The 57,134-nt window shown below is 69.5% G+C and carries 53 protein-coding genes, 1 tRNA gene and 1 pseudogene (1 of these 55 running past the window's edge); 28 read left to right on the plus strand and 27 right to left on the minus strand.

Annotated features, from left to right (window positions below; all coding sequences use genetic code 11):
• Positions 1-157 precede the first annotated feature (157 nt).
• From KCH87_RS44095 to bldG, 3 genes are all read right to left on the minus strand, one after another.
• Positions 158-2,563 (minus strand): sodium-translocating pyrophosphatase, encoded by a 2,406-nt coding sequence (locus KCH87_RS44095; protein ID WP_210593606.1) that lies wholly within the window; start codon positions 2,561-2,563, stop codon positions 158-160.
• A 298-nt stretch (positions 2,564-2,861) separates the two neighbouring features.
• Positions 2,862-3,299, minus strand: coding sequence for an ATP-binding protein (locus KCH87_RS44100; RefSeq protein WP_210593607.1), 438 nt, complete (start codon positions 3,297-3,299; stop codon positions 2,862-2,864).
• Positions 3,300-3,419: 120 nt separating this feature from the next.
• On the minus strand, positions 3,420-3,761 hold the full coding sequence (bldG, locus tag KCH87_RS44105; RefSeq protein ID WP_210593608.1) for an anti-sigma factor antagonist BldG: 342 nt from the start codon (positions 3,759-3,761) through the stop codon (positions 3,420-3,422).
• A gap of 158 nt (positions 3,762-3,919) precedes the next feature.
• Here bldG and KCH87_RS44110 point away from each other — a divergent pair, with 158 nt between their 5' ends.
• Positions 3,920-6,466, plus strand: coding sequence for a DEAD/DEAH box helicase (locus KCH87_RS44110; RefSeq protein ID WP_247197728.1), 2,547 nt, complete (start codon positions 3,920-3,922; stop codon positions 6,464-6,466).
• A gap of 40 nt (positions 6,467-6,506) precedes the next feature.
• Here the strand turns inward: KCH87_RS44110 and KCH87_RS49745 are convergent.
• The 7 genes and pseudogenes from KCH87_RS49745 to ssd form a co-directional block, all read right to left on the minus strand.
• Positions 6,507-6,887, minus strand: a pseudogene (locus KCH87_RS49745) (Rv3654c family TadE-like protein); the annotation flags it as partial.
• A gap of 128 nt (positions 6,888-7,015) precedes the next feature.
• On the minus strand, positions 7,016-7,405 hold the full coding sequence (locus KCH87_RS44120) for a TadE family type IV pilus minor pilin (protein ID WP_210593610.1): 390 nt from the start codon (positions 7,403-7,405) through the stop codon (positions 7,016-7,018).
• On the minus strand, positions 7,392-7,601 hold the full coding sequence (locus KCH87_RS44125) for a DUF4244 domain-containing protein (RefSeq protein WP_210593611.1): 210 nt from the start codon (positions 7,599-7,601) through the stop codon (positions 7,392-7,394). The genes KCH87_RS44120 and KCH87_RS44125 overlap by 14 nt, the downstream gene beginning before the upstream one ends.
• Positions 7,602-7,673: 72 nt before the next feature.
• A complete protein-coding gene (locus KCH87_RS44130) occupies positions 7,674-8,459 on the minus strand; it encodes a type II secretion system F family protein (protein ID WP_210593612.1) in 786 nt (261 codons plus the stop codon).
• A 225-nt stretch (positions 8,460-8,684) separates the two neighbouring features.
• Positions 8,685-9,545: a type II secretion system F family protein gene (locus KCH87_RS44135; RefSeq protein ID WP_210593613.1), complete on the minus strand. Its 861-nt coding sequence runs from the start codon at positions 9,543-9,545 to the stop codon at positions 8,685-8,687.
• Positions 9,538-10,728 (minus strand): TadA family conjugal transfer-associated ATPase, encoded by a 1,191-nt coding sequence (locus tag KCH87_RS44140; protein WP_210593614.1) that lies wholly within the window; start codon positions 10,726-10,728, stop codon positions 9,538-9,540. Before KCH87_RS44140 ends, KCH87_RS44135 begins: the two co-directional genes overlap by 8 nt.
• On the minus strand, positions 10,725-11,837 hold the full coding sequence (gene ssd, locus KCH87_RS44145) for a septum site-determining protein Ssd (RefSeq protein WP_210593615.1): 1,113 nt from the start codon (positions 11,835-11,837) through the stop codon (positions 10,725-10,727). Before ssd ends, KCH87_RS44140 begins: the two co-directional genes overlap by 4 nt.
• Before the next feature lie 631 nt (positions 11,838-12,468).
• Here ssd and KCH87_RS44150 point away from each other — a divergent pair.
• Entirely contained in the window at positions 12,469-13,302 is an 834-nt protein-coding gene (locus KCH87_RS44150; RefSeq protein ID WP_210593616.1) for an HAD family phosphatase, read from the plus strand.
• A 438-nt stretch (positions 13,303-13,740) separates the two neighbouring features.
• Here KCH87_RS44150 and KCH87_RS44155 read toward each other — a convergent pair whose 3' ends face one another.
• Positions 13,741-14,565: a Fic family protein gene (locus tag KCH87_RS44155; RefSeq protein ID WP_210593617.1), complete on the minus strand. Its 825-nt coding sequence runs from the start codon at positions 14,563-14,565 to the stop codon at positions 13,741-13,743.
• Positions 14,566-14,666: 101 nt separating this feature from the next.
• On the opposite strand from KCH87_RS44155, the gene KCH87_RS44160 reads away from it, so the two are divergent.
• Positions 14,667-15,647 carry an ATP-binding protein gene (locus KCH87_RS44160; RefSeq protein ID WP_210593618.1) on the plus strand — a complete coding sequence of 327 codons (981 nt, stop codon included), beginning with the start codon at positions 14,667-14,669 and terminating at the stop codon, positions 15,645-15,647.
• Positions 15,648-15,653: 6 nt separating this feature from the next.
• Here the strand turns inward: KCH87_RS44160 and KCH87_RS44165 are convergent, their stop codons facing one another.
• Entirely contained in the window at positions 15,654-16,928 is a 1,275-nt protein-coding gene (locus KCH87_RS44165) for a hypothetical protein (protein WP_210593619.1), read from the minus strand.
• 336 nt (positions 16,929-17,264) lie between these two features.
• On the opposite strand from KCH87_RS44165, the gene KCH87_RS44170 reads away from it, so the two are divergent.
• The 6 genes from KCH87_RS44170 (at position 17,265) to KCH87_RS49750 (ending at position 25,241) form a co-directional block, all read left to right on the plus strand.
• Positions 17,265-19,649 (plus strand): bifunctional SulP family inorganic anion transporter/carbonic anhydrase, encoded by a 2,385-nt coding sequence (locus KCH87_RS44170; RefSeq protein ID WP_210593620.1) that lies wholly within the window; start codon positions 17,265-17,267, stop codon positions 19,647-19,649.
• Between the two features lie 202 nt (positions 19,650-19,851).
• Positions 19,852-21,810, plus strand: coding sequence for an acetate--CoA ligase (acs, locus tag KCH87_RS44175; protein ID WP_210593621.1), 1,959 nt, complete (start codon positions 19,852-19,854; stop codon positions 21,808-21,810).
• 195 nt (positions 21,811-22,005) lie between these two features.
• Positions 22,006-23,418 carry a Na+/H+ antiporter NhaA gene (nhaA, locus tag KCH87_RS44180; RefSeq protein ID WP_210593622.1) on the plus strand — a complete coding sequence of 471 codons (1,413 nt, stop codon included), beginning with the start codon at positions 22,006-22,008 and terminating at the stop codon, positions 23,416-23,418.
• Positions 23,419-23,517: 99 nt separating this feature from the next.
• Positions 23,518-24,006, plus strand: a complete 489-nt coding sequence (locus KCH87_RS44185) for a phage holin family protein (RefSeq protein ID WP_210593623.1) — start codon at positions 23,518-23,520, stop codon at positions 24,004-24,006.
• Positions 24,003-24,932: an alpha/beta fold hydrolase gene (locus tag KCH87_RS44190; protein WP_210593624.1), complete on the plus strand. Its 930-nt coding sequence runs from the start codon at positions 24,003-24,005 to the stop codon at positions 24,930-24,932. Before KCH87_RS44185 ends, KCH87_RS44190 begins: the two co-directional genes overlap by 4 nt.
• Before the next feature lie 129 nt (positions 24,933-25,061).
• Positions 25,062-25,241 (plus strand): hypothetical protein, encoded by a 180-nt coding sequence (locus KCH87_RS49750; protein ID WP_247197729.1) that lies wholly within the window; start codon positions 25,062-25,064, stop codon positions 25,239-25,241.
• 132 nt (positions 25,242-25,373) lie between these two features.
• On the opposite strand, the gene KCH87_RS44195 is transcribed toward KCH87_RS49750, so the two are convergent.
• From KCH87_RS44195 to nth, 3 genes are all read right to left on the minus strand, one after another.
• Positions 25,374-26,573, minus strand: coding sequence for a MarP family serine protease (locus KCH87_RS44195; RefSeq protein ID WP_210593625.1), 1,200 nt, complete (start codon positions 26,571-26,573; stop codon positions 25,374-25,376).
• Between the two features lie 120 nt (positions 26,574-26,693).
• Positions 26,694-27,389 (minus strand): CoA pyrophosphatase, encoded by a 696-nt coding sequence (locus KCH87_RS44200; RefSeq protein WP_210593626.1) that lies wholly within the window; start codon positions 27,387-27,389, stop codon positions 26,694-26,696.
• A gap of 61 nt (positions 27,390-27,450) precedes the next feature.
• Positions 27,451-28,458 (minus strand): endonuclease III, encoded by a 1,008-nt coding sequence (nth, locus tag KCH87_RS44205; protein ID WP_210593627.1) that lies wholly within the window; start codon positions 28,456-28,458, stop codon positions 27,451-27,453.
• A 249-nt stretch (positions 28,459-28,707) separates the two neighbouring features.
• Between nth and KCH87_RS44210 the strand changes: the two genes are divergently transcribed.
• Together KCH87_RS44210 and KCH87_RS44215 are read left to right on the plus strand one after the other, a co-directional pair.
• Complete coding sequence (locus KCH87_RS44210; RefSeq protein WP_210580722.1) at positions 28,708-29,382, plus strand: Crp/Fnr family transcriptional regulator; 675 nt, start codon at positions 28,708-28,710, stop codon at positions 29,380-29,382.
• A gap of 51 nt (positions 29,383-29,433) precedes the next feature.
• The gene (locus KCH87_RS44215) at positions 29,434-30,258 is read left to right on the plus strand and encodes a nucleotidyltransferase domain-containing protein (protein WP_210593628.1); all 825 of its coding nucleotides are present in this window, start codon (positions 29,434-29,436) and stop codon (positions 30,256-30,258) included.
• Here KCH87_RS44215 and KCH87_RS44220 read toward each other — a convergent pair.
• The 4 genes from KCH87_RS44220 to KCH87_RS44235 form a co-directional block, all read right to left on the minus strand.
• Entirely contained in the window at positions 30,255-31,085 is an 831-nt protein-coding gene (locus KCH87_RS44220; RefSeq protein WP_210593629.1) for an MBL fold metallo-hydrolase, read from the minus strand. The genes KCH87_RS44215 and KCH87_RS44220 overlap by 4 nt on opposite strands.
• A 64-nt stretch (positions 31,086-31,149) precedes the next feature.
• Positions 31,150-32,022 (minus strand): NUDIX hydrolase, encoded by an 873-nt coding sequence (locus KCH87_RS44225; RefSeq protein WP_210593630.1) that lies wholly within the window; start codon positions 32,020-32,022, stop codon positions 31,150-31,152.
• A gap of 51 nt (positions 32,023-32,073) precedes the next feature.
• Positions 32,074-32,541, minus strand: a complete 468-nt coding sequence (locus KCH87_RS44230; RefSeq protein WP_210593631.1) for a RidA family protein — start codon at positions 32,539-32,541, stop codon at positions 32,074-32,076.
• Positions 32,538-32,696 carry a DUF4177 domain-containing protein gene (locus tag KCH87_RS44235; protein WP_019992579.1) on the minus strand — a complete coding sequence of 53 codons (159 nt, stop codon included), beginning with the start codon at positions 32,694-32,696 and terminating at the stop codon, positions 32,538-32,540. The genes KCH87_RS44230 and KCH87_RS44235 overlap by 4 nt, the downstream gene beginning before the upstream one ends.
• Before the next feature lie 94 nt (positions 32,697-32,790).
• Between KCH87_RS44235 and KCH87_RS44240 the strand changes: the two genes are divergently transcribed.
• Together KCH87_RS44240 and KCH87_RS44245 are read left to right on the plus strand one after the other, a co-directional pair.
• A complete protein-coding gene (locus KCH87_RS44240) occupies positions 32,791-33,768 on the plus strand; it encodes an ArsA-related P-loop ATPase (RefSeq protein WP_210593632.1) in 978 nt (325 codons plus the stop codon).
• Positions 33,765-35,111 carry an ArsA family ATPase gene (locus KCH87_RS44245; RefSeq protein ID WP_210593633.1) on the plus strand — a complete coding sequence of 449 codons (1,347 nt, stop codon included), beginning with the start codon at positions 33,765-33,767 and terminating at the stop codon, positions 35,109-35,111. Before KCH87_RS44240 ends, KCH87_RS44245 begins: the two co-directional genes overlap by 4 nt.
• 24 nt (positions 35,112-35,135) lie before the next feature.
• On the opposite strand, the gene wblA is transcribed toward KCH87_RS44245, so the two are convergent.
• A complete protein-coding gene (wblA, locus tag KCH87_RS44250; RefSeq protein WP_037735517.1) occupies positions 35,136-35,474 on the minus strand; it encodes a transcriptional regulator WblA in 339 nt (112 codons plus the stop codon).
• Positions 35,475-35,998: 524 nt separating this feature from the next.
• Between wblA and KCH87_RS44255 the strand changes: the two genes are divergently transcribed.
• Entirely contained in the window at positions 35,999-38,278 is a 2,280-nt protein-coding gene (locus tag KCH87_RS44255; protein ID WP_210593634.1) for a transglycosylase domain-containing protein, read from the plus strand.
• 112 nt (positions 38,279-38,390) lie between these two features.
• Here the strand turns inward: KCH87_RS44255 and KCH87_RS44260 are convergent, their stop codons facing one another.
• On the minus strand, positions 38,391-38,855 hold the full coding sequence (locus tag KCH87_RS44260; RefSeq protein WP_210593635.1) for a GatB/YqeY domain-containing protein: 465 nt from the start codon (positions 38,853-38,855) through the stop codon (positions 38,391-38,393).
• A gap of 89 nt (positions 38,856-38,944) precedes the next feature.
• Here KCH87_RS44260 and KCH87_RS44265 point away from each other — a divergent pair, with 89 nt between their 5' ends.
• The 5 genes from KCH87_RS44265 (at position 38,945) to KCH87_RS44285 (ending at position 42,759) form a co-directional block, all read left to right on the plus strand.
• Positions 38,945-39,871, plus strand: a complete 927-nt coding sequence (locus tag KCH87_RS44265) for a metallophosphoesterase (RefSeq protein WP_210593636.1) — start codon at positions 38,945-38,947, stop codon at positions 39,869-39,871.
• 127 nt (positions 39,872-39,998) lie between these two features.
• The gene (locus KCH87_RS44270; RefSeq protein ID WP_210593637.1) at positions 39,999-40,796 is read left to right on the plus strand and encodes a Pr6Pr family membrane protein; all 798 of its coding nucleotides are present in this window, start codon (positions 39,999-40,001) and stop codon (positions 40,794-40,796) included.
• Positions 40,797-40,830: 34 nt separating this feature from the next.
• Positions 40,831-40,904, plus strand: a tRNA-Pro gene (locus KCH87_RS44275).
• A 243-nt stretch (positions 40,905-41,147) separates the two neighbouring features.
• Complete coding sequence (locus KCH87_RS44280; protein WP_210593638.1) at positions 41,148-41,837, plus strand: DUF488 family protein; 690 nt, start codon at positions 41,148-41,150, stop codon at positions 41,835-41,837.
• Between the two features lie 88 nt (positions 41,838-41,925).
• Positions 41,926-42,759: a hypothetical protein gene (locus KCH87_RS44285; RefSeq protein WP_210593639.1), complete on the plus strand. Its 834-nt coding sequence runs from the start codon at positions 41,926-41,928 to the stop codon at positions 42,757-42,759.
• A 30-nt stretch (positions 42,760-42,789) separates the two neighbouring features.
• Here the strand turns inward: KCH87_RS44285 and KCH87_RS44290 are convergent, their stop codons facing one another.
• The 4 genes from KCH87_RS44290 to KCH87_RS44305 all read right to left on the minus strand — a co-directional run bounded on the left by KCH87_RS44290 (position 42,790) and on the right by KCH87_RS44305 (position 46,430).
• On the minus strand, positions 42,790-43,665 hold the full coding sequence (locus KCH87_RS44290) for a DUF4238 domain-containing protein (RefSeq protein ID WP_210593640.1): 876 nt from the start codon (positions 43,663-43,665) through the stop codon (positions 42,790-42,792).
• A gap of 201 nt (positions 43,666-43,866) precedes the next feature.
• Positions 43,867-45,381 (minus strand): LacI family DNA-binding transcriptional regulator, encoded by a 1,515-nt coding sequence (locus KCH87_RS44295; RefSeq protein ID WP_210593641.1) that lies wholly within the window; start codon positions 45,379-45,381, stop codon positions 43,867-43,869.
• A 32-nt stretch (positions 45,382-45,413) separates the two neighbouring features.
• Positions 45,414-45,791: a helix-turn-helix domain-containing protein gene (locus KCH87_RS44300; protein ID WP_247197732.1), complete on the minus strand. Its 378-nt coding sequence runs from the start codon at positions 45,789-45,791 to the stop codon at positions 45,414-45,416.
• Positions 45,792-45,917: 126 nt separating this feature from the next.
• Positions 45,918-46,430, minus strand: coding sequence for a helix-turn-helix transcriptional regulator (locus KCH87_RS44305; protein WP_210593642.1), 513 nt, complete (start codon positions 46,428-46,430; stop codon positions 45,918-45,920).
• A 294-nt stretch (positions 46,431-46,724) separates the two neighbouring features.
• Between KCH87_RS44305 and KCH87_RS44310 the strand changes: the two genes are divergently transcribed.
• The 5 genes from KCH87_RS44310 (at position 46,725) to KCH87_RS44330 (ending at position 51,894) form a co-directional block, all read left to right on the plus strand.
• Positions 46,725-48,002, plus strand: a complete 1,278-nt coding sequence (locus KCH87_RS44310; RefSeq protein WP_210593643.1) for a DUF3631 domain-containing protein — start codon at positions 46,725-46,727, stop codon at positions 48,000-48,002.
• A gap of 211 nt (positions 48,003-48,213) precedes the next feature.
• Positions 48,214-48,978, plus strand: a complete 765-nt coding sequence (locus KCH87_RS44315) for a DUF2637 domain-containing protein (protein ID WP_247197733.1) — start codon at positions 48,214-48,216, stop codon at positions 48,976-48,978.
• Positions 48,979-49,107: 129 nt separating this feature from the next.
• Positions 49,108-49,707: a plasmid mobilization relaxosome protein MobC gene (locus tag KCH87_RS50600; RefSeq protein WP_308299065.1), complete on the plus strand. Its 600-nt coding sequence runs from the start codon at positions 49,108-49,110 to the stop codon at positions 49,705-49,707.
• 4 nt (positions 49,708-49,711) lie between these two features.
• Positions 49,712-51,412: a mobilization protein gene (locus KCH87_RS44325; RefSeq protein WP_210593644.1), complete on the plus strand. Its 1,701-nt coding sequence runs from the start codon at positions 49,712-49,714 to the stop codon at positions 51,410-51,412.
• A 101-nt stretch (positions 51,413-51,513) separates the two neighbouring features.
• Complete coding sequence (locus KCH87_RS44330) at positions 51,514-51,894, plus strand: hypothetical protein (RefSeq protein WP_210593645.1); 381 nt, start codon at positions 51,514-51,516, stop codon at positions 51,892-51,894.
• Here the strand turns inward: KCH87_RS44330 and KCH87_RS44335 are convergent, their stop codons facing one another.
• Together KCH87_RS44335 and KCH87_RS44340 are read right to left on the minus strand one after the other, a co-directional pair.
• Positions 51,895-52,464, minus strand: a complete 570-nt coding sequence (locus KCH87_RS44335) for a flavoprotein (RefSeq protein WP_210593646.1) — start codon at positions 52,462-52,464, stop codon at positions 51,895-51,897.
• A complete protein-coding gene (locus tag KCH87_RS44340) occupies positions 52,461-53,732 on the minus strand; it encodes a helix-turn-helix domain-containing protein (protein WP_210593689.1) in 1,272 nt (423 codons plus the stop codon). The genes KCH87_RS44335 and KCH87_RS44340 overlap by 4 nt, the downstream gene beginning before the upstream one ends.
• Before the next feature lie 176 nt (positions 53,733-53,908).
• On the opposite strand from KCH87_RS44340, the gene KCH87_RS44345 reads away from it, so the two are divergent.
• The 4 genes in view from KCH87_RS44345 to dcd are tightly spaced (at most 39 nt apart) and all read left to right on the plus strand, a layout consistent with a single transcriptional unit that may run on beyond the window.
• Positions 53,909-54,343 carry an ATP-binding protein gene (locus KCH87_RS44345; protein ID WP_210593647.1) on the plus strand — a complete coding sequence of 145 codons (435 nt, stop codon included), beginning with the start codon at positions 53,909-53,911 and terminating at the stop codon, positions 54,341-54,343.
• 39 nt (positions 54,344-54,382) lie between these two features.
• Positions 54,383-55,666 (plus strand): UDP-N-acetylglucosamine 1-carboxyvinyltransferase, encoded by a 1,284-nt coding sequence (locus KCH87_RS44350; RefSeq protein ID WP_210593690.1) that lies wholly within the window; start codon positions 54,383-54,385, stop codon positions 55,664-55,666.
• Entirely contained in the window at positions 55,663-56,886 is a 1,224-nt protein-coding gene (locus tag KCH87_RS44355) for a metallophosphoesterase (protein ID WP_210593648.1), read from the plus strand. The genes KCH87_RS44350 and KCH87_RS44355 overlap by 4 nt, the downstream gene beginning before the upstream one ends.
• 15 nt (positions 56,887-56,901) lie before the next feature.
• Positions 56,902-57,134, plus strand: partial view of a dCTP deaminase gene (dcd, locus tag KCH87_RS44360; RefSeq protein ID WP_210593649.1) — the 5' portion only. 307 nt of this gene lie beyond the right edge of the window; 233 of the gene's 540 nt are visible here — the first part of the coding sequence; its start codon is at positions 56,902-56,904; its stop codon lies beyond the right edge, outside the window.

Here is a 57,134-nt window from a genome sequence, read left to right on the forward strand (position 1 = left end):
CAGACCCACGAGAGGAGGCCGCACGAACCGTGTGTGAGGTGGTCACCCGGGGGGAGGAGGGGGCCGGGCCGCGGGGGTAGGGCGCGCGGGGGGGGGGGGGGCGCGGGGGGAGCGCCGCGCCCGGGCCCGCCCCGTGAGCTGGGCGTCGTAAGACCGTCTACGAAACCACCGCAGGATCGGCCGGTTTGGCCACCCGCTCGGCGTTGCCTTCGTCACCTACGGCGATGCCGCGCCGCTTGGAGACGTAGACCGCGCCGACGATCACAAGGAGCGAGAGCACCGCGATCGTGATGCGGACGCCGACGCTCTTGTCCTCGCCGTAGCTGAACTTGATCACCGCGGGTGCGATCAGCAGCGCCACCAGGTTCATGACCTTCAGCAGCGGGTTGATCGCGGGACCTGCGGTGTCCTTGAAGGGGTCGCCGACCGTGTCGCCGATCACCGTGGCGGCGTGGGCCTCACTGCCCTTGCCTCCGTGGTGACCGTCCTCGACGAGCTTCTTGGCGTTGTCCCAGGCACCGCCGGAGTTGGCGAGGAACACCGCCATCAGCGTGCCGGTGCCGATCGCTCCCGCGAGGAACGAGCCGAGGGCGCCGACGCCGAGCGTGAACCCGATGGCGATGGGTGCCATGACGGCCAGCAGGCCGGGCGTCGTGAGCTCCCTGAGGGCGTCCCTGGTGCAGATGTCGACGACCTTGCCGTATTCGGGCTTCTCGGTGTAGTCCATGATCCCGGGCCGCTCACGGAACTGCCGTCGCACCTCGTACACCACGGCCCCCGCCGACCGCGAGACCGCGTTGATCGCCAGTCCCGAGAACAGGAAGACGACCGCCGCGCCCGCAATGAGGCCGACGAGGTTGTTGGGCTGCGAGATGTCCATCATCAGGGTCATCGGCGCCCCCTCGCCGGTCAGTTTCTCGCCGACGTCCCGCGCGCCGGTCGTGATCGCGTCACGGTACGACCCGAAGAGCGCCGACGCCGCGAGTACGGCGGTGGCGATCGCGATGCCCTTGGTGATGGCCTTGGTGGTGTTGCCGACCGCGTCCAGGTCCGTGAGCACCTGGGCGCCCGCGCCCTCGACGTCGCCGGACATCTCGGCGATGCCCTGGGCGTTGTCGGAGACCGGCCCGAAGGTGTCCATCGCGACGATCACGCCGACCGTGGTGAGCAGGCCGGTCCCGGCCAGCGCCACCGCGAACAGCGCCAGCATGATCGACGTACCGCCGAGCAGGAAGGCCCCGTACACGCCGAGGCCGATCAACAGGGCGGTGTAGACGGCTGATTCGAGGCCGAGGGAGATACCGGCGAGGACAACGGTGGCCGGGCCGGTCAGCGAGCTCTTGCCGATGTCCCGCACCGGACGGCGGTTCGTCTCGGTGAAGTAGCCCGTCAGCTGCTGGATCACAGCGGCGAGCACGATGCCGATCCCCACCGCGACCAGCGCGAGGATCCGCGGATCGCCGCTCTTGGCCTGGATCGCCGCGTCGGTGACGCCGTCGAGATCGGCGTACGAGGACGGCAGATAGACGTAGACCGCGATCGCGACCAGCGCGAGCGAGATCACCGCGGAGATGAAGAACCCGCGGTTGATCGCGGACATGCCGCTGCGGTCGGAACGCTTCGGCGCCACCGCGAAGATGCCGATCATCGCGGTGATCACGCCGATCGCGGGCACGAGCAGCGGGAAGCCGAGCCCGGCATCGCCGAAGGCGGCCATACCGAGGATCAGCGCGGCGACGAGCGTCACGGCGTACGACTCGAACAGGTCGGCAGCCATGCCCGCGCAGTCGCCGACGTTGTCGCCCACATTGTCGGCGATGGTCGCGGCATTGCGCGGATCGTCCTCCGGAATGCCCTGCTCGACCTTGCCGACCAGGTCGGCGCCGACGTCGGCGGCCTTGGTGAAGATGCCGCCGCCGACTCGCATGAACATGGCGATCAGGGCGGCCCCGAGGCCGAAGCCTTCGAGCACCTTCGGTGCGTCGGCCGCGTACACCAGCACCACACAGGAGGCGCCCAGCAGACCGAGCCCCACCGTGAACATGCCGACGACGCCGCCCGTGCGGAAAGCGATCTTCATGGCTTTGTGCGAGACGGCGGTGAGATCCTTTTCCGGCTCCCCCTCCGCGGGGGTCGCCTCGCGCGCGGCGGCGGCGACTCGCACATTGCTCCGTACAGCGAGCCACATGCCGATATAACCGGTGGCCGCCGAGAACGCGGCGCCGATCAAGAAGAACGCCGATCGGCCGGCGCGCTGATTCCAGTCGTCCGCGGGCAGCAGCATGAGCAGGAAGAACACGATGACGGCGAAAACGCCGAGCGTGCGCAGCTGCCGTGCCAGATAGGCGTTCGCGCCCTCCTGGATGGCTTTTGCGATCTCCTTCATGCTGTCGGTGCCTTCGCCCGCCGCGAGCACCTGGCGGACCAGGACGCCTGCGACCACGAGAGCCGCGAGCGCGACGAGACCGATGATCATCACGAGGATGCGGTTGTCGTCGGTCAGGACTGCGGCTGCGAAGGTTGTGGGTTGGTCAAACTGATGAGGGGTAGAAAGCCCCGCCATTCGTCCTCCTTGACGCCTGTGCTGAGCTCAAGATGTGGACGGATTCTAGGTACCCGGACCTGATCAAAACAGTGGGCGGTAAACGGAATTAGCCTTCACATGCTCTTCAGCAAATGATCGACGTCACGTCACAGAACCCGAAAGTGGTAATGCCTCAAAGGCATTGACGCCCACATTGCCCCTTGATCGAATTATCGGATCATTGATCGTGAATTCCTTCACGAATTGCCCGGCGCTGTGCCGGAAAACACCAAGGGCCCTGCTCAGCAGGGCCCTTGGTGGTGAAGCGTGGGACAACTCAGCCGAGCGCCACGGTCGGCGGTGTGGTCGGCCAGGTCATACGGATCAGCCCGCCGTGCTCGCCGGCGGTGACCTCCACATCGTCGACGAGGCCGCTGATGACCGCGAGGCCCATCTCGTCCTCCTCGGTCTCCGCGTCGGGGTCCTCGGCGGCGCCGCCCGGCGCGCGGTCCCCGGGAGCAGAACGCGGTGCCTCGTCGCCGACCTCGATGGAGAACTGTTTCTCCTCCTCGATCAGCAGCACCTTCACCGGCGCCGTGATGCCGCCGCTCTGGTGCAGTCCGACGGCTCGGGTACAGGCCTCGCCGACAGCGAGTCTGACCTCGTCGAGGACGGCCTCGTCCACTCCGGCCCTGCGCGCCACCGCTGCCGCCACCAGTCGGGCGGTCCTGACGTGCTCGGGCAGCGCGCTGAAGCGGAGTTCAACGGTGGCCATGCATCCCCCTCGGAACTTCGGGCGTGCTGTCGGGGGACCGGGCTGCCGAAAGCCCGGACCCCCTGATGAACTTCTTCCGTCCCGGGCACGGACGACTGATCACTGGCCCGGGTCCGGTGGTCAGTCGGTGGCCGCCACCGCTTCCTCGACCGAGGTGTGAATGGGGAACACCTTGGTGAGACCGGTGATGCGGAAGATCTTCAAAATGCGCTCCTGGTTGCAGACCAGGCGCAACGAGCCCTCATGGGCACGCACACGCTTCAGGCCGCCGACCAGCACGCCGAGACCGGTGGAGTCGAGGAAGTCCACGCCCTCCATGTCGACGACGAGGTGAAAACTCCCGTCGTTCACCAGCTCGACGAGCTGCTCGCGCAGCTTGGGCGCGGTATAAACGTCGATTTCGCCACCGACCTTGACGATCGTGCGATCGCCGATGGTCTCGGTCGACAGGGACAGGTCCACGGATCCTCCAGCACCTTGCTATCGAGCGGTCGCCCCTCAGGTCACCTCGGCAGGGCCCGGGACGGTTCGCCAGCCGCGATGGCATTCAATCACTTACGGCAGGCGTGCACGACGCCTTGGTCCCATTGTCCGTCACGCCAGTGACACACTCGGTGCCGATGGCCAAGAATCACCGATCCGATCGACCCCCGACGGACCCCGCCTCCGGCCTCTCGCCCAGCACGGTCCTGGACCGGCTCGCCGCGGGGCCGAGCCGGGCTTCGCGCATCACTCATACGGAGCACTTGCCCCCGCGCGAGGGTCGCCATGCCGTCTGGCCCGATCGGATCCGTGCCGAGGTCATCGCGGCCGTGCAGGCGGCGGGCATCGAGCATCCCTGGGCCCACCAGGCCAGCGCGGCCGAGCACGCCCTGGACGGCGACTCGGTGGTCGTCGCCACCGGCACCGCGTCCGGCAAGTCCCTGGCCTATCTGACCCCCGTCCTGTCGACCCTCCTGGACGGGTCCGAGGCGCCGAACGGCCGCGGCACCACCGCGCTCTACCTGGCTCCCACGAAGGCTCTGGCGGCGGATCAGTGGCGATCTGTGAAGGAACTTTCACAACCACTGGGCAATTCGGTCCGACCCGCGGTCTACGACGGCGACACCCCGTTCGAGGAACGCGAGTGGATCCGCCAGTACGCCAACTACGTCCTCACCAACCCGGACATGCTGCATCGCGGCATACTCCCGTCCCACGCCCGCTGGTCCTCCTTCCTGAAGTCGCTGAAGTACGTCGTCATCGACGAGTGCCACACCTACCGCGGCGTCTTCGGCTCCCACGTCGCCCAGGTACTGCGCCGACTGCGCCGCCTGTGCGCGCGCTACGGTGCCTCGCCCGTGTTCCTGCTGGCCTCCGCGACCGCCGCCGAGCCCTCGGTCGCCGCCCGTCGCCTCACCGGCCTCCCGGTGGTCGAGGTCGCCGACGACGCCTCGCCACGCGGCGAACTGGTGTTTGCCCTGTGGGAGCCCCCGCTCACCGAGCTCCAGGGCGAGAAGGGCGCACCGGTCCGCCGTACCGCCACCGCCGAGACGGCCGACCTGCTGACCGACCTCGCCGTCCAGGGCGTGCGCACGGTCGCCTTCGTACGCTCCCGGCGCGGCGCCGAGCTGATCTCGGTGATCGCCCAGGAACGGCTGGCCGAGGTCGACCGGACCCTCGCCCGGCGGGTGGCCGCCTATCGCGGCGGCTACCTCCCCGAGGAACGCCGAGCCCTCGAACAGGCCCTGCACTCCGGCGAACTCCTCGGCCTCGCCGCGACCACCGCCCTCGAACTCGGCATCGACGTCTCCGGGTTGGACGCGGTCGTCATCGCCGGCTACCCGGGCACGCGCGCCTCCCTGTGGCAACAGGCGGGCCGGGCGGGCCGATCGGGGCAAGGGGCCCTCGCCATCCTGGTCGCCCGCGACGACCCCCTGGACACGTTCCTCGTCCACCACCCCGAGGCCCTGTTCGACCAGCCGGTCGAGTCGACCGTCCTCGACCCGGACAACCCGTATGTCCTGGCCCCGCACCTGTGCGCGGCCGCGGCGGAACTGCCGCTGACGGAAGACGACTTGGAACTGTTCGGCCCGGAGACGGAGGGCCTGCTGCCGCAACTGGAGGCCGCGAAGCTGCTGCGCCGCCGGACCAAGGCGTGGCACTGGACCCGCCGGGAACGGGCCGCCGACCTGACCGACATCCGGGGTGGCGGCGGTCAGCCGGTGCAGGTCGTCGAGTCCGGCACGGGACGGCTGCTCGGCACGGTGGACGCGGGTGCCGCGCACACGACGGTGCACGAAGGCGCGGTCCACCTCCACCAGGGCCGTACCTACCTGGTCCGCTCGCTGGACCTGGAGGACTCCGTGGCCCTGGTCGAGGAGGCCAACCCGCCGTACGCCACGGTCGCCCGCGACACGACGTCGATCTCCGTCCTGGAGACGGACGTCGAGATCCCCTGGGGCGACGGCCGTCTCTGCTACGGCTCCGTGGAGGTCACCAACCAAGTCGTCTCCTTCCTGCGTCGACGTGTCATCACCGGTGAAGTGCTGGGCGAGACGAAGCTCGACCTCCCTCCTCGTACGCTGCGCACGCGTGCCGTGTGGTGGACGGTCACCGAGGACCAGCTGGACGCCGCCCGGATCAACCCGGAGATCCTCGGCGGCGCCCTGCACGCCGCCGAGCACGCGTCGATCGGCATGCTGCCCCTCTTCGCGACCTGCGACCGCTGGGACATCGGCGGCGTCTCCGTCCCGCTGCACCCGGACACCCTCCTGCCGACGGTCTTCGTCTACGACGGCCACCCGGGCGGCGCGGGCTTCGCGGAGCGCGCCTTCCACACGGCCCGCTCCTGGCTGACGGCCACCCGACAGGCCATCGCCTCCTGCGAGTGCGACGCCGGGTGTCCGTCCTGCATCCAGTCCCCCAAGTGCGGAAACGGGAACGATCCGTTGCACAAGAGGGGGGCTGTGCGGCTGCTCACGGTGTTGCTGCGAGGGGCTCCTGAGGAGAAGGCGGACGAGGAGCCGGGGACGGAGCCGGTACTGGATCCGGTCCAAGGGCGGCCGGTCCGGGAGCCGACCCAGCATCCGGTCCAAGGGCCGGTCCAGCATCCGGCCCAAAGGTCTGCCCAAGAGCCGGTCCAGGATCCTGTGGGACCGCCCCCGCAGGCCCCGCCCGCGCCCTGACCTCCGCCGCAAACGGGCCCCGTCCCGATCTCGCCGTCACGTCCGAGATCTCGCCCACGACAGCGCACCGCACAAGCCGCGTGCCCTGTGCTCTCGCCACCCGGTCCGCCCGGACGCAGGCCGCGGCGCCGCCCTCCGCCCAGTGGTCGGCCGCCGCCAGCGCGGCAAGGTCCGCGGCGCCCGCCGCACTGTGCCGGGCCACGACAGCCTGCCCCAGGGCGAGTACGACGCCGAACACCACGCAGAGCACGGCGATGGCACCAACGCTCCAGACCGTGGCGGAACCTCGATCGGAGCACCGGACCAGGGCGGAACGCCGACTGGAGCAGCGCACGAAGTCGCAACCTCGGCCAGACCACCGCACGACGCGGGAACCTCGATCGGGCCGCATGACGCTGGAACCTCGACCGGGCCACCGCATGACGCTGGAACCTCGGCCGAACCACCGCACGCCACCGGAGCCCCGATCAGAGCACCTCGCGGCGGCCCAGCCCCGCCCAGAGCGGCCGTCGACGGCTGCTCCACCGCCCGAGGCCCAGCTCCCGCCCCTCAACTCCCCGCCTCCCCACTGTCCTCCGCCGATGCCACGGCCTCCTCCCGTACTTCGAAAGGCAGCCCGTCCAGCACCGGTGGCTTGGCCACGACCACCACACGGACCTGGTCGCCCTCCCTGCTGAGCGTGACCTGCGCGCCGCGGGGTGCCGCCTCTCGGGTCACCTCCACGACCGCGTCGGCCGGGTCCTGTCGGGCCGCCGCGCGGGCACCCGTCCTGGCCGCGTCGACACACTGGATCTGGGCGCCCACGACGAGCAGCCCCCACACCAACGCCATCGCGAACATCACCAGCACTGGCAGCACCACAGCCGACTCCGCCGTCACGAACCCCCGGTCCGCCTCCCGCGCGCATCCGGGGCGCAGTCGCCCGTCACATCCGCGCATCGAGCGCCCGTTTCACGATGGCCTGAAGTTCCGCGTTGACCTGCCCGCTCGTGACCACCTTGTAGAGGACCACCGCGAACGCCACCGCCGCGACGATCCCCATCGCGTACTCGGAGGTGACCATCCCCGCGTCCCTCCGCGCCAGCCGCGCCCCGCACATCAGGGCACGCAGCCGCGCCCATACCGCCTTGTACATCTCAACCCCCGTGAGGTTCAGCCCTGTTGATCTCTCGCTGTTCGTCGTACGTCGTTCACCAGCGCCGTGCCGTCATCCACCACCCCCTCCCAGCGCCCCGTCCGCGAGCCCGATCACCACGGGCAGCACGCCGACCGCGATGAACGCCGGCAGAAAGCACAGCCCCACCGGAACGGTGACCATGACGGCCGCCCGTCTGGCCCGTGCGGTCGCGGTGCGGGTCCAGTCGGCGCGGGCCTGAGCGGCCAGGTGGGCGACCGGTCCGGCCGCGGGGATCCCGGACACGTCGGCCCGTTCCAACAGCCGCGCCAGCGCCCCGGCCCCCGGCATGGAGGCCAGCCTCCGCCAGGCCGCACCGGGTTCACCGCCGAGCCGTACCTCTGCGGCACCGCGGGCCAACCCCTCCCCCACAGGACCTCCCAGGGCCTCACCCACGGCCTGCGCGGCGATCACCGGACCGGCGCCCGCGGCGATGCAGGCAGCCAGCAGATCGGCCGCGAGCGGAAGTTGCCGCGCCGCCTCACCGGCGTCGAATCCCTCGGCCGGCCCGGCGTTCAACCGCCGACGCCGCCACCGCCACAGCCCGACCGCACCCACCAGACCCACCGCGACCCCGGCGATTCCTCCGACGACAGCCCACCCGGCGCCCAGGATCCCCACCTCCGGCGCCCACCGCCGCACGACGTCCCGCAGATCGACGCGCACCCCGGCCGACGCCACCTCCAAGCCCAGCAACTCGGCAACCCGCTGCCGCACCCTCCGCTCACGCCGTACCGCCCCAACCCACCGCACGACCCACCCGAGCACCAGCACGGCCCCCAGAACCGCCCCCACCCTGTGGAAAACTTCCGCGCCCACTTCGCCTCCTTCTCCCGATCACGACCGACCACCCCACGAGCGCCAGGCACCGTCTGCCGCCGCCGACCACCGACCACCGCACCCGATACCGAGCCCGCTGCTCCCGAGACCGAGCCCGCTGCTCCCGCTCCCTCACATCGCCTCCGCGCCCGGCACGATCCGTGCAATCGACCGCACCTCCGCCGCCTCCGACTTCATCGATCACCAGGCAGCCCCGCCCCGCCCTCACACCGCCTCGGCCCCCCGCACAATCCGAGCAACCCACCACACCCCCACCACCTCCAGCAGCCCGCCGACCACCAGGCACCCGAACCCCGCTCCGGTGTGCAGCAGGACGTGCAGTGGGTCGGCGCCGAGGGCCGTGCCGAGGGTGAGGCCGAAGGCCGGGAGCGCGGCGAGCATCACCGCCGTGGAGCGGGCGCCGGCCAACTGGGCACGCAGGTCGGCCCGTTGGTCCCGCTCCGCGCGCAGGGCCGCCTCAAGCCGGTCGAGCCCGGCCGCGAGCCCCGCGCCCTGGTCCACGGCCACCCGCCAGCAGGCCGCGAGTCCCCGCAGCCCCTCGGCCCCCGGCTGTCGTGCCACGCCCGCGAGCGCACCCGGCACGTCCCCGCCGAATCTCGCCGCCGCCAGCACCGCCGCCTGAGCCGCCCCGAGCCCGCCGGAGTCGCGTGCCGCACACAGCAGCGCCTCACCCGGCTGCCGTCCGGCCCGCACCTCCCCGGCAAGCGCCGCGCACAACGCGATCACCGCGTCCGCGCGCCGCTCCCGCGCCCTCCGCGCCTCCCCGGCCAGCCGCAGCCGCCGTAGCAAGGGCACTCCGGCCGCCCCCGCGACAACCGGCAGCACCGACTCGCCCAGCACCGCCAGCACCAGCCCGGCGGCCGGCGCCCACCACTCGACCCGCAGCTTCCCGCGGATCCGCCGCAGCCGACCGACCGCGTCCCGCCACGCGGGCGGCCCGGTCCCCACCACCCCGCCGCCCGCGAGCAGCAACTGCGCCCGCCGTGCCCCGGAGTGCCATCCGCCCATCAGCCAGACCGCCGCCCCGACACACACCACGGCGGCTCCCGCCGACAGTTCACCCATCCCGATCACCCCTCCGTTCCCAGGCACCGCACGCGTCCCCCAGCAACTCCCGCAACCGCCCCCACCCCCGCTCCCGCACAAACGCCTCCTCGCCCCACCGCAGCGCCGGCACCGTCCGCACCAGCCCGGACGGATCCCGCTCCAGCACATGCACCTCCGCGATCCGCCGCCGCCCGGCCCGGTCACGCACGAGGTGCAGTACGACCGACAGAGCGGCCGCCAACTGGCTGTGCAGGGCGGCCCGGTCGAGCCCGGCCGCCGTGCCGAGCGCCTCCAGCCGGGCCGGCACGTCCGCGGCCGCGTTGGCGTGGACGGTCCCGCAGCCGCCCTCATGGCCCGTGTTCAGCGCGGCCAGCAAATGGACCACTTCGGGCCCGCGAACCTCCCCCACGACGAGCCGGTCGGGCCGCATCCGCAGGGCTTGCCGTACGAGGTTCTCGAGGGTGACGAGTCCCGCGCCCTCCTGGTTGGCGGGCCGGGTCTCCAACCGCACTACGTGCGGATGGTCGGGCCGCAGCTCCGCCGAGTCCTCGGCGAGCACGATCCGCTCACCGGATCCGACGAGCCCCAGCAGTGCGCTCAGCAGCGTCGTCTTGCCGCTGCCGGTCCCGCCGCTGATCAGGAAGGACAGCCGGGCCTCCAGGAGCGCCCGCAGCACTCCGTCCCCGCCCGGTGGAACCGTGCCCGCCGTCACCAGTTCGTCGAGCGTGAAGGCCCGGGGCCGTACGACCCGGAGGGACAGACACGCACAGCCCACGGCGACCGGAGGCAGCACCGCATGCAGTCGTGTCCCGTCGGGCAGCCGGGCGTCGACCCACGGTCGGGCGTCGTCCAGCCGCCGCCCGGCCACCGCGGCCAGACGCTGCGCAAGACGTCGTACGGCCGCCGCGTCGGCGAAGGAGACCGACGTCAACTCCAGTCCGCCGCCCCGGTCGACCCACACCCGGTCCGGGGAGGACACCAGGACGTCGGTCACCGAGGGGTCGGCGAGCAGTGGTTCCAGCGGGCCGCTGCCGACCAGCTCGGAGCGTAATTGCCGGGCCGCGCCGAGGACTTCGGCGTCGCCGAGCACCCGCCCCTGCTCCCGCAGCGCCTGTGCCACGCGCGCGGGTGTCGGCTCGGCACCGCTCTCGGCCAGCCACTGCCGTACGCCGTCCAGCAGTGGCCCGGGGAATGTGTTCATGCGGCGCTCGCCTCCATCAGCGCCCGCTCCCAGAACCCCTTGCAGAACCGCGCCAGCGGTCCGCGACCGGACGCCCCGGGCGGCGACTTGCTCTCGTGCGAACGCAGCAGCCCGGACTCCACGGGCACTTCGCCGGCCAGCGGCAGTCCGAGCAGCCGGGCCACCTCGCGGTCGTCGAGCCCGGGAGCGTACGGTCCGCGCACCGCCACCCGCAGGTCGCGCAGGACCATGCCGACGGCGGAGGCAACCCGCCCGGCGGCCGCGAGCGCGCGCAACTCGGCGGGCACCACGAGCAGCCCGACGTCGAGCTGGGCGAGGACCTCGGCGACCCCGTCGTCCAGGCGGCGGGGCAGATCGACGACCACAGTGCCGCCCCGGCGCCGGGCCGCGGCGAGCACCGCGCGTACGGCCTGCGGCGGGACGGCGATGCGGTCGCCGCGATCCCAGCTGAGCACCCGCAGCGAGTGCAGCCGTGGCAGCGACTCCTCCAGGGCGCCGCCGCCGACCCGCCCGCGCGAGGCGGCGAAGGCGGGCCAGCGCAGCCCCTCCGCGGTCTCGCCACCAAGGAGGACATCGAGTCCGCCGCCCAGCGGATCGGCGTCGACGAGCAGTGTGCGCAGCCCCTCCCGCGCGGAGGTGACGGCGAGCGCGCACGCGAGCGTGGAGGCACCTGCCCCGCCGCGGCCCCCGATGACGCCCACGGTGAGCGCGGGCCGGCCGACGCCCTCCGCGACGTCGGCGATGCGGTCGACCAGCCACTGCTCTCCGTCGGGGAGCATCAGGACGTGGTCGGCGCCGATCTCGACGGCCCGCTTCCAGACTCCGGGGTCGTCCTGGTCCCGGCCGACGAGCACGACCCCCCTTCGGCGCGCGGCCCCGTACACCCGCCGCGCCGCGTCGTCTCCGACGAGGACGAGCGGCGCGGCCTCCCAGCGCCCTCTGGGCTCCGGCACCCCGTGGTGCACCTCGGGTGTGGCACCGGCCGCCGCGCACAGGCGCAGCAGGTCGTCCAGCAGGTCGGCGTCTTCCGTGACGATCAACGGTCCGCCCTGTCGCCCTCCGGCGGCGGGCGGCGGATCGTGAGTGACGGCTGCGGCCACGATGTCCATCCCCCTTCGCGCGGGCCCGCACCGAGCCCGCGACGCATCTCTCCCGCAGGCCCGCACAGGACCCGCGACACATCTCTCACGCAGCCCCTGGGCCACGCGATTCCCAAACGTGTGAAGAACCGGCAACCGGCCTCCATATGAACAGCCGATAGGAACCGGCCAAACACGCCCCAGAAACCGGAACCAGCCGTGAAGTCGGCACGGTCGGGGCGCGCTGGAATCACGGTGCAGCGAACCCGGAAATCGTGTGGATCTTGGTCGATAACTGTGGACAACTCGATGGTTGTGAATATCGCCGTCACCCATACCGGTGACCCCTGTGCTGTCCCCTGTGCGACTCCCACAGAGCAGCCCGACGACTACGCACAGTGACGGATCACGGACATGCCGAAGAGGCGGCCGCAGCCGCCTCGCGATGGCCCTACGGCCGTGTGCAGTGAGGGAAAACCCGTCCGGACATGCGACGACCCCCGCCGGGGGGGAGAGCGGGGGTCGTCTTCACGGCCGACTCGGGGGGGGAGGAGCCGGACCGCGTTAGCACGGTCGCGAACGATCCGTGACTTCCATGGTGTACCCGAGAGCCTTCTCAGGCAAACCCACGCGCCCAGCTTACGCCGAATGGGCTGCCCCTATGCTCGGGGTTGTGGAAAACCACTCCTTGCCCCGCACAGCGGCCTTCTTTGACCTGGACAAGACGGTCATTGCGAAGTCGAGCACGCTCACCTTCAGCAAGTCGTTCTACCAAGGCGGACTGATCAACCGCAGGGCCGCCTTGCGTACCGCATATGCCCAGTTCGTCTTCCTCGCGGGCGGCGCCGACCACGACCAGATGGAGCGGATGCGCAAGTACCTGTCCGCGATGTGCCGCGGCTGGAACGTCCAGCAGGTGAAGGAGATCGTGGCCGAGACCCTTCACGACCTGATCGACCCGATCATCTACGACGAAGCCGCCTCCCTCATCGAGCAGCACCACACGGCGGGGCGGGACGTCGTGATCGTGTCCACGTCGGGTGCCGAGGTGGTAGAGCCCATCGGCGAACTGCTCGGCGCGGACCGGGTGGTCGCGACCCGGATGGTCGTGGGCGACGACGGCTGCTTCACCGGCGAGGTGGAGTACTACGCGTACGGCCCGACCAAGGCCGAGGCGATCAAGGAGCTGGCCGAGTCCGAGGGTTACGACCTCGAGCGCTGCTACGCCTACAGCGACTCGGCGACCGACCTGCCCATGCTCAAGTCGGTCGGCCATCCCCACGCCGTGAACCCGGACCGCACACTGCGCCGTGAAGCGCTCGCGCGCGGGTGGCCGATTCTCGACTTCCACCGCCCGGTCCGGCTCAAGCAGCGGATGCCCACCCTCTCCGTACCGTCGCGTCCAGCGCTCGTCGCGGTGGCCGCCATAGGGGCCGCGGCGGCCACCGCGGGCCTCGTCTGGTACGCCAGCCGACGTCGGGCCGCGGTCGCCTGACCTGCCCCCTTGCCTCCACGCGCGCGTGCTTCCACATATCGTCGACCGTTTAGTACACCTTTGAACCTAAAAGTAAAGAAGTGCAGCCACCACTTCCGCTTGCCCAGGTCCTGGAGTACAAAGGAGTCAACGGCCCGCGAGACCAAGGACATCCGAGAGGATCACCTTCAATACCGCATTTGGCCCCACGGACCGAGCATGGACACCGGGCACCCACGCGACGTCGACCCGTCGATTACGGGCCAGCCGCACCAGGCGACGGGCAAAGTTCCCGACCTGATGGGCAATATCTCGAGGACGCCTGGTAACCCGGTGGACATGCCAGCGGCGGTACGAGGACTCGTACCGCCGCAACCCCTGTCAGGCCCCTTTCGGGGCCTTTTTTCATGCGCTCATTTCTTGCGGCTCTCCTACTGCGCCGATCCGCCGCTACCCCTGCTACGCCGCTCCACGCTGTAGCGCCTCGCACACCGCCGTCGACTCACGCGCCCCCAGCTCAACCGCCTTGCCGCAGTGGGCGATCCAGGTGGCCATGCCCTCCGGAGTGCCGGAGACATAGCCGTCGAGCGCCGCCAGATAGGCCGCGCGACCGAGCTCGGCGTGGCCGACCTCCGCCGGACAGACCGACTTCGGGTCGAGACCGCTGCCCACCAGGACGATGCGCGCGGCCGTGCGCGCGACCAGGCCGTTGTGGGAGGCGAAGGGCCGCAGCGCAAGGAGTTCCCCGTGCACGACCGCGGCCGTCACCAGTGCGGGCGCCGAACTTACCGCGATGATCAGCTCGGACAGACCGTCCAGTCGCCCGGACACCTCCGCCGCGCTCGGCAGCGACAGTTCGACCAGGGGCTCATCGACCGGCTCGCCCTGCTGTCGGGGCCGCCCGACCTCGTCGGCGTTGCTCGCCGCCGCCACCAGATGCAGCCGGGCCAGCACACGCAGGGGCGACTGCCGCCAGACGGACAGGAGTTGGCCCGCCTCGGCGGTCAGCCTGAGGGCCGCGCCCACCCTGTGGGCCTCGTCGTCGCCGCTGAAGTCGGTACGCCGGCGCACCTCTTCGAGGGCCCAGTCGGCACCGGACAGCGCCGCGGAGCCGCGGGCCCCGCGCAGTGCCGCTTCGGAGGTGATCTCATTGCTGCGACGCCGCATGATCCGGTGGCCGTAGACCCGGTCCACGGCCTTGCGCACGGACTCCACGGACTCGGCCACACCGGGCAGCGAGCCCAGGGCCGCCAGCGGATCGGCGGTCGCACCTGTCGTACTCATGAGTACGACACTAGCCACACCGGGCGCGTGCCCCACGATTGAGTGGTCTTCTTCACGCCCGGCTGCCACCTACAGCTATCGCCCGACTACCCTTTGTGAATATGAAAATTGCTTTCGTTGGGAAGGGCGGCAGTGGCAAGACGACGCTGTCCTCCCTCTTCATTCGTCATCTCGCGGCCGACGGCGCACCGGTCGTCGCGATCGACGCGGACATCAACCAGCACCTGGGGGTCACGCTCGGCCTGGACGAGACGGACGCGGGCGAGCTGCCCGCGATGGGCGACCGGCTGCCGCTGATCAAGAACTATCTGCGCGGCACCAACCCCCACATCACGTCCGCCGAGACGATGATCAAGACGACGCCGCCCGGGGAGGGTTCACGGCTGCTGCGGGTCCGCGGGGACAATCCGGTGTACGACGCCTGCGCCCGGCCGGTGGAACTCGACGGTGGCGCCGTCCGTTTGATGGTCACGGGCCCCTTCACGGACGCCGACCTGGGGGTCGCCTGCTACCACTCCAAGACCGGAGCGGTGGAGCTGTGCCTGAACCACCTGGTGGACGGCCGTGACGAGTATGTCGTGGTCGACATGACAGCGGGCTCGGACTCCTTCGCCTCCGGCCTGTTCACCCGCTTCGACATCACGTTCCTCGTCGCCGAGCCGACCCGGAGGGGGATCTCCGTCTATCGCCAGTACAAGGAGTACGCCGCCGACTTCGGGGTCCTCCTCCAGGTCGTGGGCAACAAGGTGCATGGCCAGGAGGACCTCGACTTCCTCCGCGCCGAGGTCGGGGACGACCTGCTGGTGTCGGTCGGTCACTCGGACTGGGTGCGCGCCATGGAGAAGGGCCGCCCACCCCGGTTCGAGTTCCTGGAGGACGCGAGCCGCCGCGCCCTGCGGCTGCTGCGGACGGCCGCCGACGCGACGTACGAGCGGCGCGACTGGGAGCGCTATACGCAGCAGATGGTGCACTTCCATCTGAAGAACGCCCGGACGTGGGGCAATGAGCGCCTCGGGGTCGACCTGGCGGCGCAGGTCGACCCCGGGTTCGTGCTGGGCGAGGATGTCACGACCCTTGCGTGACGGCTTCTACCGCTGGTCCGCCGGCGCCCCGGGCGCGCCCTTCGGGGCCGGAGCCGGACGGGCGGACAAGAAGGACGCCCAGCCCTGCTTCGGGGCCTCGCCGACCTTCAGGGTGCGCAGCTTCCGCAGCGTCTTGGGGTCCTGGGCGTCCAGCCAGTCCGCCAGCTGCCGGAAGGACACGCAGCGCACCTCGGACTTGGTGCACACCTCCTCGACGACCTCCTCGACGGCCCTCATGTAGGTGCCGCCGTTCCAGGACTCGAAGTGGTTGCCGATGATCAGGGGGGCGCGATTGCCGTCGTAGGCCCGGAAGAAGCCCTTGAGCAGGCCGTCGCGCATCTGGTCACCCCAGTACTCGTACTTATCCGGGTCCCCCTGGGTGGTGGTGCCGGACTGGTTGACCATGAAGTTGTAGTCCATGGTGAGCTGTTCGTAGGTGTGCCCGGGGAACGGCACGAGCTGCATCGACAGGTCCCACAGACCTTCCTTCTTCTTCGGCCAGACCTGGTCGTTGACGCCGCTGGTGTCATAGCGGAAGCCCAGTTCGCGGGCGGCCTTCATGAAGTTCTCCTGGCCCTCCAGACAGGGGGTGCGGGCGCCGATGAGCTCCTTGTCGTAGTCGAAGGGCAGCGAAGCCGCCTTCTTCATACCGGTGTTGGTCTTCCAGGACTTCACGAACCGTTTCGCCTGGGCGATCTCGTCCTTCCATTCCTCGACCGACCACTCGCCGACCCCGCCGTCGGTGCCGCAGAAGTGGCCGTTGAAATGGGTGCCGATCTCGTTGCCCTCCAGCCACGCCAGGCGCAGTTGCTTGACGGTGTCGGCGATGCCGCGGTCGTCGTTGAAGCCGATGTCGGAGCGGCCGGACGTGTGTTGTGGGGGCCTGTAGAGGTCGCGCTTCGCCTCGGGCAGCACGTACACGCCGCTGAGGAAGTACGTCATCGTCGCGTCGTTGTTCTTGGCGACCTTGCGGAAGTGGGAGAACAGCCGCTGGCTGTCCTCGCCCGCGCCGTCCCAGGAGAACACGACGAACTGCGGTGGTTTCCGGCCGGGCTTGAGGCGTTCGGGTCTGGGCAGATGCGGCTGGGCTCCGGTGAACGAGGTGGAGCCGTCGCCGATCAGACGGACCACGCTCTTGGGCGGCAGCGCCGCCTTCTGCGGACCGGGGGCTCCTTGCTCGGGAGTTGGGGAAACACTGGTCCCCGTCGTGCAACCGGCTAGCGATGCGGCACAGGCCGCGGCGACCACGGCGCCCGTGGCGATCCTCTGGGTGGCGGCCATATTCCGCCCACCTTTCCTTCTCTCAGGCCAACGCTGATGAGTCGTTCTCGGGTGATGTGCCGGGAAGGGCCGACAGCGCCGCCAAGGTCGCACGGGATCGAGAATGAATTAGTACGACAAGCCGATAAAAAGCCCACGTCACTCATGGGAGTGAGGTATTCACCCATTTGACTGGAAAGTCTATGCTCGCCCTTTACTCTCCATTACGATCCATTTACCGAACGTTGATTTCATCCCGCCGCTGCACGCCGTGACCCACGGCCGCGACCCGACCCTCCGCCCTGAGCGGAGGACCACCAGATCTGCGACCGCGCCGCCCCGGAGGAGACGGGAAACATGTCTGCCTGCGTCCCCACCCGCGCCACCGATTCCCCCCGGCCCGAGCGCCGGCCCCACAGTCCCCCGCCGTCCCCTCGCCGCCGCTTCCGTATCGCGGGCCCCGATGTGTCGGCCTCGATCGCGGTCTTCCTGATCGCCCTGCCCCTGTCCCTCGGCATCGCCCTCGCCACCGGCGCGCCGCTCCAGGCCGGCCTCGTCGCCGCCGCCGTGGGCGGGCTCGTCGCCGGATGGCTCGGCGGCGCCCCGCTCCAGGTCAGCGGCCCCGCGGCCGGCCTGACCGTGGTCACCGCCGACCTCATCCAGCGGTACGGCTGGCGTACGACCTGCGCCATCACCGTCCTGGCCGGTCTCGCCCAACTCGGCCTGGGCCTCCTGCGCGTGGCGCGTTCCGCGCTCGCCGTGAGCCCCGCCATCGTGCACGGCATGCTCGCCGGTATCGGCGCCACCATCGCCGTCGCCCAGCTGCACATCGTCCTCGGCGGCACGCCGCACAGCTCGGTCGTCGACAACGTGCGGGAACTGCCCGCCCAGTTGGCACAGCTGCATCCGGCCGCGGTGTCGGTGAGCATCCTGACCCTCGCGATGCTCCTGCTGTGGCCCCGCATTCCCGGCCGTGTCGGCCGTCTCCTGCGCAAGGTGCCGGCCGCGCTCGTGGCCGTCGCCGGAGCCACCGCCATCGCCTCGCTCGCCGGACTGACCCTGCCCAAGGTCGACCTGCCGTCCTGGCGCAGTCACGCCCTGGCCGGACTCCCCGAGGGCCCGGTGCTCGGCCTGATCGCCGCCGTGCTCACCACCACGCTGGTGTGCAGTGTGCAGTCACTGCTCGGCGCGGTCGCCGTGGACAAGCTGGTGGCCTCCCGTGCCCATCCGGCGGCCGGCCGTCCCGGCCCGACCGCCCGCGTCGGCCGCTCCGACCTGAACCGCGAACTGCTCGGACAGGGCGCCGCCAACGTCGTCTCCGGCACGCTCGGCGGACTCCCCGTCGCGGGCGTGGCCGTGCGCAGCGTGGCGAATGTCCAATCAGGTGCCGTGAGCCGGAACTCCACGATGTTGCACGGCGTTTTCGTAGTAGTCGCCGCACTGCTGATGGTCCCGATCCTGGAGTTCATCCCGCTCGCCTCACTCGCCGCCCTGGTGATGGCCGTCGGCATCCAGATGGTGTCCCTGCACCACATCCGCACGGTGACCCGCCACCGAGAAGTGCTGGTGTACGCCGTCACCACACTCGGCGTGGTGCTTCTCGGCGTCCTGGAGGGCGTGGCGCTGGGGATCGCCGTGGCCGTCGCCGTCGCCCTGCACCGCCTCACCCGCACCCGTATCACGCACGACGAGAAGGAAGGAGTCCATCACGTCCATGTACGAGGGCAGTTGACGTTCCTCGCGGTGCCTCGGCTCAGCCGCGCCCTGCATCGCGTGCCCGAAGGGGCCCAGGTCGTCGTCGAGTTGGAAGGCTCCTTCATGGACCACGCGGCGTACGAGTCACTACAGGACTGGCAGAACTCGCACACCGCGCACGGCGGCACCGTCGAGGTGAGCGGCCGTCGCGTCGGGGTCCGGATCACCGAGCCCGCCGGCACCGGTACCGGTGAGCACGCCGACTGTCACTGCCGCCCCTGGACACCGTGGCGCAACCACCAGTGCGAACCCCCGAGGTCCGCGGTCACCCCCGACGGACACCCGACCGGCCTCGCCGACACCGGCGAGATCGGGCCCAGTACCCATGAACTGGCCCGTGGCATCAACACGTTCCACCGCAACACCGCGCCCCTGGTGCGGGGCGAGCTGGCCCGGCTGGCGCGCGAGGGGCAGCAGCCGGCTCAGCTCTTCCTCACCTGCGCCGACTCACGACTGGTCACGTCGATGATCACCTCCAGTGGTCCGGGCGATCTGTTCGTGGTGCGCAACGTGGGCAACCTCGTGCCGCCGCCCGGGGAGGAGAGCGGGGACGACTCGGTGGCGGCCGCGATCGAGTACGCGGTGGACGTGCTGAAGGTGCGGTCCATCACGGTGTGCGGGCACTCCGGGTGCGGCGCCATGCAGGCGCTGCTCAACTCCGAGTCCGGGGGCGGCCAGACGCCGCTCAAGCGGTGGCTGCGGCACGGGCTGCCCAGCCTGGAGCGCATGGCCGACGACACCCGGCCGTGGGCCCGGCTGGCCGGACGCAAGCCTGCCGACGCGGTCGAGCAGCTCTGCCTGACGAATGTGGTCCAGCAGCTGGAGCACCTGCGCGCCCACGAGTCGGTGACCCAGAGGCTGCGGGAGGGCTCGCTGGAGTTGCAGGGGATGTACTTCCACGTGGGCGAGGCCCAGGCGTACCTGCTCGCCGAGGGGGGCGAGGTCGAGGTGTTCGGCCATGTAGGTACGGCGGACGTGTCGGCGTGACCAGGGATGTGAGAGGCGTTACACCAAATGAACTCGCTGCTCCCGCTGTCCGTGGGAAGGGATGAGCCCGGCCGCCGGAAGGACCGCGGCGGGACCCGCAGACAGGTCTAAACCAATTTCCGGTCGGCCCTTGTCATTCGGCCCTCCGGTCTGATGAGCTGTGGCCTGGGACACAACGGACACCCTGGGAAAGGGAGATGTCGTGAGCAACGAAAGCCTGGCCAACCTGCTCAAGGAAGAGCGCAGGTTCGCACCCCCCGCCGACCTGGCCGCGAACGCCAATGTCACCGCGGAGGCGTATGAACAGGCCAAGGCTGACAGGCTCGGCTTCTGGGCCGAGCAGGCCAGGCGGCTGACCTGGGCCAAGGAACCGACCGAGACACTGGACTGGTCGAATCCGCCGTTCGCCAAGTGGTTCAAGGACGGCGAGCTGAACGTCGCGTACAACTGCGTCGACCGGCATGTCGAGGCGGGGAACGGCGATCGCGTCGCCATCCACTTCGAGGGCGAGCCCGGTGACAGCCGCGCGATCACCTACGCCGAGCTGAAGGACGAGGTCTCCAAGGCCGCAGGCGCCCTGCTGGAACTGGGCGTGCAGAAGGGCGACCGGGTCGCCGTCTACATGCCGATGATCCCCGAGACCGCGATCGCGATGCTGGCGTGCGCCCGGATCGGCGCCGCGCACTCCGTGGTCTTCGGCGGTTTCTCGGCGGACGCGCTCGCGACCCGGATCCAGGACGCGGACGCCAAGGTCGTCATCACCTCGGACGGCGGCTACCGGCGCGGCAAGCCGGCCGCGCTCAAGCCGGCCGTCGACGAGGCGGTCGCCAAGGCGGGCAATGTCGAGCACGTGCTCGTGGTCCGCCGTACCGGCCAGGAGGTCGCCTGGAACGACGAGCTGGACGTGTGGTGGCACGAGATCGTCGACCGGCAGTCCACCGAGCACACCCCCGAGGCCTTCGGGGCCGAGCACCCTCTGTTCATCCTCTACACGTCCGGTACGACGGGTAAGCCGAAGGGCATCCTGCACACCTCCGGCGGCTACCTCACGCAGACGTCGTACACCCACCACGCCGTCTTCGACCTCAAGCCGGAGACGGACGTGTACTGGTGCACCGCCGACGTCGGCTGGGTCACCGGGCACTCCTACATCGTCTACGGTCCGCTGGCGAACGGCGCGACGCAGGTCATGTACGAGGGCACGCCGGACACCCCGCACCAGGGGCGCTGGTGGGAGATCGTGCAGAAGTACGGGGTGACGATCCTCTACACGGCGCCGACCGCGATCCGTACGTTCATGAAGTGGGGCGACGACATCCCCGCGAAGTTCGATCTCAGCAGTCTGCGCATCCTCGGCTCCGTCGGTGAGCCCATCAACCCCGAGGCCTGGATCTGGTACCGCAAGCACATCGGCGCCGACGCGAAGCCGATCGTCGACACCTGGTGGCAGACCGAGACCGGCGCGATGATGATCTCGCCGCTGCCGGGGGTCACCGAGACCAAGCCGGGGTCCGCGCAGGTCCCGCTGCCCGGTATCTCCGCGACCGTCGTCGACGACGAGGCGCGGGAGGTCCCCGACGGCGGCGGTGGCTATCTGGTCCTGACCGAGCCGTGGCCGTCGATGCTGCGCACCATCTGGGGTGACGACCAGAGGTTCCTGGACACGTACTGGTCACGGTTCGAGGGCAAGTACTTCGCCGGTGACGGGGCGAAGAAGGACGACGACGGCGACATCTGGCTGCTCGGGCGGGTCGACGACGTCATGCTCGTGTCCGGGCACAACATCTCCACGACCGAGGTGGAGTCGGCGCTCGTGTCCCACCCCTCCGTCGCCGAGGCGGCCGTGGTCGGTGCCGCCGACGAGACGACCGGGCAGGCCATCGTCGCCTTTGTGATCCTGCGCGGGACGGCGAACGCCGAGGACGAGAATCTCGTCGCCGACCTGCGCAATCACGTCGGTGTCACCCTCGGCCCCATCGCCAAGCCGAAGCGGATCCTGCCGGTCGCGGAGCTGCCGAAGACCCGCTCCGGCAAGATCATGCGCCGTCTGCTGCGGGACGTGGCGGAGAACCGTCAGCTCGGTGATGTCACCACGCTGACCGACTCGACGGTCATGGACCTCATCCAGGCGAAGCTTCCGGCGGCGCCGAGCGAGGACTGAGTACGGCACTGAGGGGTACCCGGCGGCAGGCGCGCCGGGTGCCCCTTTTGCGTTTAACGTGAAGATCCCCCTGACGAGCCCGGCCGCATCTTAGGTAACCTAAGCAAAGCGTCAAGAACGTAACAACGAATCAAGGTGCGCCGGGAAGTCTGGTCGGCATGTGTTCCGTCCTGCCCACCGACCGGAGGTCTCCTCGTGTCCGCGCCCGTCCGTAACAGGGAAAACGCCAGCAACCGCAAGGTTTTCGGACGTCTGTCCCTGCCCGAGCGGACCTTCGTGGCGGACGCGCTGCGCACCGAGACCGTCGGCGGTGTGCTGCTGCTCGCCGCCGCGATATCCGCCTTGATCTGGGCGAACGTACCTGCGCTGCACGACAGCTATGCGCGCGTCAGTCACTTCCACCTCGGCCCCGAGGCGCTCGGTCTGAATCTGTCGATCGCGCACTGGGCCGCCGACGGCCTCCTCGCGGTCTTCTTCTTCGTCGCCGGCATCGAGCTCAAGCGTGAGCTGGTCGCCGGTGATCTGCGCGACCCCAAGGCCGCCGTCCTTCCCGTCGTCGCCGCCCTGTGCGGCATGGCCGTACCGGCGCTCGTCTATGTGCTCACCAACGTCACCGGCGGCGGCTCGCTTGAGGGCTGGGCCGTGCCCACCGCCACCGACATCGCCTTCGCACTGGCGGTGCTCGCGGTCATAGGTACGTCCCTGCCGAGCGCCCTGCGCGCCTTCCTGCTGACGCTCGCCGTCGTCGACGACCTGTTCGCGATCCTGATCATCGCGGTCTTCTTCACCGACACCATCGACTTCGCCGCGCTCGGCGGCGCCGTCATCGGCCTGCTCGTCTTCTGGATGCTGCTGCGCAAGGGCGTACGCGGCTGGTACATCTACGTGCCGCTCGCCCTCGTCATCTGGGCGCTGATGTACAACAGCGGCATCCACGCCACGATCGCGGGCGTCGCGATGGGGCTGATGCTGCGCTGCACGACGCACGCCGACGAGGACCACTCCCCCGGTGAGCACATCGAGCATCTCGTACGTCCGCTGTCGGCGGGCCTCGCCGTCCCGCTGTTCGCGCTGTTCAGCGCCGGTGTCTCCATATCCGGGGGCGCGATAGGGGACGTGTTCACCAAGCCGGAGACGCTCGGTGTCGTCCTCGGGCTGGTCGTCGGCAAGGCGGTCGGCATCTTCGGGGGGACGTGGCTGACGGCACGTTTCACCAGGGCGTCGCTCAGCGACGACCTCGCCTGGCCCGATGTGTTCGCGGTGGCGTCCCTGGCCGGGATCGGGTTCACCGTCTCGCTGCTGATCGGCGAGCTCGCCTTCGCCGGCGACGCGGTGCTGACCGGCGAGATCAAGGCCGCCGTACTGATGGGCTCGCTGATCTCGGCGGGTCTTGCGACCGTGCTGCTGAAGGTACGGAACGTCAAGTACCGCAAGATGTGCGAGGACGAGGAGCGCGACGAGGACCTCGACGGCATCCCGGACATCTACGAGGAGGACGACCCGGCGTACCACCTGCGGATGGCCGACATCCACGACCGCAAGGCCGCCGAGCACCGCCGGATCGCCGAACTCATGACCGCCGAGAACGGCACGGGCATGCCGAAGTGACGGGCGGGCAGGCGACGGGAACGACGGTCCGGCATGATCTGACGGGACGGTACAAAATGACCGTCGAAGAGAGAAGACAGGCACAAGAGGGAGACCGCGATGAGCGCACCCGACGGCAGCCCGGTCGGCGCCGAACGCAGCATCGGCCAACTGTTCGCCTCGGCGACCACCGAGATGTCTGCGCTGGTGCACGACGAGATCGCGCTGGCCAAGGCGCAGCTCAAGCAGGACGTCAAGCGCGGCGCCACGAGCGGCGGCGCGTTCATGGTGGCCGCCGGCGTGCTGGTGTTCTCCCTGCCGATGCTGAACTTCGCCCTGGCGTACGGCATCCGGACCTGGACCGACTGGAACCTCGCGATCTGCTTCCTGCTGTCCTTCGCGGCGAACGTGCTCGTCGCGGTCGTCCTCGCGCTGATCGGCGTCGTCTTCGCGAAGAAGACCAAGAAGAGCAAGGGCCCCCAGAAGGTCGCGGCGTCCATGAAGGAGACGGCGGGCGTGCTGCAGAAGGCCAAGCCGCACCCGCGTCCCGAACTGCCGCAGGACCGTGTCCCGGAGGCCATCGAAGCTGTGGCACGCTCGTCGTCATGACGGACCCTTCGGCGCAGCCCCTTTCGGTCGTACGGCCAGACGGTCCCTGGACACACCGGGAAGTGGCCGCCAATGGCGCGCGCTTCCACATCGCCGAGATGGGCGACGGGCCGCTTGTGCTGCTGCTGCACGGCTTCCCGCAGTTCTGGTGGACCTGGCGGCACCAGCTGGTCGCCCTCGCCGACGCCGGGTTCCGGGCCGTCGCGATGGACCTGCGGGGCGTCGGCGGCAGCGACCGTACGCCCCGGGGCTACGACCCGGGCAACCTCGCCCTCGACATCACGGGCGTCGTACGGTCCCTCGGCGAGCCGGACGCCGCGCTCGTCGGGCACGACATCGGCGGGTACATGGCGTGGACGGCCGCCGTGATGCGCCCGAAGCTCGTACGGCGGCTCGCGGTCACCTCGATGCCGCATCCGCGGCGCTGGCGGGCCGCGATGCTCTCGGACGTCAGGCAGACGGCCGCGGGCTCGTACATCTGGGGGTTCCAGCGGCCCTGGATCCCGGAGCGCCAGCTCATCGCCGACGACGGGGCGCTCGTCGCCCGGCTGATGCGGGACTGGTCCGGGCCGAGCCTGCCGGACGACAAGGCGGTGGAGACGTACCAGCGGGCGATGTGCATCCCGTCGACCGCGCACTGCTCGATCGAGCCGTACCGGTGGATGATCCGGTCCCTCGGCCGCCTGGACGGCGTCCAGTTCAACCGGCGGATGAAGCGGCCGGTGCGGGTGCCGACGCTGCATCTGCACGGCTCGCTGGACCCGGTGATGCGCACGCGCAGCGCGGCCGGGTCCGGAGAGTACGTCGAAGCGCCGTACCGCTGGCGGCTGTTCGACGGGCTCGGACACTTTCCGCATGAGGAGGATCCGGTCGCCTTCTCCACCGAGCTGATCAGCTGGCTGAAGGATCCCGAACCCGATCGGTGACCGTGCTGCTGCGCCCGGTGTACGCCGTCTGGAACAACCGTCCTACGAACAGCCAAATGCCTGGCGCATAGGCCAATTGGGGGGCGTGGGGGCGGTTATCGACCTTGGGGCAGGGGCAGACGTCGGGGTATGGGCTGGACGCACGACTACAGTGACGCAGCACGCAATCGACGCTCGGGCAACGCTCTGAGCTCCCACCAGCGAGGCACCCCGCAACTGCCGGGCAGTGACCTCCGGGTGGGCATTCCGCGCATCCTGCGCCGCCGGGCCCGCTGGGTCTCGGTACGGCTGCGTCACCCGCGCGGCTGACACCTTCCAAAAGCGGCCTCGGCGAAGTCGGCTGCGGTTCGGCAGCGCCGCAAGGGGCGCGGGGAACTGCGCGACCAGCCACGACGGGCCCGCGGACGACCGACGACCTCTCACCGCACCTCTAGCGGAGCGTTAGAGCGCGCAGCTGTCGCTGTCCACCTGTTGGTTCGCGGTGCGCCCCTTGGTGATGTCCTCCTGGATCTCGTCCGCGGTGAGCGCGTACCCGGTCTCGGCGTCGTCGAGCGACTTGGCGAAGACCACGCCGTAGACCTGACCGTCGGGCGTGAGCAGCGGGCCGCCGGAGTTGCCCTGGCGGACGGTCGCGTAGAGGGAGTAGACGTCGCGGCTGACGGTGCCGCGGTGGTAGATGTCCGCGCCGGTGGCCGTGATGCGCCCGCGTACCCGCGCGGCCCGCACGTCGTACGCCCCGTTCTCCGGGAAGCCGGCGACGATCGCGCCGTCCCCGCTGCCGGCGTCCTCGCTCGTGAACTTGAGCGTCGGCGCGTTCAGATCCGGTACGTCGAGTACGGCGATGTCGCGCTCCCAGTCGTAGAGGACGACCGTCGCGTCGTACTTCCTGCCCTCGCCGCCTATCTGGACGGTGGGTTCGTCGACGCCGCCGACGACATGCGCGTTGGTCATGACACGGCGGTCGGAGAAGACGAAGCCGGTGCCTTCGAGGACCTTGCCGCAACTCTCCGCGGTGCCCATGACCTTGACGATGGAGCGCTGGGCGCGGGTGGCGACGGCGCTGCCCGCGAGGGCCGGGTCCGGGGGCGCGACCTCCTTGATCGGCTCGTTCGAGAACGGGCTGAAGACCTGCGGGAAGCCGTTCTGTGCGAGGACCGAGGTGAAGTCCTTGAACCAGGTGTCGGCCTGGGTGGGCAACGCCTCCGACACACCCAGCAGCACCTTGGAGTTGCGGACCTCCTTGCCCAGCGTCGGCAGCGTGGTCTGCGCGAGGGCCGAGCCGATCAGCCACGCGACGAGGAGCATCGCGACGACGTTGACGAGCGCACCGCCGGTCGCGTCCAGGGCGCGGGCCGGGGACCAGGTGATGTACCGGCGCAGCTTGTTGCCGAGGTGGGTGGTGAGGGCCTGGCCGATGGAGGCGCAGACGATGACGACGACGACCGCGACCACGGCGGCGGTGGTGCCGACTTCGGCGTTGTCGGTCAGCGCGTCCCAGATGACGGGCAGCACATAGACGGCGACGAGGCCGCCGCCCAGGAAGCCGATCACCGACAGGATGCCGACGACGAAGCCCTGGCGATAGCCGACGATCGCGAACCACACGGCGGCGACCAGCAACAGGATGTCCAGCACGTTCACCGCTTCTAGCCTCGCCTCATCACTACGCGGTCACCTCAGGTCGGCCGGGAGTCTGGCCCGCCGCGCAGCGGCAATGCGATACAGCGTCCCCCGGTTGGACACAGCACGGCAGACACCTTGTCATGAGCGCCAGTCGAGCGGGACCTGCTTGTCGCGGTCCCATGGTCGCTCCCAGCCCGCGTAATGCATGAGGCGGTCGATGATTCCCGCCGTGAAACCCCACACCAGGGCCGATTCGACCAGAAATGCCGGACCTCGGTGACCGCTGGGGTGGACGGTGGTGGCGCGGTTGGCGGGGTCCGTGAGATCCGCCACGGGGGCGGTGAAGACGCGCGCGGTCTCGTTCGGATCGACGACCCCGACCGGGCTCGGCTCGCGCCACCAGCCAAGGACCGGGGTCACGACGAACCTGCTCACCGGGATGTACAGCTTCGGCAGCACGCCGAACAGCTGGACCCCGCCCGGATCCAGCCCGGTCTCCTCCTCGGCCTCGCGGAGAGCGGCCCTGAGCGGCCCGTCGGCCTTCGGGTCGCCGTCCTCGGGGTCGAGGGCGCCGCCCGGGAAGGACGGCTGCCCGGCGTGCGAGCGCAGCGAAGTCGCCCGCTCCATGAGCAGCAGCTCCGGGCCGCGCTCGCCGTCGCCGAACAGGATGAGGACGGCGGACTGCCGCCCCGTGCCGTTCTCCGGCGGCAGGAAGCGGCTCAGCTGGAGCGGCTGGACCGTCTCCACCGCGTGCACCACCGGGTCGAGCCAGGCGGGCAGGCCCTCCTTGCTGAGTGCCACCGGCCCGCCCTGTGTATCGCTTGCTCGCGTCATCGCCACCCCCGTCGTTCTGAACTGCCCAACGCCGGGAGCCCCCGAGATCGTTCCTGAGAACTCATCCGGCCCCCAGCGGCGGCGCCGGTTTGCCACCCGCGTCCAGATACGCCTGCGGAGGCTTCAGACGCTGGCCCGGGAAGCCGCCCTTCTCGTACTTGAGCAGCTTCTTCGCCTTCTCCGGGTCCGTCTCGCCCTCGCCGTACGCCGGGCAGAGCGGGGCGATGGGGCAGGCGCCGCAGGCGGGCTTGCGGGCGTGGCAGATGCGCCGGCCGTGGAAGATCACGTGATGCGAGAGCATCGTCCACTCACTCTTGGGGAAGAGCGCGCCCACGGCGGCCTCGATCTTGTCCGGGTCGGTCTGGTCGGTCCACTGCCAACGCCGCACCAGCCGCTGGAAATGCGTGTCCACGGTGATGCCGGGGCGGCCGAAGGCGTTGCCGAGCACCACGAACGCGGTCTTGCGGCCCACGCCGGGGAGCTTGACGAGGTCTTCGAGCCTGCCGGGGACCTCGCCGCCGAAGTTCTCCGCGAGGGCCTTCGACAAGCCCATCACCGACTTGGTCTTGGCCCGGAAGAAGCCGGTCGGGCGCAGGATCTCCTCGACCTCCTCAGGGTTGGCGGCGGCCAGATCCTCGGGCGTGGGGTACTTGGCGAAGAGCGCCGGGGTGGTCTGGTTGACCCGCAGGTCGGTGGTCTGGGCGGACAGCACCGTGGCCACCACCAGCTGGAAGGGGTTCTCGAAGTCCAGCTCGGGGTGGGCATAGGGGTAGACCTCGGCGAGCTCGCGGTTGATACGGCGGGCTCGGCGGACCAGGGCGGTGCGGGACTCGTCCTTCGGAGGCTTCGCCGGCTTCACCGGCTTCGCTGGCTTCACCTCGGGCTTCGCCTGTTTCGGCGCGACGGTCTTCCGTTTCGGCGCGACGGTCTTCGCCGCGGCCTTCTTCACCGCTGCCGCCGGCTTCTTCGCCGTGGCCTTCTTTTTCACATGCTCCTCTGTCGCTTTTGCCGCTTTCTTTCCGCCAGTGGGAATCTGTTCGCCCACAGCAGAATCCCGACGTGCAACCACCCGTCCAGCCCCCTTGGCCTGTGCTCTCACCGGCGTTTTGGACACCCGGCCAGCCTAAAGCCCGGCACTGACATCCGCCCCGGACCCGAGAGATCGGCCCCCGATTGGACCCCTGCCGCTTACCTCGGGACACCTGTGCGGCATCCTTGTGACAGATCACACTGTTTGGACCGTCCGGCAAAATGGGGAGCACGGTCCCCTGGTACGTGGGGGAGTGATCCCCTGAGCAGGTCGACAAGGAGAGAACTCGTGGACGACGTTCTGCGGCGCAATCCGCTCTTCGCGGCGCTCGATGACGAGCAGTCCGCGGAGCTGCGCGCCTCCATGAGTGAGGCGACCCTCGCACGTGGCGACTCCCTGTTCCACGAAGGCGACCCGGGCGACCGGCTTTACGTGGTCACCGAGGGCAAGGTCAAGCTCCACCGCACCTCGCCCGACGGCCGCGAGAACATGCTGGCCGTCGTCGGCCCCGGCGAACTCATCGGCGAACTGTCCCTCTTCGACCCGGGGCCGCGCACGGCGACCGCCACCGCGCTGACCGAGGTCAAGCTGCTGGGCCTGGGCCACGGCGACCTCCAGCCCTGGCTGAACGCCCGCCCCGAGGTGGCCACCGCGCTGCTGCGCGCCGTCGCCCGCCGACTGCGCAAGACCAACGACCAGATGTCCGACCTGGTCTTCTCCGACGTCCCCGGCCGTGTCGCGCGCGCCCTGCTGGACCTCTCCCGCCGCTTCGGCGTGCAGTCCGAAGAGGGCATCCACGTCGTCCACGACCTCACGCAGGAGGAGCTGGCCCAGCTGGTCGGCGCGTCTCGCGAGACGGTCAACAAGGCACTGGCCGACTTCGCCCAGCGCGGGTGGCTCCGCCTCGAGGCTCGTGCGGTGATCCTGCTGGACGTGGAGCGGCTCGCCAAGCGCTCGCGGTAGCAACGCCGTAAATCACCAGCCCCGGCAGTTTTGTCGGGGCACAGTGATCCCATGGCCGGAACCATTCCCCCCAAGGGGCTCGACTCCCTCGGCTTCATCGAGCGTGAGGGGTCCCTCGGTTGTGTGCCGCGCGCGTTCCGTCCCGTCGTCGCCGCCACGCGGGACCGGGTGCTCGATCACTTCGGGGCGCGGTTGGACAGCGCGTACCTCTACGGGTCGATCCCGCGGGGCACCGCGCGCGTGGGGCGCAGTGATCTGGATCTGCTGGTCGTGCTGTGCGAGGAGCCCGGTGACGCGGACCGGGAGGGCGCGCGGGCGCTGGGCGAGGCGGTCGACAAGGAGTTCCCGCAGGTCGACGGGGTCGCGATCCTGCTGGTCAGCCGGGCACAGACGCTGAGCGAGCCGGAGCGGTACGACCTGGGGTGGTTCGTCGCCTGTCTGTGCACCCCGCTGCTCGGCGAGGACCTCGCCGAGTACCTGCCGCGCTACCGGCCCGACTCACTGCTCGCCCGCGAGACCAACGGCGACCTCGCCCTGCTCCTCCCCCGCTGGCGCGAGCGGATCGCGCGGGCCGACTCCGTGGATGAGGCCCGGCGGCCCCTCGTACGCTTCATGTCCCGCCACCTCGTCCGCACCGGCTTCACGCTCGTGATGCCCCGCTGGAACGGCTGGACGAGCGATCTGGCCGACATGGCCGAGGCGTTCGCCGCGTACTACCCCGCGCGCGGAGAGCAGATGCGCGCGGCGGCCGTCCTCGGGTACGAGCCGACCGGCGACCATGCCGTCCTGACGTCGTACGTCGATGACCTCGGGCCGTGGCTCGCGGAGGAGTACGCGCGCGTGCACGGCGTCAAAGCCCCGCGGCCCAACTCCTAGATGAGGCCGTGCTCCTGCAGATACTCCAGCTGCGCCCGTACCGACAGCTCCGCCGCCGGCCACAGGGAACGGTCCACGTCCGCGTACACATGGGCGACGACCTCCGACGGAGTCCGGTAGCCGTCCTCCACGGCCGTCTCGATCTGGGCGAGACGGTGGGCGCGGTGGGCGAGGTAGAACTCGACGGCGCCCTGGGCGTCCTCCAGGACCGGTCCATGGCCCGGCAGCACGGTGTGGACACCGTCGTCGACCGTGAGGGACCTGAGCCGTCGCAGGGAGTCCAGGTAGTCGCCCAGGCGGCCGTCGGGGTGGGCCACGACCGTCGTACCGCGCCCCAGGATCGTGTCGCCGGTCAGGACCGCCCGGTCGGCCGGGAGATGGAAGCACAGGGAGTCCGCGGTGTGTCCGGGCGTCGGTACGACCCTCAGGTCCAGGCCGCCGACCGTGACCACGTTCCCGGCGGCCAGTCCCTCGTCGCCCAGCCGCAACGCCGGGTCCAGGGCCCGCACCTTCGTGAACGTCAGCTCGGCGAAGCGGGCGGCGCCTTCGGCGTGGTCGGGGTGACCGTGCGTCAGCAGGGTCAGCGCGATGCGCTTGCCGGCCTGCTCGGCGGTGTCGATGACGGTGCGCAGATGACCGTCGTCCAGTGGCCCCGGGTCGATCACGACGGCCAGTTCGGAGTCGGGCTCCGACACGATCCACGTATTGGTGCCGTCCAGGGTCATCGCGGAGGCATTGGGCGCAAGGACGTTGACGGCCCGTAGGGTGGCGGGTCCCGAGAGGACCCCACCCCTCGGCTGGCCGGGGAGGGCTGCTGCGTCCGTCATACGAGGGGATCCTTCGGGGCGTCCGGGACGGCGGTCTGGGGCATGCGCAGGGCTCTGGCGCGGGTCATGCTTCAGCCCCGCCCGTGGGGATGTGCTTCGTGAACTCGTCGTGTCCCGGCCAGGACAGCACGATCTCGCCGTCCTCGATGCGGGCCCGGGCCAGGACCGGCGTCATGTCACGACCGGGGGCGCCGGCGAGCGCCTCGGCGGCCATGGCGTACCGGGACAGCTGACGCAGGGTCGCGATCGTCGGCGGCATCATCAGCAGCTCGCCCTTGTCGTACGACGCGGCGGCGTCGGCCGGTGTCGTCCACACCGTGCGGTCGGCCTCCCCGGACACGTTGCGGGTGCGCTGGCCCTCGGGCAGGGCGGCCACGAAGAACCAGGTGTCGTAGCGGCGAGGCTCGAACTCCGGAGTGATCCAGCGGGTCCAGGCGCCCAGCAGGTCCGAGCGGAGGACCAGGCCGCGGCGCTCCAGGAACTCCGCGAAGGACAGGTCCCGGGCGACCAGGGCGGCGCGGTCCGCCTCCCAGTCGTCGCCGGTGGTATCACCGACGACCGAGTCGGGGGTGGGGCCCGCGAGGAGGACGCCTGCCTCCTCGTATGTCTCGCGTACGGCCGCGCAGACGATCGCCTGGGCCGCCGTCGTCTCGTCGACGCCGAGTCTGTCCGCCCACCACGCGCGCGTGGGGCCCGCCCAGCGGATGAGGTGGTCGACGTCGCGGGGGTCGACGCCGCCGCCCGGATACGCGTACGCGCCTCCGGCGAAGGCCATGGAGGCGCGTCTGCGCAGCATGTGGACGGCGGGTCCGGTGTCGGTGTCCTTCAGGAGCATGACGGTGGCCGCGCGCTTGGGGGTGACCGGGGTGAGGGTGCCTTCCGCGAGGGCGCGGATGAGGGCCGGCCACTCCTTGGGGTACCACTGCCCGTTTGCCATGGGCGGAGGGTATCCCGAGGTGAGCGGATGTTCGAGAGGTGGCTGTGGGGCCTACGCCCCGGTCAGCTCCACCAGGACCTCGACCTCCACCGGCGCGTCCAGCGGCAGTACGGCCACGCCCACCGCGCTCCGCGCGTGTACGCCCTTGTCGCCGAGGACCTCCGCCAGAAGCTCGCTCGCGCCGTTGATGACGCCCGGCTGGCCCGTGAAGTCGGAGGCCGAGGCGACGAAGCCGACGACCTTCACGACGCGCGCGATGCGGTCCAGGTCACCCGCGACGGATTTGACCGCGGCGAGGGCGTTCAGGGCGCAGGTGCGGGCGAGGGCCTTGGCCTCCTCGGCGGTGACCTCCGCGCCCACCTTGCCGGTGACCGGAAGCTTGCCGTCCACCATCGGGAGCTGGCCCGCGGTGTAGACGTACACACCGCTCTGCACGGCCGGCTGGTACGCGGCGAGCGGCGGGACGACGTCCGGCAGGGTCAGGCCGAGCTCGGCCAGCTTCGTCTCGACCGCGCTCACGGCTTCTCCCGCTTCAGGTAGGCCACCAGCTGCTCGGGGTTGTTCGGCCCGGGCACGACCTGGACGAGCTCCCAGCCGTCCTCGCCCCAGGTGTCCAGAATCTGCTTCGTGGCATGGACGAGCAGCGGCACGGTGGCGTATTCCCACTTAGTCATGGGCCGACTGTAACTGCTGCCGCGTGAGGCCCCGCGCACACGTTGTCCACAGCCTCCGGCGTACTACGGCGGCCGTTTGGTTAGGCTCGAATACGTGAGCAGGCTCCAGGTCGTCAGCGGCAAGGGCGGAACCGGTAAGACCACGGTGGCCGCCGCCCTCGCGCTGGCCCTTGCCACCGAGGGGAAGCGCACGCTTCTCGTCGAGGTCGAGGGTCGGCAGGGCATCGCACAGCTCTTCGAGGCGGAGGCGCTGCCCTATGCGGAGCGCAAGATCGCCGTCGCTCCCGGGGGCGGGGAGGTGCACGCGCTCGCCATCGACCCCGAACTGGCCCTTCTGGACTATCTCCAGATGTTCTACAAACTGGGCGGTGCGGGCCGGGCCCTGAAGAAGCTCGGCGCCATCGACTTCGCCACCACCATCGCGCCGGGGCTGAGGGACGTACTCCTGACCGGCAAGGCGTGCGAGGCCGTGCGGAGGAAGGACAAGTCCGGGCGGTTCGTGTACGACTACGTCGTCATGGACGCGCCGCCCACGGGCCGCATCACCCGCTTCCTGAACGTCAACGACGAGGTCGCCGGGCTCGCGAAGATCGGCCCGATACACAATCAGGCGCAGGCCGTGATGCGGGTGCTGAAGTCCAAGGAGACGGCCGTCCACCTGGTGACGCTGCTCGAGGAGATGCCCGTACAGGAGACCGCGGACGGGATCGCCGAGCTGCGGGCGGCGCGGCTGCCGGTGGGACGGATCATGGTGAACATGGTGCGGCCCGAGCTGCTGGACGCGGCCGACCTGGATCTCGTACGAGCCGTTCCGCGGGCCTCGGTCGCCAGGTCGCTGTCCGCGGCCGGGCTCGGCGGCGCACGCCGCGGCGGGAACGCCGAGAGGCTGGTCGATCCGCTGCTGGCGCAGGCCGAGGAGTACGCCGAGCGGTACGCCCTGGAGCACGAACAGCGGGCCGTCCTCGGCGACCTGGGCCTGCCGTTGCACGAACTGCCGCTGTTCGCCGAGGGCATGGACCTGGCGGCCCTGTACCAACTGGCACGCGAGCTGCGGAAGCAGGGGATGTCATGAGTCCGGACCACTCGGCCCACGCGCACGACACCGCCCGCCACCAGCTCTCCCCCGCGCGCATGCTCGACGTCGATCCGCTGCTCGACGATCCGAGGACCCGCATCGTGGTGTGCTGCGGCTCGGGCGGGGTCGGCAAGACGACCACGGCCGCGGCGCTGGGCCTGCGTGCCGCCGAGCGCGGCCGGAAGGTGGTCGTCCTCACCATCGACCCGGCCCGCCGGCTCGCCCAGTCCATGGGCATCGACTCCCTCGACAACGTCCCGCGCCGGGTGAAGGGCGTGGAGGGCACCGGCGAACTGCACGCCATGATGCTCGACATGAAGCGCACCTTCGACGAGATCGTCGAGGCACACGCGGATTCCGAGCGGGCGGCCGCGATCCTGGGCAACCCCTTCTACCAGTCGCTCTCGGCGGGCTTCGCGGGCACGCAGGAGTACATGGCGATGGAGAAGCTGGGGCAGCTGCGCGCGAAGGACGACTGGGACCTGATCGTCGTCGACACGCCCCCGTCCCGCTCGGCGCTGGACTTCCTGGACGCGCCCAAGCGCCTCGGCTCCTTCCTCGACGGCAAGCTCATCCGCGTCCTGCTGGCCCCCGCGAAGGTCGGCGGCCGGGCGGGGATGATGTTCCTGAACGCCGGGATGTCGATGATGACCGGCGCGCTGGGCAAGCTGCTCGGCGGACAGCTGCTGAAGGACGTACAGACCTTCGTGGCGGCGATGGACTCGATGTTCGGCGGCTTCCGCACCCGCGCGGACGCGACCTACAAGCTGCTTCAGGCGCCCGGTACGGCGTTCCTGGTGGTCGCGGCGCCTGAGCGGGACGCGCTGCGGGAGGCCGCCTACTTCGTGGAGCGGCTGGCCGCCGAGGACATGCCGCTGGCGGGTCTGGTGCTCAACAGGGTCCACGGCAGCGGCGCCGCCCGGCTGTCGGCCGAGCGGGCGCTCGCCGCCGCGGAAAATCTTGAAGAGCCCCGCATTGTCGATCAGGGGGACGGGAAAGCTGGTCTTCGTAACTCTCCCGACACGTACGACAGTTCAGAGTCTCCCGCGTCTGCATCTCCCGCGTCCGCAACACCAGCGCCGGCCGAAGGCTCCCCCGCCGATCCGGATCCCGAGCGCTCCGTCGACCAGCTCACCGCAGGCCTGTTGAGGCTGCACGCCGAGCGTATGCGGCTGCTCTCCCGCGAGCAGCGCACGCGTGATCGCTTCACCGCGCTCCACCCCGAGGTGGCGATGGCCGAAGTGGCCGCGCTGCCCGGCGATGTACACGACCTCGCGGGGCTGCGGGACATCGGCAACCGGCTCGCGACCAACCGGCCGGAGCTGCCGAGCGGTGACTGAGGGAAACCCCCTGAAGGGGTGGCCTCAGCTCACCGCCGCGTAGTTCTCGTACACCTCGTCGTCGTCGAGGGGCAGAATGCCGACCCCCCGCTCGTACTCCGTCCGCGCGGTTTCGAGCAGTCTGCGCCAGGAGGTCACGGTGGGTCGCCTGCGCAGCAGCGCACGGCGCTCCCGCTCCGTCATCCCTCCCCACACGCCGAACTCGACGCGGTTGTCCAGCGCATCGGCCAGGCACTCGGTCCGCACCGGACATCCGGTGCACACCGCCTTGGCCCTGTTCTGCGCTGCTCCTTGAACGAACAGTTCATCCGGATCGGTAGTGCGGCAGGCCGCCTGCGCACTCCAGTCGGTTACCCAGCCCATACCGGCGCCGTCCTCTCCCGAATCGAGGCTCCCCCACGGCGGCAGCGGCATATTCACCGCCGCCAGTTGAGGACGTTACGGAAGGTGGGCACAGCGCAACACCCCCAGCGGGCCCAATCTTGAATGGCCCGAACGGACTATGCGTAAGCGGCAGATCACCCGGGGGAGTGAGGTGTCGACATGCGTGATCATCCCGGCAAAGCGGGACAGTTCTCCAGAGTCACAACGGACGCCAGGTGACACACAAGGCGGATTCGGGCACGCGCCCCACAAAAAGTGGGCTACCTCCGGAACGTTTCGGGGTCGCCGGACGTATTGATACGTGACCTGACTGCCGTGACAGTTGAGAGCAGCTTAGGCCAAGGCCTAGACGCGTGTCCGGCAAATGAGAAGGTAGCCGGTCGGCGTTGCCGTGCCGTGATGCGGCGGGCCGCCGGGTGCCCTCATGTCACGATCCCGCACCCGAACCTCTCAGGACGCACCGGTCCCTCGGATCGGACTCAGGTACGGATTAGGCTGCCCTCATGCCAAAGAAGCGCTCGGGTGGTGGGCTGTCGCTCACGCAGGAGGCCGCCAAGTTCCTCGGTGTCAGTGTGCTCGCGGGAGCCGTGCTGGCCGGCATCGCGCTGCCCGCGTTCGGCGCGCTGGGGCTGGCCGCGAAGGAATCGGTCGAGGGGTTCGACAAGATCCCGGCCAACCTCAAGCGGCCACCGCTGAGCCAGCGCACCACCATCCTCGACGCCAACGGCGACCAGATGGCCACGGTCTACTCCCGTGACCGCACGGTGGTCGACCTCAAGAGCGTCTCGCCGTACATGCAGAAGGCGATCGTCGCGATCGAGGACGCCCGCTTCTACCAGCACGGCGCGGTCGACCTGAAGGGCGTCCTGCGCGCGCTCAACCGCAACGCCCAGAGCGGCGGCGTCGCCGAGGGCGCCTCCACGCTCACCCAGCAGTACGTGAAGAACGTGTTCGTGGAGGAGGCCGGCGACGATCCGACGAAGGTCGCCCAGGCCACCCAGCAGACCCTCGGCCGCAAGATCAAGGAGCTGCAGTACGCGATCCAGGTCGAGGAGGAGCTCGGCAAGAAGAAGATCCTCGAGAACTACCTGAACATCACGTTCTTCGGCCAGCAGGCCTACGGCGTCGAGGCCGCGGCCCAGCGCTACTTCTCCAAGTCCGCCAAGGACCTCAGTCTCCGGGAGTCGGCGCTCCTCGCCGGCATCGTCCAGTCGCCCAGCCGGTACGACCCGGTCAACGACGAGGCCGAGGCCACCAAGCGGCGCAACACCGTGCTCCAGCGCATGGCCGACGTGGGCGACGTCTCCCAGGCGGAGGCCGACAAGGCCAAGGAGCAGCCGCTCGGCCTCAAGGTCAGCCAGCCCAAGAACGGCTGCATCACCGCGGTCAAGGGCTCCAGCTTCTTCTGCAAGTACGTCGAGAAGGTCTTCCTCAGCGACCCGGTCTTCGGCGAGACCAAGGAGGCCAGGGCGAAGGTCTGGAACCGCGGCGGCCTGACGATCCGTACGACGCTCGACCCGCAGGCGCAGGCGTCGGTGCAGCAGTCCCTCAAGGACCACGTCAACCAGGACGACCAGGTCGCCGCGGCCTCCACCCTGGTCGAGCCCGGCACCGGCAAGATCCTCGCGATGGGCCAGTCGAAGCCGTACGGCTACGGCAAGAACGAGACCGAGTACAACTACTCGGTCAACTCGGCCTACGGCGGATCCAACTACGGCTTCCCGACCGGTTCGACGTTCAAGCCGTTCGTGGCGGCGGCCGCGCTGGAGGAGGGTCGGCCGCCGAACCAGAAGTACTCGGCGCCGTACGAGATGGACTACCCGAGCCCGGTCCAGACGTGCAGCAGCAAGCCGTGGGTCAACAACGACGGCGCCACGGTCGAGAACGAGGACGAGTCCGAGGTCGGCCCGTACCAGCTGCGGAAGGCCATGGAGAAGTCGGTCAACACCTACTTCGTCCAGATGATCTCCGACATCGGTCTGTGCCCGGTGGTGAAGATGACCGACGCACTGCATGTGGTGCAGGGCAACGGCACCAAGCTGCCTGAGCAGCCGGCCATCGCCCTCGGCTCCGTGGGCCTCTCCCCGCTGACGATGGCGAGCGCGTACGCCTCCTTCGCCTCCCGCGGCATGTACTGCACGCCGGTCGCCATCGAGTCGATCACTCAGAAGGTCGCCGGCGAGCAGAAGTCCCTCGAGGTGCCGAAGTCGACGTGCTCGCGGGCGATGAGCGAGAAGACCGCGGACACCGTCAACACCCTGCTTCAGGGCGTGGTCGACTCCGGTACCGGTCAGCAGGCCGGTCTCACCGACCGCGACAACGCCGGTAAGACGGGTACGACGGACGAGCGCAAGAACGCCTGGTTCGTCGGCTACACGCCGAACCTGTCGGGCGCCGTCTGGGTCGGCAGCGCCACCCAGAAGGTCGAGATGAAGAACATCACCATCGGCGGCGTCTACCACGAGCTCGTCTACGGCGGCCAGGTCCCGGGCCCGATCTGGAAGGACGCCATGACCGGCGCCCTCGCGGGCAAGGAGTCCCCGCAATTCAACATCGTCGACATCCCCGATGCCGACAAGGACCGCGGCGACGAGGACGGCAATGGAGACGGCAACGACGACGGTGACAACGGCGACGAGGACGGCGGCCTCATCGGCGGCCTGATCGACGGCGGCACGGACGGCGGCACCGAACCGACGCCCTCCTTCTCCATCCCGGAGAACCTCTTCGAGGGGCAGGACGGCGGGAACAACGGGAACGGCAACGGGGGCAACTTCCCCTGACGGTCATCCGGCCGCGGTACGACACGACGGGGGCGCCCCTTTTCGAAGGGGCGCCCCCGTCGTCGTACCGCTTTAAGGGCCCGCTCATGGGTCCGCTTATGAGTCCGTGTCGTCAGCCCGCGAGCAGCTTCTTGACCGCGGCGGCGACCCGGCCGCCCTCGGCCTGCCCGGCGACCTTGGGGTTCACGATCTTCATCACGGCGCCCATGGCCCGCGGCCCCTCGGCGCCTGCCGCCCTGGCCTCCTCGACGGCCTGGGCGACGATCTGGTCGAGCTGCTCGTCGCTGAGCTGCTTGGGCAGGTACGCGGCGAGCACCTCGCCCTCCGCCTTCTCCCGCTCGGCCTGCTCGGGGCGCCCGCCCTGCGCGAAGGCGTCGGCGGCCTCGCGCCGCTTCTTCGCCTCGCGGGTGATCACCTTCTGCACCTCGTCGTCGGAGAGCTCGCGCTTCTCCTTGCCCGCGACCTCCTCCTTGGTGATCGCGGAGAGCGTCAGCCGGAGCGTCGAGGAGCGGAGCTCGTCGCGCGCCTTGATCGCGGTGTTGAGGTCGTCCTGCAGCGTCGACTTGAGGTTGGTCATGCGTTTGATTGTCGCAGGTACGGGAGCCCGAACGCCCGCTGATTCAGGGGCCGGCACGGGCGACGGCCGCGGTCTGACACGATGGTCGTATGCGCGCACGTTACGGAGTCCCCCTGGGAATTGCGGCGGCCGGCGCCGCCGGTCTGGTGTATGCCGCGGGTTTCGAGGCCCGCTCGTTCCGTCTCCGACGGGTGACCGTCCCGGCCCTGCCTGCCGGGATGCGGCCGCTGCGCGTGCTCCAGGTCTCCGACATCCACATGGTCGGCGGTCAGCGCAAGAAGCAGCGGTGGCTGCGCTCACTGGCCGGCCTGCGCCCCGACTTCGTGATCAACACGGGGGACAACCTGTCCGACCCCGAGGGCGTCCCCGAGGTGCTGGACGCGCTCGGCCCGCTGATGGAGTTCCCGGGCGCGTACATCTTCGGCTCCAACGACTACTACGGGCCCACACTCCGCAACCCGGCCCGGTACTTGATCGAGAAGGCACAGGGCAAGCACGGCCTGAACGGCAACGCGCCGGCGGTCGGCGTGGTCCACAACCCGTGGGAGGACCTGCGGGACGGCTTCGACGCGGCGGGCTGGCTGAACCTGACGAACACGCGCGGGACCCTGAAGATCGAGGGCACCGAGGTCGAGCTGACGGGACTGGACGACCCGCACATCAAGCGGGACCGGTACGAGCGGGTGGCCGGCGGCCCGTCGAGCGGCGCCGACTTCTCGATGGGCGTGGTGCACGCGCCGTATCTGCGCACGCTGGACGCGTTCGCGGCGGACGGCTATCCGCTGATCCTGGCGGGGCACACGCACGGCGGCCAGCTGTGCATCCCCTTCTACGGCGCGCTGGTCACCAACTGCGACCTGGACACGGATCGGGTGAAGGGGCTGTCGACGCATCGGGCGGAGGGCCGTACGGCGTATCTGCATGTGTCGGCGGGGTGCGGGACGAGTCGGTATACGCCGGTGCGGTTCGCCTGCCCGCCGGAGGCGACGCTGTTGACGCTGGTCGGGCGGGAGTAGCGGGGCAGGCGGGGGCGGTTGCCCGGTGACCCGCGCGGACCGGAGTGACGGGCGTGACGGGCGTGACGGGTCACCCACGCGGCCCACCCGTATCGCCCGTTTTGTCCAACCTGCTTAGCGTGAGGGCATGACCGCCCCGATACCCAGGGACATCCCGGATCTGCCCGCGGTTCCCGGAGTGCCCTCGCTGCTGCCCTCGCACGTCCCCGCCACTGCGGTGGTGGCTCCCGTACGCCACCCCCTGACCGCCGCCTTCCGTCTGCTGGTCGCCCTGGCGGCGGCCGGAGCCGTAGCCGTCGACCTGGCCCTGGGCAGCCCGGTCCGGGTCCTGAGCTACTTCACGATCCAGAGCAACATCCTGCTGGCCCTGGTCCTCGCGCTCTCGGCCCGCCGCGCCTGGACCGCCCGCCGCCCGCTGCCGTCGGCCCTGACCGGCGCGACGCTCCTCTACATCATGGTCACGGGCCTCGTCTACCACGTGCTGCTGGCGAACGCCGCGAGCCCGTTCTCGATGACCGGCGAGACGGCGGCGCCGACGGGCGTACAGGCGATCACCAACCAGGTGCTGCACACGGTGACACCGATCGCGGCGGTCGTGGACTGGCTGCTGCTGACGGCTCCCGGCCGACTTCACCTGCGCCAGGCCGCGACATGGCTCCTCTACCCGCTGGCGTACCTGGCGTTCTCCCTCACCCGGGGCGAACTGATCGTGCCCGGCACGCCGGCCCGCTATCTCTACCCCTTCCTGGACGTCGACCAGCACGGCTACAAGAGCGTCCTCGGCAACGCCCTCCTCCTCGGCCTCGCCATGTACGCCCTCGCCATCTTCCTGGTGGTCCTCGACCACATCCGCCCGAACCCGATCCGCCGCCACGTCCTTCACCGCGCGAAAACCGGATTTCGTCTCCAGCCACCGGTGGGCTAAAGTAAACGACGTCGCCGCGACGAGCAGCGACGATCGGGGTGTAGCGCAGCTTGGCAGCGCGCTTCGTTCGGGACGAAGAGGTCGTGGGTTCAAATCCCGCCACCCCGACAGTGAAGTACCAGGTCAGGGGCCTGATCCGCAGAGCGGGTCAGGCCCCTGAGTGGTTCCTGGAGATCGTTTGGGAGAAATCTGGGAGAGGATCTTGGTCGGCTTCTCCCAGGGCCAGTCTCCAGTGCCGCAGGATGAGTGGCGCTCAAGCGCCCTCAAACCTGCGCGTTCGCGAATCCAGGGCTCGTAGCTGACCAGGAACGCCGCGGCGGGCCGCCCCAACGGTCGTAAGGAACACCGCACATGGCAGGTCATCGCTCAGCTCCTCCCCACGGCCCCGCCCATGCGCTTGCCCAGCGAGTGCGGGCGTTACGGGAGGACCGCGGGTGGACGCGTGAACGGCTGGCCAAAGAGGCAGGCATCGCCGCCGTGACGCTGCGCCGCCTGGAGAGCGAGGGAGCGATCCAGCCAGGTTTCTTCACCGTCGGCGCGGTAGCTGAGGCTCTTTCCGTCTCCCTCGATGATCTTTTCCGGGTGGCCCAGGTCCCGCCCGTTACCCCCGGTCTCTGGTCAGCCGGATACGAAGGCCGAGACATCGACTCATTCGTCGCCTCTCTCGTCGACAGTCACATCGGTGTCGTAGCGGACGTACGGCTCACCCCGATCAGCCGCAAGAAGGGCTTCAGTAAGACCCGCCTCAGGGAGGCTCTGGCCGAAGCCGGCATCGAGTACACGCACCTTCGTGGCCTGGGCAATCCGAAGGACAATCGGGAGCCCTTCTGGAACGGCCGCGTCGAAGTGGGGTGCGCGCGCTTCCGTGGCCTGCTGCGATCCGAAGAGGCCCAGGCCGACCTTGACCGCCTGGCAAAGCACGCCCGAGCGTCGCGGGTCGCGGTGCTGTGCTTCGAGAAGGACGAGAGTCGCTGTCACCGGCAGGTCGTCTTGGAGACGGTCCGCAGCCGGGTCCAAGTGCCGGTGAATCCCTTGGCCTGACTTCGTCCCCGGCTTTCGCAGGCGCCCTTGCCAGGGGTGCATGCCTCTCGTCCAATCAGATCGGGGAGATCGATGGAGGGGGCACGCCATGGCGTCGTCGGCATTCGGGAAACGGCAGCGCGCACGGATCATGATCACGGTCAAGACGTATCCGGAGCTGTCCAGCAAATATCGAGAGACCAGCTGCGTGGCCGGCATACGCCTCGACCAAGGCGAACCGCAGCACGTACGGCTCTTCCCTGTGCCCTTCCGATTCCTGAGCGAGGACGCCCAGTTCTCCAAGTACTCGATCATCGAAGTCGACGTCGAACCACACCGCCCCGAACGGGACTCTCGCCCGGAGAGTCTCCGGCCTTATCCCGACACATTAGAGGTGGTGGGTGAGGTGCCGTCCGACGGCGGCTGGCGGAAGCGGTATCGGCACGTGGAGCCGCTGGTTGCCCCGTCACTCTGCGCCATCAAGCGGGACCAGGAGAAGCGAGGAACGTCCCTCGGCGTCTTCCGGCCCGCCGAGATCACCCGCTTCCGGCTGGAGGCCGCCGAGCCCTGGTCCGTCTCCAAAGCTGCGCTGGCCGACCAACTCGACTTGTTCGAGCAGGAGCTGAGCCCGCTGGAGTGGGTGCCGCTCGACCTCCGCTACAGCTTTCGCTGCGCCGAGGACGACTGCCCGACACACGACATGGGGTTGAAGGACTGGGAGGCAGGCCAGTCGTACCGCAAGTTCCTGCGTAAGTACGGCGAGCACGGGGTCCGTGATGCGCTCCGCGAACGCTGGTACACCCGGATGTGTGCCCCGAACAGGGCCGTTCACTTCTTCGTCGGGAACATCGCGGCCCACCCCAAGACGTTCATGCTGCTGGCCGTCTTCTATCCGGAGCGGAAGGTCGTCGAGTACGTGCAGGACAGCCTGTTCGGCGAGTGACCCACTCTGCGGGAAAGAGATTCGCAAAACTCATTCTACGGTCGGCGGCACGTCAGGATCTTCCTCAATCATCTTCAAAAACTCCCGTTCAGAAGAAAAGGAATTCTGACTGGATATTACAAATCGAGAGGCCATGAAGACTTGTGCGGAATTTTCACTCTGCACCATGCCTTCAGTCATCAGCACCGGCGAAATTTGGCAGTCAAATCGCGAGATATTCGAATTGCGCCACACGCCTTCATCGGGATAGCAATACATGATCACATCAGGGGCAAGCGGGTATACTGCATACGCATCCTTGCCGAGGTTGCCCGGCTTTACCCAAGCCCGATTGTCAGACGTCCTGAAGGCCAATGGGTTGTCCGATGTGACAAATGGAGAAGGCGTCAAATTCAAGGCGAAAAGCCAGGTGCATCGACTCACGCGATCGGCATAGGAGGAGATTAGCGCGTCATCCCAAAGCACCGCAGCATGGAGGGCCCTAACGTCCTCTTCAGACTCGGCCTGGTACCCATGCAACGCCGAGAAGGCTACCAATATCGCGCGAGCGTCGGCCGTTCGCAGGGACTGGAGAGCCAGGAACTGGCTGATTATTTCTCGATTTACTGCAGGCACGGGTAGCGAATCGCCCGGATGCCCACGTCGAACCCAGTCGAGCCATTGCCCTGTAATGGCGGATACTTGGCCCTCCAGGCCCGCAAATTGTTTTTCCATTTCCAACGGATTATGGCCGTGCTCAATCAACTGAGGCAGCTGGTAGAAGTTCGACTCCGCAGCGACTGCCTTCGGCTGAGTACGGAACACCCTATCGCTAGTCTTGTCCCAGGCCCATAGGCGTTCCGCCGAGTCAGTAAATCGACGTAAGTAGAATTGCGGAACATAATGATGAAGCTTAGGATCAGCCACGCCGCTCCCTCTCAGCCTGCCAGCGCTAGTCAGCACGATGGTAGGAGCCACGTCCGACGTACGACAACGCCATATAACCTGCTGCGGTGAGAGGCGAGCACGATGCCGGAGATGAGCGTCAGTAGCTGCTGCGGTCACATCTAGTGGTTACCGCAGCAGCCTTTGACACGCTCCCGTGCCACCGTTGCACCGCCCGCGCCACTACGTGGTGGTCAAACGGTCCCGCAACAGTTGGTTGAGGACCCGGACCGGCGAGGCAGACGACATGGCCAGCCGAGCATCGAGTGCCGCCTCCCACTGCTCGGTCAAGCTGAGCATGAGGCGCCGGCGCATGCCGGGCGTGACGTGGGCGTAGCGCGCGGAGACCGAGCCGTCGATGTGGCCCATGCGTTCGTCCATGAGGACCTTCTCGGTGCCAAGGTCCTCCATCATCGTGCGGTGGGTGTGCCGGAGCCCGTGGGGCGTGAGGCCCTTGGCGATCGGGAGCCAGCAGGCGTCAGCCCGAGCCGCAGCACCTCGGCCTCGGGCCGGGACACCGGGCCACGGATCGCCGAGGATCGGTACCGGGCGGGCCTCCTGCGGGGCCTTCTTCGGGTACCAGCCTGAGACCGCCGGGGTGAACAGCCAGGTGGCGAAGCCGTTTCGGCGCCAGTGGGCCGCGTGCTCCGACGTGGTACCGCCTCGTATGAACCCGAGCTCTGCGATGGCGAGTTCGATTCGGACTCGGGTGTCCTCGCGTACGCGGTCGGGGTGGTTGAGGACATTGGAGACTGTGCCCGTGGAGACTCCGGCGCGTCGGGCGACGTCGACGAGCTTCGCGCCCCGGTGGCCGCCGGTACGCGCGGCGCCCTGGCCGCGGAAAACGTACGTCCTGCCGTGGCAGGGGCAGGGCGTCGGCTTCGTACGGGCGATGTGGTTGAAGACCAGGGCCGTCAGCCAGTCCGTCGAGTCGATGTCGCGGTAGCTGTCGTCCTTGGGCGGGCAGCGAACCAGCTCGCCGGTGTCCAGTTCGTACAGCTGCCACTCGACGCGAAAGGAGTCGCGTCGGACGAACTCCGTTTCCAGGCCGACGATTTCGCCCCACCGCTTGCCGGTGTACCCCTTGAGGACCGTGGCGACGAACTCGTCGTCGCGACCGGAGAGCAGAGATGCCCGCTCAGCGGTGAGCAGGATGCCGAGCGCGTCGGTGACGACCTTCTCCGGGCTGCGGTCGCGGGAGCGGCCGGCGCGCTTGCCTCGTCCGCGCCGCCGGGCGGCCGGGTTGGACGTGAGCAGGCCCTCGTCGATCGCGTCCTCGAAGATCAGGTGGAGCGTGGAGCGCCAGGTCTTGACGCTGGAGGCCGCGTAGGCCGCACGCTCCTTCTTCTCCCACAGCTCGATGTCTGTGCGCAGGATGCCGGCGAGCGCCTTGTCCTCGAAGTCGGGGAGCAGGTGCTCCTCGATGTGACGCTTATAGTTCTGCATCGTCGAGGCAGCCAGGTCCTGGGCGGCGTACCAGCGGCTCGCGTACTCGCCGAAGGTCTCCTGGCCTAGGCCCGGATCGCGCCACTGGCCACGGCGAACGGTCACCTCTTCGGCGTCTGCGGCCTGCTTGGCCTCGCGCTTGGTGGCGAACTTGACCACGGCGCCCGTGGAATCGGCGACGGTGCCGTACTTGCCGTCCTCGATCTTGTAACGGCCACGCCAGTAGCCGCTGCGCTTCTCTGCGTACCCCACAGATTTCCCTCCCTTCTGTCGTGTGGGGTGTGTTAAGCAGCGGTTCCGTACTGGGACTTGGCCATCCGGCGCGGTGGCCGGGCCTGGAGCCGGACGGTGGGCACGGCCGGATCGGGCCGGTGCCGCGCGGTCGGCTTGCGCGTGGGCGCAGGAGCGGCGCCAGGGCGCTGCGCGTTCACGGCTGGGCGCTCTTCGTGCATGCGGATGATCTCCGCGAGGTGCTCGTCCGAGAAGCGGTACGCACGGCCGACGCGGGTGAACGGGATGAGGCGGCGGCGGGCGCGGTCCTTGACCCACCAGGCGGAGCAGCCGAGTACGGCTGCGACTTCCTCGGGGACGTAGAGACGCGGCAGGCCGGCCTCGGCGGGCGAAGTCGGTGCGGAGGCAGGGGTTATCGCGGGTTGGCGCAAGGGGTGGGTCCTCTTCTGGCGGGCATGGGGCGCGGCAACGCCGACCCGCCGGTCGATCGCTAGGGATGTGGGTGAGCTGCCTGGCCTGGGGGTTTGCGGCTCCAGGCCGGGAGGGGGTGCCGGAGGCTATGCCTCGTCGGTGGAGTGACCGTCACGGGCACCGGGCGGAGGGCCATGCATCTTCAGTATGGTCTTGCTGGCCTCCTCCGCGATGGCGCTCTGGACCATGAGATCGGCTTCCTCGCGGATATCGGGGTGCTCGGCAAGGTAGGCGTCGAATGCTTCGCGCGCCTGCGTGAAGGCCATGTTGGCTCTCTGGGTCGCGCGGAACGCGTCCACGACCTCGTCGATGAGTTCCATGGCGCGGGCTTTGGCGGCCAGCTGCGGTGGCCCGACGAGATTGCGCAGGTCGATGCCGAGGACCTCGGCGAAGCCGATGGCGTCGTCGAGGTTGATGCGGCGCTTCCCGTTTTCGATCCGCCAGACCGCGGACGGGTTCATCTCGAACCCGGCCTCGTTGAGCCGGTCGGACAGGGCGTTGGTGCTCCAGCCGCGCGCCTCACGCTCCACCCTGATGCGGGTTGCGACGTTCGCCTCGCCGCTGAGCAGGACGCCCTCGGACGGTTCTTCCTCCGCCACTGGCACCTCCTTCCGTTCGTAGCGATGCACTGCGGTTTGCAGCACAGCCTAAACAGTAACATCGCCACTGCGAGATGCAAAACACTTCTGCGATCTGCAATTCGTGTGGCATAGTGGTGGCACCCCCCACCCACCAACCTCAGGAGTCCGCACGCCCGCACGTCACATGAAAGAACCCCCGGCGATGCCGGGGGCTCAAGCGCAAACCTCTCAACCGCCATCCCTAGCGATCAACCTGCGGAGACCGGGATTGCCGTCCCATATGGCCCGCAAGCAGAGGAGCTGATGCCCAGTATGACCGATGCCCAGCCGAATACGCCATCCCTTCCGGACGACTCCGGCACGGAGTGGCCCCCAGTCGCCGTCCCTGGCCAGCCGTCCGGCGCTGCTGCGCCTCCAACAGAAGAGGACCCCGACGACACCGCCTCGCCTACGCCGCTATCCGAGGGGGTGCAGATCCTGGACGACCTTCGGGTGCAGCTCAAGCGGTACGTGGCGATGCCGAGCGAGGAGGCCGTCACGGCGGTGGCCTTGTGGGTCGCGGCGACGCATCTGCAGCGTGCGTGGCAGCACGCGCCGCGCCTGGCGATCGTCGCGCCGGAGAAGCGGTGCGGTAAGTCCCGCCTGCTGGACGTGGTCACCGAGACCGTGCACAACCGGCTGATCACGGTCAACGCCAGCGCGGCGGCGATCTTCCGGTCGATCGACGGGGGCGACCCGCCGACCCTCCTGGTCGACGAGGCCGACACCATGTTCAGCACCACCAAGGCCGCAGAGAAGAACGAGGAAGTGCGCGGCCTCATCAACGCCGGACACCAGCGCGGCCGACCGACGCTGCGGGTGTCCGGGCCCGAGCACCAGGTGCAGGAGTTCCCCACCTTCGCCATGGCAGCGCTCGCCGGGATCGGCGACCTGCCAGACACGATCATGGACCGTGCGGTAGTCATCCGGATGCGCCGCCGAGCAGCGGGCGAGAAGGTGGCGTCCTTCCGCACCGGCCGGGATACCCCCGCCCTGAACGCGATCCGCGACCGTCTCCACGCCTGGCTCCAGCCGCTGTACGTGGAGGCGATGGCGATGGAGCCGCCGATGCCGGTCGAGGACCGCGCAGCCGACACGTGGGAGCCGCTGATCATCGTCGCCGACCTCGCCGGAGGCGACTGGCCGGTGCTGGCTCGCGCCGCCTGTCGCGCCATGACCGACTACGAAGCCGGCCAGGACGAGGAGGGCGGCCTGCGCACCCGCCTCCTGGTCGGCATCCGCCGCGCCTTCGCCGCCGTCGGTGACCCTGCCGTGCTGAGCACGAAGCACCTGCTGGAATCCCTGAACGCAGACAGGGAAGCACCGTGGGCGGAGTACGGCACAAACGGCCTGACCCCGCGCGGCCTGCAACTGCTGCTCAAGCCGTACGGCATCGGCTCGGCCAACCGCCGCTTCCCCGACGACACCCAGGCCAAGGGCTTCGCGCGCAACCAATTCCTCGACACCTGGGCGCGCTACTGCCCCGAACCGAAGGCGGCGGACGCGCCCACCTCGTCAGCCGACGGGCCGCTGCCCGGCACCGCAGCCTGACTCGACGCCACTCGCATCACTCGTCCCCGCGCAGGTCAGCGCGGGGACGAGTGAACAGCCCGCAACGAGTCATCTCGACATCACCACGCCACTCGTACCTGTGCTGACCAGGCACGCGACGAGTGGTACGAGTCCCCGCACGTCACGGCGGCCACGCCCTGCCCTCCCCCGCACCAAGGCCGCTGCCTCAAGCCCACCTGGAGCACACCGCTTGTTCGCACGTATCGCCGCCATACGCGGCACTGACCTGATCCGCCTCGGCATCGCTCTGCTTGCCGTGTTCGCCTTCGCCCTCTCCTACGACGCACTGCGCCAGATGGGAGTCGCCATCCATATCCGCGGACTGCTCACCTACGCCTTTCCGCTCGTGATCGACGGGTTCATCGCCGTCGGTGTCGGCGCCCTGCTCATGCTGCGCACCGCACCCTGGTATTCCCGGCTGTACGTGTGGCTGCTGGTCGGTGCGGCCACGGTGACGAGCATCTGGGCCAACGCCGTGCACGCCGTCCGCCTCAATGAGCAGGCCCGCCACGGTGATGGCCTCCGCCTTGACGACGTCACGGTCGGCGCCTTGTCCGCCATCGCTCCGCTCGCTCTGGCCGGCGCGGTCCACCTCTACATCGTCGTCCACCACCACCCCGCTTCCCACAGCCCCGCCGATGTGGCGCGGGACTGTGCCGACGTGGCTCCGGGCGACACGGACGTGGCTGAGACCCCTCAGCCCGCTGCCGCCCCGCAGGATCACGAGCCCCGCGAGATCTCTCCCGAACGGCTCGCTCTCGCGCGCACCGCGCCACTGGGGCGCAAGGGCCGCGCCTCACGTCGCCACATCGAAGCCACGTTCCGCAGCAGGGACTTGACCATCGGCAGGGCGGAGGCAGACCAGCTCAAGGACACCCTGCAGGCCGAGCTCGACGCGGCCACCTCTCAGCGGCCGAAGGAACTCGACACGGCCTCGTCCAATGCCGTCGCCTGACCTCCGCAGCCCCACCGATCATCCCCTCCTCCGATCTCGCCCTGTGTCCCTCATGCAACCAAGCACGGGGGGCATGGGGCCGGAACAGCGAAGCACCCGACACCCCAACACCCCACGGAGAACCTGCCCATGCACGACCCGCACCACGAACTCACCACCACCCAGCAGGAGATGATCACCGGCCTGAACAGCGCAGCAAGTTGTCGGATAAGGAGTCCTTACCCGGCCTCCGCCCCGCAGGGGGCGAAGGCATCCGGCGCCGAGGCGGCACCGGGGTCGGCCGGCCCGGGGGAGCCAGCCGAGACGGGGAGCAGCAAGTCGTCGATCACCACACAGCATCCTGCGCCGCGTCGCCGTCTGCGTGACAAGCAGCTGCGCGAGCGCCGCGTCCACCCCCGCTACAACAACGACGAGTTCTCCCTCGTTCAGAACGCCGCTGCCCTGACCGGTATGGCAGTCGGCGGCTACGTCGCCGAGTGCTCGCTCGCCGCCGCCCGCGCCGACGACCCCACCGCTGCCGTCGCCGACTACCGCGCCATGATCCAGGCCCTCATGTCCTCCAACGGACAGCTCGGCAAGATCGGCAGCAATCTCAACCAGCTCGTCGGACATCTCAACAAGGACGGCGCCTGGCCCCACCCCGATGTCGTCCTCCGTCTCCTGGACCGCGTAGAGGCGACCGTCTCCGAAGCGGACGCCGCCATCGCTCAGGTCACTGAGGGGCGGTGAGCGAGTGATACCCAAGATCATCCTCAGCTCGGGCCCGGACGCCACACGCCGCACGATCGGCTACCTCTTCGGCAAGGGCCGCGCCAACGAACACATCGACCCGCACCTCGTGGCCTCCTGGAACAGCTTCGCCCCCGACCCCGGCCGCAGCCCCCGCCGCGACCCGAAGGACGTGGAGAGGCAGCTCGTCGCCCAACTCGACCAGCCCGTGAAGATGCTGGGCGACAAGGCCCCCAAGGACACCGTGTGGCACTGCCCCGTACGCGCCGCACCCGAGGACCCGATCCTCACCGACGCCCAGTGGGCGGACATCGCACGCCGCATCGTGGCCGCCGCCGGCATCGCTCCCGAGGGGGACGAGGAAGCCTGCCGCTGGGTCGCCGTCCGCCACGCCGAGGACCACATCCACATCGCCGCCACCCTCGTACGCCAGGACGGCCGACGCCCCGATCGCGGCTACGACCAGCGCGCCGTCCAGAAGGAGGCCCGCAAGATCGAAGTCGACTACGGGCTCAGGCGGTTGAAGCAGGGCGACGGGACTGGAGCCAAGCGCCCCACCAGCAAGGAGCACTTCAAGGCCAAGCGCCTGGGCCAAGAGGCAGCCACCCGCGACGTGCTCCGTCTGCGGGTTCGCCGAGCCGCAGCCGCCGCAGCCGACGAGTCCGAGTTCTTCGCCCTGCTGGAGGCGACGGGAGTGACCGTACGCCTCAAGCTCGGCCCCTCCGGCGACGCGCTCGGCTGCAACTTCGCTCTGTCCGGCGACACCAACGACAAGGGGGAGCCGGTGTTCTACGCGGGCTCCACCCTCTCCCCCGACCTGTCGCTGCCCAAGATCCGCAAGAGCTTCGCCACCACCAGCTCCGAACCGGCCACAGTCCGGCCGGGCAACCCGTGGCACCAGGCAACCGCCGCGACCGAACGCATCCCTGACCACCTCACCCGCAACAACGACCCCGTCGCCCAAGGCCAACTCGTCGCGCTCGGTGTGACGCTGGATCTGCTGCCGATCAACGCGCCAGTTGCCGTGCGGCACGAACTCGAACGGGCCGCCGCTACCTTCGAGCGCGCCGCCCGCTCCCGCATCGCGGCGGACCTCGACAGCGCCCGCGTGCTGCGCCGCAGTGTCCAGGCCATCTGGCGCGAGAACCCCGCGGACGGCGACGGGTCCGGTTTCGCGATGCTCCTGGATACGGTGCTCACCGCGGTGGCGTATGCCATGCACTGGCACCGCACTCATCAGCACGCTCAGCAGGAAGCAGCAGCCGAGCAGGCCCTCGTCCACCTCCAGATCGCGTACGGGCAGATCGCCGAGCCCGTCCTGGCGGGCCTCGCACAACGCGCCCCCAGCCTCCAGATGAAGCAACGCTTCGCCCGCCACCTCCAGCAGGCGGTCCCCGAGCATGCCGAGCGCATCCTGGACGATCCCGCCTGGGACGCACTCACCACCGTGCTCGCCGAAGCGGAGGCCGCCGGGCACAACGCGGCCAGCGTCTTGGACCAGGCGCTCGGCCAACGCCCCTTGGACGACGCCCACAGCCCCGCCCGCGCCCTGACCTGGCGCATCCGCCGCCTCGGAGAGCGCCATGCCCCCAGCCCTCGGGCCCAGGCAGCCAAGGCCCGCAGCGCCGCACAACGTCACGGTGCCGCGGTCCTCCCGCCGGCCGTCGCCCCGCTTCCGCCACGATCACCGTCGCCCCGGCGCTGACCCAAAGACGAGCGGAATGTAGCGGACGATCCCCGGTTACCGAAACCGGGGATCGTCCGGAGTATTTGGGCCTCAACCCCAACTCCGGAAGGAATCCCTGTATGGCTCAGCCCGAAGTCCGGCCCCGCATCGTCGCCCTCCTATGCGATGCGGATTTCATTTACCGCACAGACACCCGCACCTGGTCTCACCTTGACGGACGGCCGTTCACGCACGCGGAACAGGTCATCGCCTTGCAGGCCACTCGCGCCGAAGCCGACGAAGCCAGGGCACAGCTCATGCGCTACCTGGAGTATCGGCGTACGAAGCGGGAGGCCGGCGATGTATTGACGCACTTCCTGGACCCGTTCTTGGACCAGCTCAGGGAGAAGACCCTCGACAACGCCGCCGAGATCATGGGCAAGGAAGACCGGGCCGAACTCGACCGAATCCTCCGCCTCGTCCGCGAACCAGTTCGTCCGTTCGCTCCGTACACCTTCTGATCAGGCCGATGCGGACAGCTTCGGAGTGAGCAGCTCCAGCGCTTCCTCCCAGCGATAGCGGTCGGCACCGCCTCCGGCCTTCGGCTTGTGGGGCTCGTACGAGCCGATCAGGACGCCCATCTCGCGAAGCACGTCGAGGCTGCGTGCGTACGCGGGGTGGGCGGCCTGCGCCGCGTTCAGGTACGGGCACGCGGCGATCGGGATGCCCATGCCGTACGCCTCGCACAGGATGCCCAGCGCCAAGGTGTCGGAGATCCCTGCCGCCCACTTGTTGATCGTGTTGAAGGTGGCGGGCGCCACCGCGATGGCGTCGGAAGACGGCAGCGGCCGCGGGTCACCGGGCAGCCGCCAGGCCGAACGGATCGGGTAGCCAGTCTGGGCCTCGACCGCCTCGGCGTCTATGAAGCCGAGGCCCTGCGGGGTGGCGACGACGCCGACATCCCAGTTCGCCTCCTGGGCCGCGGTGATCAGCTTGCCGACGTCGCCGGCGATCCCGGAGGCGCACACGACGACGTACAGGAAAGGCTTCTTCTGGGTCGGCTCGGTCTGCTGGTCTGGCTGATCACTCACGCGGGGACTCCCAGTTGGCGACTGAAGCGGTGCAGTTCCGGCAGCGTACGGCGGCGGTCTCGGGCGGCCATGTCAGCGACCAGCTCGCGGACGGCCGGGCGACGGATGTCCTGGGCCGCGCAGCTCTCGGCGATGCGCAGGGCCTGGTAGCCGTCGGCGAGTCGGCCCTGCTGGCTGTAGGCGCGACCTGCCTCGATCCACAGGGCGGCGCGGCGCTCGGGGACGGGGATGTGGCGGCGCATGAGCGGGCGTGCGGTGTCCAGGGCGACGCCCGCGTTGCCGAAGACGACTGCCGCGCTGAGCCCGTGCAAGGCAACGTTGGTCGGGCTGAAGTTGGCCCAGGCGTCTGGGCTGTCGAGCGCCACGTAGCGGGCGACTTCCTTCGCCTCGGTGAGGAAGTCCTGGGTGGCGGAGCGGTCGCCGCCGCTGCTGGCGGCCGTGACCCCGCGCAGGAGCAGCAGGCCGAGTGCGGCCAGGTACCTCGGGGAGCGCTGGTCGTACGAGCCCGTGAGCTGATCAGCGGTGTGGCGGACGAGGGTGACGGCCTGAGCGGTGTGGCTGTCACGGGCCAAGGCGTGGGCGTGCACACGAACGCTGGAGGCGAGGACGACGGGATCGCCGGAGCGTTCGGCCTCGGCCATGGCACGTCCGACCGCGAGCCAGGCGTTGCCCTGGTCACTCTGTTTGAGCAAGAGGCTGGCCGAGGTCTGGTACGTCGTGGCGAGAAGCCCGGACAGGTCGCTCGAGCCCGGATCTTCGCTGATGGCCTGCCTCAGCTGCCCGATCAGGACGGGCAGCGTGCCCTCCAGCTGTGTGTAGTCGCAGGTGCAGAAGAGGCGTCGCACGCCCGCGACTTGATCGCGCAGGTTCTGCAGATCCGGCACCGGTTCGGCGGTCACACGGGCTGCTCCGGGCAGCAGGGACTGGACCAGGTCCTGGTGGGCGGTGTCGGGGACGGTGGGGGCCGCGAGCGCGGCGATGCCGGCGGCGAGAAGGGTACGGCGGCGCATGTCCTCTGTCTCGGGGTCGGAGGGGCTGATGTCCGAAGCGGCGGCGAGGCCGAGGTGATGCGGCGGGATCGCCAGAACCTGGGCGACCTCGCGCAGCACGCGGACGTCTTCGGTACCCCTGCCGCCTTCCAGGCGACTCACCTTGGACTGGTGATAGCCCAGGGCTGAGGCCACGTCCGCCTGTGAGCGTCGCTGTAATACGCGTGCCTGACGGATCACTTCACCGATCCGTCTCGCCTCGCCTTGCGCGTCGGCCATCTGTGCCACGGCTCCTCCTGCCGTCGCCGATCCTGCCTGCTCAACCGAGCGTAATGGACTGGCAGTTCACCGTGATGCAGCTCCTGCATAGGTCATGCAGGACCGGCACACGTTCTGGTTCGAGGGACCCGTGGGGCGGTTGCGTGGAGTGGCCGAACCGATCCAGGAGGCCGCTCATGGAAGCGCACCACATCCGGATTTCCGTCTCCGGTACGCCTGCCGGCGCCGCGTCCGCGCGCCAGCGGATCGCGGAGGAGATACGGGGCTGGAGTGCCGCTCTCGGAGCCGAACTCCTGGAAGCAGCCGAGGTGGTGGCCTCGGAACTGATCACGAATGCGGTACGGCACGCACACGAAGGCCCGATCTCGGCCGACGCCGACCTGAACGACAAGGCGCTACGCATCGCCGTGACCGACACCAGCTCCGACGTCCCCGAAGTCGGCCTGCCGGATGCGGACGCGGAAGACGGACGCGGCCTGTTCCTCGTCGCCGCGCTCGCGGACCGCCACGGGTACGACCCACTGCCGTCCGGAAAGCGCTGCTGGGCCGAGTTCGACTCCAGTACCCCGTCCGGACTTGCCACAACACACCTGCCTCAGCAGAGGAGTTGACTGTTGACAGCCGTACGAATTCCTCCCATCGCCGCAGAAGTGGTCGCCGTGCGTCCGAGCGTCCCGCTCGCCGGAGCCGTGACCGTGGACGGATCGAAGAACGCGGCCCTGCCCCTGATCGCCGCCGCCGCGGCCATGCACCGGCCGGTGCGCCTGAGCAACGTCCCGGCGAACACCGATGTCGAGACGATGCTCACGCTTCTCCAGCTGGCCGGCTGGCACACCGCCCGGCCTGTCAGCGATCCGCACACCACGGTGATCCTGCCGAGTGACAAGCCGCAGCCGGATCCCGTTCCCGAGGTCGCGGCCCGCATCCGGGCCTCGTACTACCTGGTCCCTGCGCTGCTCGGCGCCTACGGACGGGCCCGCTTGCCCTGGCCTGGCGGGTGCGCCATCGGGGAACGCGGGATGGAGCAGCACTTCAAGGTGTACGAGCGCTTCGGTGACCGCACGACCGTCGACGACCACGGCTACCTCGTCGAGGTGGCCACGGTCGGACGCGGGACGGTCTCGATCATGCTGCCCTTCCGGTCCCGCGGAGCGACCATCGCCTCTCTCCTGCGCGCGGTCGTCGCCGGACGGCCGCTGCGTCTGGGGCAACCGAATCTTTCGCCTGAAGTGCTCAGTGTCGTGGAGGCGTTGGAGATCGCCGGGTGGGAGTGCCGGGTCAGCGAAACCGTCCTCGCGCTCCATCCGCCCCGGTCCGCATCCGGCGAGGCCCTCGCGTGGACGGTGCCCGGCGACAAGATCGAGGCAGGCACCCTGGCCTGCGCCGTCGCAGTGAGCGGCGGCAACGCCCACATCCTTGGAGTGCTCAACGACCACATCGCTCCCTTGGTCGCCGCACTGCGCTGGCTCGGCGTACCCGCCGACGTAGAGGACGGCGCCCTCACCATCCAGGCCCAGGACGCCCAGCCCACCGGCCGACCGCTGCGCGCCATCGCCTCCCTCTCCCCCGGCGGCCTGGACGCGGACTTCGAGCCCCCGCTGATGGCCCTGGCCCTCACCCTTCCCGGCACTCACCTGTTCGCCGACGACATCAACCCCGGCCGCCACGGCAACCTGCTGCCCCAGCTCGTGCGCCTCGGCGCCACGATCGACGAGCTGTCACCCACGCAATGCCGCTTCGCCGGGCCCCAGCAGCTCACCGGTGCCGGAGTGGAGGCCACCGACATCCGCACGGGCTCCGCCCTGCTCATCGCGGGCCTCACCGCTCAGGGGGTCACCACCCTCGGCGGCCTCGAACAGCTCCGGCGTGGGCACGCCGACCTGCCCGTCAAGCTGCACGCGCTGGGCGCCGACATCTGCGAGGTGATCCCGTGAGCCGACAGCTCCGGCAGATCGTCGCGACGACCGATGTCCACTCCGCCTTCGACGCAGCGGCCCCGATGCTCGCCTACCTCCACGCCGCCAAGCCCGAGAGCCTGATCGTGGACTGCGGAGACTTCTTCGAGGGCAGCGGCTTCTACCGCCTCGGCAAGGGGCACATCGAGCTCGCCGTCCTCACCACCATGTACGACGTGCTCGCACCAGGGAATCACGGCTGGTCTCACTACTTCGAGCCGCAGCTGCACCGGATGACGGTGTGCGCGAACACGACCGACGCCAGTGGAAGCCCGCTCTTCGACCGCCTCCGCGTCCAGGAAATCGGCTGGCGACGGGTCGGCATCACGGCAGTGATGGCCCCGCAGGCATTCAACGCGATCCCCGCCGACCAGCGTGCCGGCCACCGCGTCATCGATCCCACCCAGGCCCTGCGCGAAGTGATGCTGGAGCACCACCACCGCGTGGACGCCTGGATGGTGCTGTCTCACTCCGGCTTCGAGGAGGACCTGAAGCTGGCCGCCGCCTGCCCGTTCGTCGACGTCATCTTCGCCGGGCACTGCCACAGCGACAGCCTCGGTCCCGTGCCCGTCGGCGACACCCTCGTGGTCAAGGGACGCGAACTCGGCGTCGGGTACGCAGCCGCAGAACCCGTCGGCAGCGGCTGGGCCGCCCGCACCTGCGTCTTCCCCAACGCCACTGCCGTTCCCAGCGAACTCACCGCGCTGCGGGAAGAGATCTCGACCATCCAACAGCAGTTGAGCAGCCCCCTCGGAATGGTGCACGGGGCTTACCGCAACAACCCCCTGAACCGCCGCCGCCTGCTCGAAGAGATCGCCGATCGACTGCATACCGGCCTCGGCGCCGACGCGGTCGTCCTCAACGAGACGGCCCTGCGCACCGTTCAGCTCGGCACCGTCCTCACCCTCGGCGACCTGTTGGCCATCGAGCCGTTCGACAACCAACTCGTGCACGCCTTTCTCCCCGAGGAGCACGACCAGACCCAAGACCAGCTGCTCGGTCACTTGACCCAGCTCGTCGGTCCTCTCGTCGTCGCCCCTGATCCATTGCCGGCGGAGATTCGCACCGTGCTGACCACCGACTACCTGGCCAACACCTTCTTCGGTGGACGAACTCACCAGGCAGGCATGCGACTTGGCCAGGCCGCTCACCACGTCCTGACCTCTCCACTCACCCACTCCCCAGCTCAGCGACCCTGACGAAGGAGCCGAGCAATGATCCTCACCGGACCTGAGATCAAAGCTGCCGTGACCGACGGCCGCTTACGCATCACGCCCTTCGCCCAGGACCAGACCAACCCAAACAGCTACAACGTCCGGCTCGGCCCCACACTGCTGACGTACGCCACAAAGGTCATCGACGCGCACCGCCCCAACCCGACGCGCTCGATCCTGATCGGCGAGGACGGTTACGTGCTCCAGCCCGGCGAGCTGTACCTCGGCCACAC

This window comes from Streptomyces sp. GESEQ-35 (assembly GCF_017948485.1).
Classification (GTDB): domain Bacteria; phylum Actinomycetota; class Actinomycetes; order Streptomycetales; family Streptomycetaceae; genus Streptomyces.

Coding starts and splice junctions, on each gene's coding strand:
- KCH87_RS44100 (WP_210593607.1), bottom strand. CDS start 3,299: ATGGCCACCGTTGAACTCCGCTTCAGCGCGCTGCCCGAGCACGTCAGG.
- KCH87_RS44190 (WP_210593624.1), top strand. CDS start 24,003: ATGACGGACCCTTCGGCGCAGCCCCTTTCGGTCGTACGGCCAGACGGT.
- KCH87_RS44125 (WP_210593611.1), bottom strand. CDS start 7,601: ATGTACAAGGCGGTATGGGCGCGGCTGCGTGCCCTGATGTGCGGGGCG.
- KCH87_RS49750 (WP_247197729.1), top strand. CDS start 25,062: ATGGGCTGGACGCACGACTACAGTGACGCAGCACGCAATCGACGCTCG.
- KCH87_RS44255 (WP_210593634.1), top strand. CDS start 35,999: ATGCCAAAGAAGCGCTCGGGTGGTGGGCTGTCGCTCACGCAGGAGGCC.
- KCH87_RS44095 (WP_210593606.1), bottom strand. CDS start 2,563: ATGGCGGGGCTTTCTACCCCTCATCAGTTTGACCAACCCACAACCTTC.
- KCH87_RS44155 (WP_210593617.1), bottom strand. CDS start 14,565: ATGAGTACGACAGGTGCGACCGCCGATCCGCTGGCGGCCCTGGGCTCG.
- KCH87_RS44200 (WP_210593626.1), bottom strand. CDS start 27,389: ATGACGCGAGCAAGCGATACACAGGGCGGGCCGGTGGCACTCAGCAAG.
- KCH87_RS44225 (WP_210593630.1), bottom strand. CDS start 32,022: ATGGCAAACGGGCAGTGGTACCCCAAGGAGTGGCCGGCCCTCATCCGC.
- KCH87_RS44150 (WP_210593616.1), top strand. CDS start 12,469: ATGCTCGGGGTTGTGGAAAACCACTCCTTGCCCCGCACAGCGGCCTTC.
- KCH87_RS44135 (WP_210593613.1), bottom strand. CDS start 9,545: ATGGGTGAACTGTCGGCGGGAGCCGCCGTGGTGTGTGTCGGGGCGGCG.
- KCH87_RS44110 (WP_247197728.1), top strand. CDS start 3,920: ATGGCCAAGAATCACCGATCCGATCGACCCCCGACGGACCCCGCCTCC.
- KCH87_RS44245 (WP_210593633.1), top strand. CDS start 33,765: ATGAGTCCGGACCACTCGGCCCACGCGCACGACACCGCCCGCCACCAG.
- KCH87_RS50600 (WP_308299065.1), top strand. CDS start 49,108: ATGCACGACCCGCACCACGAACTCACCACCACCCAGCAGGAGATGATC.
- KCH87_RS44265 (WP_210593636.1), top strand. CDS start 38,945: ATGCGCGCACGTTACGGAGTCCCCCTGGGAATTGCGGCGGCCGGCGCC.
- KCH87_RS44345 (WP_210593647.1), top strand. CDS start 53,909: ATGGAAGCGCACCACATCCGGATTTCCGTCTCCGGTACGCCTGCCGGC.
- KCH87_RS44170 (WP_210593620.1), top strand. CDS start 17,265: ATGTCTGCCTGCGTCCCCACCCGCGCCACCGATTCCCCCCGGCCCGAG.
- KCH87_RS44220 (WP_210593629.1), bottom strand. CDS start 31,085: ATGACGGACGCAGCAGCCCTCCCCGGCCAGCCGAGGGGTGGGGTCCTC.
- KCH87_RS44310 (WP_210593643.1), top strand. CDS start 46,725: ATGACCGATGCCCAGCCGAATACGCCATCCCTTCCGGACGACTCCGGC.
- KCH87_RS44140 (WP_210593614.1), bottom strand. CDS start 10,728: ATGAACACATTCCCCGGGCCACTGCTGGACGGCGTACGGCAGTGGCTG.
- KCH87_RS44285 (WP_210593639.1), top strand. CDS start 41,926: ATGGCGTCGTCGGCATTCGGGAAACGGCAGCGCGCACGGATCATGATC.
- KCH87_RS44330 (WP_210593645.1), top strand. CDS start 51,514: ATGGCTCAGCCCGAAGTCCGGCCCCGCATCGTCGCCCTCCTATGCGAT.
- KCH87_RS44260 (WP_210593635.1), bottom strand. CDS start 38,855: ATGACCAACCTCAAGTCGACGCTGCAGGACGACCTCAACACCGCGATC.
- KCH87_RS44120 (WP_210593610.1), bottom strand. CDS start 7,405: ATGCGCGGATGTGACGGGCGACTGCGCCCCGGATGCGCGCGGGAGGCG.
- KCH87_RS44160 (WP_210593618.1), top strand. CDS start 14,667: ATGAAAATTGCTTTCGTTGGGAAGGGCGGCAGTGGCAAGACGACGCTG.
- KCH87_RS44270 (WP_210593637.1), top strand. CDS start 39,999: ATGACCGCCCCGATACCCAGGGACATCCCGGATCTGCCCGCGGTTCCC.
- KCH87_RS44185 (WP_210593623.1), top strand. CDS start 23,518: ATGAGCGCACCCGACGGCAGCCCGGTCGGCGCCGAACGCAGCATCGGC.
- wblA (WP_037735517.1), bottom strand. CDS start 35,474: ATGGGCTGGGTAACCGACTGGAGTGCGCAGGCGGCCTGCCGCACTACC.
- ssd (WP_210593615.1), bottom strand. CDS start 11,837: ATGGACATCGTGGCCGCAGCCGTCACTCACGATCCGCCGCCCGCCGCC.
- KCH87_RS44280 (WP_210593638.1), top strand. CDS start 41,148: ATGGCAGGTCATCGCTCAGCTCCTCCCCACGGCCCCGCCCATGCGCTT.
- KCH87_RS44215 (WP_210593628.1), top strand. CDS start 29,434: ATGGCCGGAACCATTCCCCCCAAGGGGCTCGACTCCCTCGGCTTCATC.
- KCH87_RS44235 (WP_019992579.1), bottom strand. CDS start 32,696: ATGACTAAGTGGGAATACGCCACCGTGCCGCTGCTCGTCCATGCCACG.
- KCH87_RS44340 (WP_210593689.1), bottom strand. CDS start 53,732: ATGGCCGACGCGCAAGGCGAGGCGAGACGGATCGGTGAAGTGATCCGT.
- KCH87_RS44165 (WP_210593619.1), bottom strand. CDS start 16,928: ATGGCCGCCACCCAGAGGATCGCCACGGGCGCCGTGGTCGCCGCGGCC.